The sequence below is a fragment of the Burkholderia sp. AU6039 genome, from assembly GCF_002223365.1.
In the GTDB taxonomy this organism is placed as follows: Bacteria; Pseudomonadota; Gammaproteobacteria; order Burkholderiales; family Burkholderiaceae; genus Burkholderia.
Genome location: NZ_NKFK01000004.1, coordinates 561644 through 617429, shown reverse-complemented (window position 1 = coordinate 617429; position 55786 = coordinate 561644). Strand labels below are relative to the sequence as shown.

At 68.3% G+C, this 55786-nt stretch carries 55 protein-coding genes and 1 pseudogene (2 of these 56 cut by a window edge); 33 read left to right on the top strand and 23 right to left on the bottom strand.

Annotation, left to right across the window (positions count from 1 at the left end; all coding sequences use genetic code 11):
- Together CFB39_RS15535 and kdsD are read right to left on the bottom strand one after the other, a co-directional pair.
- Positions 1 to 223, bottom strand: the start of a protein-coding gene (locus tag CFB39_RS15535; RefSeq protein WP_089473578.1) for an HAD family hydrolase. 314 nt of this gene lie to the left of the window's left edge; 223 of the gene's 537 nt are visible here — the first part of the coding sequence; its start codon is at positions 221 to 223; the stop codon falls past the left edge of the window.
- Positions 223 to 1206: an arabinose 5-phosphate isomerase KdsD gene (kdsD, locus tag CFB39_RS15530; RefSeq protein ID WP_039345999.1), complete on the bottom strand. Its 984-nt coding sequence runs from the start codon at positions 1204 to 1206 to the stop codon at positions 223 to 225. The genes CFB39_RS15535 and kdsD overlap by 1 nt, the downstream gene beginning before the upstream one ends.
- 125 nt (positions 1207 to 1331) lie before the next feature.
- Between kdsD and CFB39_RS15525 the strand changes: the two genes are divergently transcribed.
- From CFB39_RS15525 to purU, 5 genes are all read left to right on the top strand, one after another.
- On the top strand, positions 1332 to 3338 hold the full coding sequence (locus tag CFB39_RS15525; protein ID WP_089426656.1) for a monovalent cation:proton antiporter family protein: 2007 nt from the start codon (positions 1332 to 1334) through the stop codon (positions 3336 to 3338).
- A gap of 82 nt (positions 3339 to 3420) precedes the next feature.
- On the top strand, positions 3421 to 3987 hold the full coding sequence (locus CFB39_RS15520; RefSeq protein ID WP_011353218.1) for an adenine phosphoribosyltransferase: 567 nt from the start codon (positions 3421 to 3423) through the stop codon (positions 3985 to 3987).
- Positions 3988 to 4030: 43 nt separating this feature from the next.
- Positions 4031 to 4645, top strand: coding sequence for a LysE family translocator (locus CFB39_RS15515; protein WP_059233178.1), 615 nt, complete (start codon positions 4031 to 4033; stop codon positions 4643 to 4645).
- Between the two features lie 6 nt (positions 4646 to 4651).
- Positions 4652 to 5518: an NUDIX hydrolase family protein gene (locus CFB39_RS15510; protein ID WP_089473577.1), complete on the top strand. Its 867-nt coding sequence runs from the start codon at positions 4652 to 4654 to the stop codon at positions 5516 to 5518.
- Positions 5519 to 5591: 73 nt separating this feature from the next.
- Positions 5592 to 6476 (top strand): formyltetrahydrofolate deformylase, encoded by an 885-nt coding sequence (gene purU, locus CFB39_RS15505; RefSeq protein WP_089426344.1) that lies wholly within the window; start codon positions 5592 to 5594, stop codon positions 6474 to 6476.
- Positions 6477 to 6586: 110 nt separating this feature from the next.
- Here the strand turns inward: purU and CFB39_RS15500 are convergent, their stop codons facing one another.
- Positions 6587 to 7672, bottom strand: a complete 1086-nt coding sequence (locus tag CFB39_RS15500) for an AI-2E family transporter (RefSeq protein ID WP_174973068.1) — start codon at positions 7670 to 7672, stop codon at positions 6587 to 6589.
- 248 nt (positions 7673 to 7920) lie between these two features.
- On the bottom strand, positions 7921 to 10806 hold the full coding sequence (uvrA, locus tag CFB39_RS15495; RefSeq protein WP_089473576.1) for an excinuclease ABC subunit UvrA: 2886 nt from the start codon (positions 10804 to 10806) through the stop codon (positions 7921 to 7923).
- 274 nt (positions 10807 to 11080) lie between these two features.
- On the opposite strand from uvrA, the gene CFB39_RS15485 reads away from it, so the two are divergent.
- The 9 genes from CFB39_RS15485 to CFB39_RS15445 all read left to right on the top strand — a co-directional run bounded on the left by CFB39_RS15485 (position 11081) and on the right by CFB39_RS15445 (position 18935).
- Positions 11081 to 12268, top strand: a complete 1188-nt coding sequence (locus CFB39_RS15485) for an MFS transporter (RefSeq protein ID WP_089473575.1) — start codon at positions 11081 to 11083, stop codon at positions 12266 to 12268.
- A gap of 101 nt (positions 12269 to 12369) precedes the next feature.
- Positions 12370 to 12921 (top strand): single-stranded DNA-binding protein, encoded by a 552-nt coding sequence (locus CFB39_RS15480; RefSeq protein ID WP_089473574.1) that lies wholly within the window; start codon positions 12370 to 12372, stop codon positions 12919 to 12921.
- A gap of 119 nt (positions 12922 to 13040) precedes the next feature.
- Positions 13041 to 13589 (top strand): G/U mismatch-specific DNA glycosylase, encoded by a 549-nt coding sequence (gene mug / locus CFB39_RS15475; RefSeq protein WP_089473573.1) that lies wholly within the window; start codon positions 13041 to 13043, stop codon positions 13587 to 13589.
- A complete protein-coding gene (locus tag CFB39_RS15470; RefSeq protein ID WP_089473572.1) occupies positions 13576 to 14199 on the top strand; it encodes a DNA-3-methyladenine glycosylase in 624 nt (207 codons plus the stop codon). The genes mug and CFB39_RS15470 overlap by 14 nt, the downstream gene beginning before the upstream one ends.
- A 102-nt stretch (positions 14200 to 14301) precedes the next feature.
- Positions 14302 to 15066: a ParA family protein gene (locus CFB39_RS15465; protein ID WP_039345972.1), complete on the top strand. Its 765-nt coding sequence runs from the start codon at positions 14302 to 14304 to the stop codon at positions 15064 to 15066.
- A gap of 501 nt (positions 15067 to 15567) precedes the next feature.
- Complete coding sequence (gene phaP, locus CFB39_RS15460; protein ID WP_089473571.1) at positions 15568 to 16152, top strand: TIGR01841 family phasin; 585 nt, start codon at positions 15568 to 15570, stop codon at positions 16150 to 16152.
- Between the two features lie 325 nt (positions 16153 to 16477).
- Positions 16478 to 17659 carry an acetyl-CoA C-acetyltransferase gene (locus CFB39_RS15455; RefSeq protein ID WP_089473794.1) on the top strand — a complete coding sequence of 394 codons (1182 nt, stop codon included), beginning with the start codon at positions 16478 to 16480 and terminating at the stop codon, positions 17657 to 17659.
- Between the two features lie 217 nt (positions 17660 to 17876).
- Positions 17877 to 18620 (top strand): acetoacetyl-CoA reductase, encoded by a 744-nt coding sequence (gene phbB, locus CFB39_RS15450; protein WP_041492959.1) that lies wholly within the window; start codon positions 17877 to 17879, stop codon positions 18618 to 18620.
- Between the two features lie 108 nt (positions 18621 to 18728).
- Positions 18729 to 18935 (top strand): hypothetical protein, encoded by a 207-nt coding sequence (locus CFB39_RS15445; RefSeq protein WP_089473570.1) that lies wholly within the window; start codon positions 18729 to 18731, stop codon positions 18933 to 18935.
- 90 nt (positions 18936 to 19025) lie between these two features.
- Here CFB39_RS15445 and CFB39_RS15440 read toward each other — a convergent pair whose 3' ends face one another.
- The 10 genes from CFB39_RS15440 to CFB39_RS15395 form a co-directional block, all read right to left on the bottom strand.
- On the bottom strand, positions 19026 to 19373 hold the full coding sequence (locus CFB39_RS15440) for a hypothetical protein (RefSeq protein ID WP_089426337.1): 348 nt from the start codon (positions 19371 to 19373) through the stop codon (positions 19026 to 19028).
- Positions 19357 to 19836, bottom strand: coding sequence for a hotdog family protein (locus CFB39_RS15435; RefSeq protein WP_089473569.1), 480 nt, complete (start codon positions 19834 to 19836; stop codon positions 19357 to 19359). The genes CFB39_RS15440 and CFB39_RS15435 overlap by 17 nt, the downstream gene beginning before the upstream one ends.
- Entirely contained in the window at positions 19836 to 20651 is an 816-nt protein-coding gene (locus CFB39_RS15430; RefSeq protein WP_089473568.1) for a beta-ketoacyl synthase chain length factor, read from the bottom strand. The genes CFB39_RS15435 and CFB39_RS15430 overlap by 1 nt, the downstream gene beginning before the upstream one ends.
- A gap of 8 nt (positions 20652 to 20659) precedes the next feature.
- Positions 20660 to 21871 (bottom strand): beta-ketoacyl-[acyl-carrier-protein] synthase family protein, encoded by a 1212-nt coding sequence (locus CFB39_RS15425; protein WP_089473567.1) that lies wholly within the window; start codon positions 21869 to 21871, stop codon positions 20660 to 20662.
- Positions 21872 to 21934: 63 nt separating this feature from the next.
- Entirely contained in the window at positions 21935 to 22828 is an 894-nt protein-coding gene (locus CFB39_RS15420; protein WP_089473566.1) for a polysaccharide deacetylase family protein, read from the bottom strand.
- On the bottom strand, positions 22825 to 25302 hold the full coding sequence (locus tag CFB39_RS15415) for an MMPL family transporter (RefSeq protein WP_089473565.1): 2478 nt from the start codon (positions 25300 to 25302) through the stop codon (positions 22825 to 22827). Before CFB39_RS15415 ends, CFB39_RS15420 begins: the two co-directional genes overlap by 4 nt.
- A complete protein-coding gene (locus tag CFB39_RS15410; RefSeq protein ID WP_089473564.1) occupies positions 25302 to 25958 on the bottom strand; it encodes an outer membrane lipoprotein carrier protein LolA in 657 nt (218 codons plus the stop codon). The genes CFB39_RS15415 and CFB39_RS15410 overlap by 1 nt, the downstream gene beginning before the upstream one ends.
- Entirely contained in the window at positions 25955 to 26944 is a 990-nt protein-coding gene (locus CFB39_RS15405; protein WP_089473563.1) for an acyl-CoA synthetase, read from the bottom strand. The genes CFB39_RS15410 and CFB39_RS15405 overlap by 4 nt, the downstream gene beginning before the upstream one ends.
- Positions 26941 to 28695, bottom strand: coding sequence for an acyl-CoA synthetase family protein (locus tag CFB39_RS15400; RefSeq protein ID WP_089473562.1), 1755 nt, complete (start codon positions 28693 to 28695; stop codon positions 26941 to 26943). The genes CFB39_RS15405 and CFB39_RS15400 overlap by 4 nt, the downstream gene beginning before the upstream one ends.
- Before the next feature lie 50 nt (positions 28696 to 28745).
- Positions 28746 to 29408: a hypothetical protein gene (locus CFB39_RS15395; RefSeq protein WP_089473561.1), complete on the bottom strand. Its 663-nt coding sequence runs from the start codon at positions 29406 to 29408 to the stop codon at positions 28746 to 28748.
- Between the two features lie 571 nt (positions 29409 to 29979).
- Here CFB39_RS15395 and CFB39_RS15390 point away from each other — a divergent pair.
- The 5 genes from CFB39_RS15390 to CFB39_RS15370 all read left to right on the top strand — a co-directional run bounded on the left by CFB39_RS15390 (position 29980) and on the right by CFB39_RS15370 (position 34320).
- Positions 29980 to 30240 carry a phosphopantetheine-binding protein gene (locus CFB39_RS15390; protein WP_039360173.1) on the top strand — a complete coding sequence of 87 codons (261 nt, stop codon included), beginning with the start codon at positions 29980 to 29982 and terminating at the stop codon, positions 30238 to 30240.
- Between the two features lie 111 nt (positions 30241 to 30351).
- Positions 30352 to 31068: a 3-oxoacyl-ACP reductase FabG gene (gene fabG / locus CFB39_RS15385; protein WP_089473560.1), complete on the top strand. Its 717-nt coding sequence runs from the start codon at positions 30352 to 30354 to the stop codon at positions 31066 to 31068.
- Between the two features lie 87 nt (positions 31069 to 31155).
- A complete protein-coding gene (locus tag CFB39_RS15380; protein ID WP_089473559.1) occupies positions 31156 to 32454 on the top strand; it encodes an endoribonuclease L-PSP in 1299 nt (432 codons plus the stop codon).
- A 125-nt stretch (positions 32455 to 32579) separates the two neighbouring features.
- On the top strand, positions 32580 to 33362 hold the full coding sequence (locus CFB39_RS15375) for a glycosyltransferase family 2 protein (protein ID WP_069248854.1): 783 nt from the start codon (positions 32580 to 32582) through the stop codon (positions 33360 to 33362).
- A gap of 196 nt (positions 33363 to 33558) precedes the next feature.
- A complete protein-coding gene (locus CFB39_RS15370) occupies positions 33559 to 34320 on the top strand; it encodes a M48 family metallopeptidase (protein WP_089446404.1) in 762 nt (253 codons plus the stop codon).
- A gap of 100 nt (positions 34321 to 34420) precedes the next feature.
- Here the strand turns inward: CFB39_RS15370 and CFB39_RS15365 are convergent, their stop codons facing one another.
- From CFB39_RS15365 to CFB39_RS15350, 4 genes are read right to left on the bottom strand one after another with little or no spacing between them, the layout of a single operon-like run.
- Positions 34421 to 36133: a lactate permease LctP family transporter gene (locus CFB39_RS15365; RefSeq protein ID WP_089473558.1), complete on the bottom strand. Its 1713-nt coding sequence runs from the start codon at positions 36131 to 36133 to the stop codon at positions 34421 to 34423.
- A 50-nt stretch (positions 36134 to 36183) separates the two neighbouring features.
- Positions 36184 to 37629, bottom strand: coding sequence for a LutB/LldF family L-lactate oxidation iron-sulfur protein (locus tag CFB39_RS15360; RefSeq protein ID WP_089473557.1), 1446 nt, complete (start codon positions 37627 to 37629; stop codon positions 36184 to 36186).
- Entirely contained in the window at positions 37626 to 38360 is a 735-nt protein-coding gene (locus CFB39_RS15355) for a lactate utilization protein C (protein WP_089473556.1), read from the bottom strand. Before CFB39_RS15355 ends, CFB39_RS15360 begins: the two co-directional genes overlap by 4 nt.
- Positions 38357 to 39154: a (Fe-S)-binding protein gene (locus CFB39_RS15350; protein WP_089473555.1), complete on the bottom strand. Its 798-nt coding sequence runs from the start codon at positions 39152 to 39154 to the stop codon at positions 38357 to 38359. The genes CFB39_RS15355 and CFB39_RS15350 overlap by 4 nt, the downstream gene beginning before the upstream one ends.
- Positions 39155 to 39288: 134 nt before the next feature.
- On the opposite strand from CFB39_RS15350, the gene CFB39_RS15345 reads away from it, so the two are divergent.
- The 6 genes and pseudogenes from CFB39_RS15345 to CFB39_RS15320 all read left to right on the top strand — a co-directional run bounded on the left by CFB39_RS15345 (position 39289) and on the right by CFB39_RS15320 (position 44924).
- Positions 39289 to 40005: a FadR/GntR family transcriptional regulator gene (locus CFB39_RS15345; protein WP_089473554.1), complete on the top strand. Its 717-nt coding sequence runs from the start codon at positions 39289 to 39291 to the stop codon at positions 40003 to 40005.
- A 225-nt stretch (positions 40006 to 40230) separates the two neighbouring features.
- Positions 40231 to 41853, top strand: coding sequence for a phospholipase D family protein (locus CFB39_RS15340; protein ID WP_089473553.1), 1623 nt, complete (start codon positions 40231 to 40233; stop codon positions 41851 to 41853).
- 198 nt (positions 41854 to 42051) lie between these two features.
- Positions 42052 to 42825: a class II aldolase/adducin family protein gene (locus tag CFB39_RS15335; protein WP_089473552.1), complete on the top strand. Its 774-nt coding sequence runs from the start codon at positions 42052 to 42054 to the stop codon at positions 42823 to 42825.
- Between the two features lie 367 nt (positions 42826 to 43192).
- Positions 43193 to 43627, top strand: coding sequence for a CHRD domain-containing protein (locus tag CFB39_RS15330; protein ID WP_046544429.1), 435 nt, complete (start codon positions 43193 to 43195; stop codon positions 43625 to 43627).
- Between the two features lie 17 nt (positions 43628 to 43644).
- Positions 43645 to 43824, top strand: a pseudogene (locus CFB39_RS15325) (zinc ribbon domain-containing protein); the annotation flags it as partial.
- A 137-nt stretch (positions 43825 to 43961) separates the two neighbouring features.
- Positions 43962 to 44924 (top strand): alpha/beta hydrolase, encoded by a 963-nt coding sequence (locus tag CFB39_RS15320; RefSeq protein ID WP_089473551.1) that lies wholly within the window; start codon positions 43962 to 43964, stop codon positions 44922 to 44924.
- On the opposite strand, the gene CFB39_RS15315 is transcribed toward CFB39_RS15320, so the two are convergent.
- Entirely contained in the window at positions 44894 to 45736 is an 843-nt protein-coding gene (locus tag CFB39_RS15315) for an EcsC family protein (RefSeq protein WP_046544431.1), read from the bottom strand. The two genes, CFB39_RS15320 and CFB39_RS15315, sit on opposite strands and share 31 nt — an antisense overlap.
- A 107-nt stretch (positions 45737 to 45843) precedes the next feature.
- Between CFB39_RS15315 and CFB39_RS15310 the strand changes: the two genes are divergently transcribed.
- Positions 45844 to 47439 carry an MDR family MFS transporter gene (locus tag CFB39_RS15310; protein WP_089473550.1) on the top strand — a complete coding sequence of 532 codons (1596 nt, stop codon included), beginning with the start codon at positions 45844 to 45846 and terminating at the stop codon, positions 47437 to 47439.
- Positions 47440 to 47465: 26 nt separating this feature from the next.
- A complete protein-coding gene (locus tag CFB39_RS15305; RefSeq protein WP_089426316.1) occupies positions 47466 to 47912 on the top strand; it encodes a MarR family winged helix-turn-helix transcriptional regulator in 447 nt (148 codons plus the stop codon).
- Between the two features lie 80 nt (positions 47913 to 47992).
- On the opposite strand, the gene CFB39_RS15300 is transcribed toward CFB39_RS15305, so the two are convergent.
- Positions 47993 to 48574, bottom strand: coding sequence for a DJ-1/PfpI family protein (locus CFB39_RS15300; RefSeq protein WP_021161332.1), 582 nt, complete (start codon positions 48572 to 48574; stop codon positions 47993 to 47995).
- Positions 48575 to 48741: 167 nt separating this feature from the next.
- A complete protein-coding gene (locus CFB39_RS15295; RefSeq protein WP_039360131.1) occupies positions 48742 to 50022 on the bottom strand; it encodes an amino acid deaminase in 1281 nt (426 codons plus the stop codon).
- 132 nt (positions 50023 to 50154) lie between these two features.
- Between CFB39_RS15295 and CFB39_RS15290 the strand changes: the two genes are divergently transcribed.
- The 6 genes from CFB39_RS15290 to CFB39_RS39430 all read left to right on the top strand — a co-directional run bounded on the left by CFB39_RS15290 (position 50155) and on the right by CFB39_RS39430 (position 54865).
- On the top strand, positions 50155 to 51093 hold the full coding sequence (locus CFB39_RS15290; protein WP_089473549.1) for a MurR/RpiR family transcriptional regulator: 939 nt from the start codon (positions 50155 to 50157) through the stop codon (positions 51091 to 51093).
- A gap of 2 nt (positions 51094 to 51095) precedes the next feature.
- Complete coding sequence (locus CFB39_RS15285) at positions 51096 to 52577, top strand: amidohydrolase family protein (RefSeq protein WP_089473548.1); 1482 nt, start codon at positions 51096 to 51098, stop codon at positions 52575 to 52577.
- Between the two features lie 125 nt (positions 52578 to 52702).
- Positions 52703 to 53089, top strand: coding sequence for a RidA family protein (locus CFB39_RS15280; protein ID WP_069248838.1), 387 nt, complete (start codon positions 52703 to 52705; stop codon positions 53087 to 53089).
- 287 nt (positions 53090 to 53376) lie between these two features.
- Positions 53377 to 53811, top strand: coding sequence for a DUF1493 family protein (locus tag CFB39_RS15275; RefSeq protein ID WP_256991405.1), 435 nt, complete (start codon positions 53377 to 53379; stop codon positions 53809 to 53811).
- 119 nt (positions 53812 to 53930) lie between these two features.
- Positions 53931 to 54434, top strand: coding sequence for a peptidoglycan recognition family protein (locus tag CFB39_RS15270; protein WP_306426924.1), 504 nt, complete (start codon positions 53931 to 53933; stop codon positions 54432 to 54434).
- Entirely contained in the window at positions 54428 to 54865 is a 438-nt protein-coding gene (locus tag CFB39_RS39430; RefSeq protein WP_144030262.1) for a hypothetical protein, read from the top strand. Before CFB39_RS15270 ends, CFB39_RS39430 begins: the two co-directional genes overlap by 7 nt.
- A gap of 63 nt (positions 54866 to 54928) precedes the next feature.
- Here the strand turns inward: CFB39_RS39430 and queF are convergent, their stop codons facing one another.
- Together queF and ilvA are read right to left on the bottom strand one after the other, a co-directional pair.
- Complete coding sequence (gene queF, locus CFB39_RS15265) at positions 54929 to 55753, bottom strand: NADPH-dependent 7-cyano-7-deazaguanine reductase QueF (protein ID WP_089473547.1); 825 nt, start codon at positions 55751 to 55753, stop codon at positions 54929 to 54931.
- A gap of 12 nt (positions 55754 to 55765) precedes the next feature.
- A protein-coding gene (gene ilvA / locus CFB39_RS15260) for a threonine ammonia-lyase, biosynthetic (protein ID WP_089426311.1) crosses the window boundary here: on the bottom strand, positions 55766 to 55786 show its final stretch. The gene runs 1503 nt beyond the window's last position; 21 of the gene's 1524 nt are visible here — the last part of the coding sequence; its start codon lies off the right edge, out of view; it ends in the stop codon at positions 55766 to 55768.

Here is a 55786-nt window from a genome sequence, read left to right as displayed (position 1 = left end):
CGCGCGCCGCGACGATCTCCGAGCGGCGGCCCGTGATGATCGCGGTCGCGATGCCGGCTTCGCCGAGCAGCTTCACGCCGTGGCCGTCGAGCGAATTGAACGACTTCATCGCGTCGCCGGCCGCGGTAAACAGCAGGCCGCCGTCGGTCAGCACACCGTCGACGTCGAAAATCATCAGCTTCACGCGGCTCGCGCGTTCGGCCGCAGTCAGCGCTGCGCTCATCAGATCACCTTCTTCGAAAACAGGTCGTGCATGTTCAGCGCGCCGATCAGCACGCCGTCGGCATCGACCACCAGCATCTGGTTGATCCGGTGGCGCTCCATCAGTTCCACGGCCTCGACCGCCAGGTGATCCGGTGCAACCGTGCGCGGGTCGCGCGTCATCACGTCGGTGATCGGCAGCGTGCGGAAGTCGCCGTCACGCGCGAGCACGCGGCGCAGGTCGCCATCGGTGAAGATGCCCGCGACCTTGCCGCCGGCGTCGACCACGGCGGTCATGCCGAGGCGCTTCGCGGTGATCTGGAACAGGGCGTCCGACAGCGTCGCGTCGAGCCCGACGGACGGGACGTCGTCGCCCGAGCGCATCACGTCGCGCACGTAGGTGAGCAGGCGCCGGCCGAGCGCGCCGCCCGGGTGCGAGCGCGCGAAATCCTCGGAGCCGAAGCCGCGCGCGTCGAGCACCGCCACGGCGAGCGCGTCGCCGAGCGCGAGCGCGGCGGTCGTGCTCGCGGTGGGCGCGAGGTTCATCGGGCAGGCCTCTTTCGAGACCGCGGCGTTCAGGTTCACGTCGGCGAGCGTGCCGAGGCTCGATTCCGCGCGGCCCGTGATCGCGATCAGCTTCGCGCCGATCCGCTTCACGAGCGGCAGGATCGCCACGAGTTCTTCGGATTCGCCGGAATAGGAGATGCCGATGAAGACGTCGTCGGAGGTGACCATCCCGAGGTCGCCGTGGCTGGCCTCGGCCGGGTGGACGAAGAAGGCCGGCGTACCGGTGCTGGCCAGCGTGGCCGCGATCTTGCGGGCAATATGCCCCGATTTGCCGATACCGGACACCACCACGCGGCCGCGGCAGCCGAGCAGCAGCGCGACGGCCTGGACGAAGCCGCCGTCGAGCTGGTCGCGCAGCGCGCGCACGGCGTCCGCCTCGATGTCGAGCACGTCGCGGGCGAGCGCGAGCGCCCGGTCATCATTGATTTTCGCTATCATGCGCGGAGTATAGCAAAGGCGTTTGTTCGCCGCGCCGGGCCTTCGGACTCGTCCGAGGTCGCCTGACCACCGCCACCACCCGCGCCCGCATTGCCGTGGCCCCGACGAACGAGGACGCTTCGCCCGTGATTTCCCCGCTCGAAATGACCCTGCTGCTGCTGCTGGCCTCAGTGGTGGGCGTCGTCGTATTCCGCTCGTTGAACCTGCCGCCGATGCTCGGCTACCTGACCGTCGGCATCCTGGTCGGCCCGCATGCGTTCGGCATCGCCGCGGATCTGGAGCGGGCCGAGCATCTCGCGGAATTCGGCGTGGTGTTCCTGATGTTTTCGATCGGCCTCGAGTTCTCGCTGGCGAAGCTGAGGGCGATGCAGCGGCTCGTGTTCGGGCTCGGGCTGCTGCAGGTCGTCGCGACGCTCGTGCTCGCGCTCGTGCTCGGCATGCTGTTCGAGCACTGGGTGCACATCACGTGGCAGGGCAGCATCGCGCTCGGCGGTGCGCTCGCGATGTCGTCGACGGCGATCGTGTCGAAGATGCTCGCCGAGCGGCTCGAGATCGAGACCGAGCACGGCCGCAACATCTTCGGCGTGCTGCTGTTCCAGGATCTCGCGGTGGTGCCGCTGCTGATCGTGATCGCCGCGTTCGGCGCCGAATCGTCGAAGGACCTCGCGATCACGCTCGGCTTCGCGGCCGTCAAGATCGTGATCGCGCTCACGCTGCTGCTGGTCATCGGCCAGCGCTTCATGACGCGCTGGCTCAACGTCGTCGCACGGCGCCGCTCGCAGGAACTGTTCGTGCTGAACCTGCTGCTCGTCACGCTCGGCGCCGCATTCATCACCGACCGCTTCGGCCTGTCGCTCGCGCTCGGCGCGTTCATCGCGGGGATGCTGATCTCCGAGACACCGTTCCGCCATCAGGTGGAGGAGGACATCAAGCCGTTCCGCGACGTGCTGCTCGGCCTGTTCTTCGTGACGACCGGGATGCTGCTCGACCCGCGCGTGATCTGGGAGCACCCGTTCCTCGTGCTCGGTTTCTTCGTCGGGCAGATCCTGTTCAAGGGGACGATGATCGCCGGGCTCGCGCGGCTGTTCGGCGCGACACCGGGTGTGGCGATGCGCACCGGCATCGGGCTCGCGCAGGCCGGCGAATTCGGCTTCGTGCTGCTGAACCTGATCCTCGACCGGCATCTCGTCGATTCGACGCTGCTGCAGGCGATCCTCGCGTCGATGCTGCTGTCGATGCTCGCGGCGCCGTTCCTGATCCAGAACGCCGACCGGATCGTGATGCGGCTGTCGTCGACCGAATGGATGCAGCAGTCGCTGCAGATGACGCGGATCGCGACGCAAAGCCTCAAGCAGCGCGGCCACGTGATCATCTGCGGCTACGGCCGTGCAGGGCAGAACCTGGCGCGGATGCTCGAACAGGAAGGCATTTCGTACGTCGCGCTCGACCTCGACCCCGATCGCGTGAGCGCGGCCGCGGCGGCCGGCGAATCGGTCGTGTTCGGCGACGCGGCGCGCCGCGAGTCGCTGCTCGCGGCCGGTATCCACCGCGCGGCAGCGGTGGCGATCACCTATGCGAACACGCCTTCCGCGCTGCGCGTGCTGCATCACGTGCACGAACTCGAGCCGACGCTGCCGGCAATCGTGCGCACCGTCGACGATGCCGATCTCGAGAAGCTGCTGGCGGCCGGTGCGACCGAGGTGATTCCGGAGATCGTCGAGGGCAGCCTGATGCTGGCGTCGCACACGCTGGTGCTGGTCGGTGTGCCGATGCGCAAGGTCGTGCGGCGCGTCGAGGAGATGCGCGACGAACGCTACAGCCTGCTGCGCGGCTATTTCCGCGGCGCGGACGACGCGGACGACGACGACCACGAGCAGGTGCGGCTACAATCGGTGCCGGTCGATGCGCGCGCGGACGCGGTCGGGCGTTCGCTGGAAGAACTGGGGCTGTATGCACTCGGGCTCGAAGTCACGGCGATTCGCCGGCATGGTATCCGCGGCGTCGAACCCGATCCGCAAACCAAGCTGCGCGCGAGCGACATCGTCGTGCTGCGCGGGCTGCCCGAGGCGCTCGCGCTCGCGGAGGAGCGGCTGTCGCGCCATCGGCGCGAACCGCCAGCCGCGGCCGCCTGAGCCGCGCCTGGTTTGATAACCTGACCCGTATTTATTCGAAACGGTGCCCGATCTTCGCGCACCGTTTTTTTCGGAGAGTTTCATGCCGCATTCGTCGTCGGGCGCACCGCTCGATCCGGTCGCCTTCATCCACAGCCAGATCCGCACGGTGCCCGACTGGCCGCAGCCGGGCGTGATGTTCCGCGACATCACGACGCTGCTGCAGAGCCCGAAGGCGCTGCGCATCCTCGTCGACCTGTTCGTCGAGCGCTATGTCGATGCGAAGCTCGACTACGTCGCGGGCCTCGATGCACGCGGCTTCATCATCGCGCCGATCGTCGCGTACGAGCTGAGCGTCGGCTTCGTGCCGATCCGCAAGGTCGGCAAGCTGCCGTACAAGACGCGCTCGGAATCGTACGACCTCGAATACGGCAGCGCGACGGTCGAGATCCATGAAGATGCGTGCCGCCCCGGCGACCGCGTGATCATCATGGACGACCTGATCGCGACCGGCGGCACGATGATGGCGGGGCGCAACCTGCTGCAGCGGCTCGGCGCGGAAGTCGTCGAAGGCGCGGCGATCATCGACCTGCCCGATCTCGGCGGCTCGGCGCTGCTGCGCAATGCGGGACTGCCGGTTTATACCGTCACCGAATTCGCCGGCCACTGAACGCCGGCCAGCCTGAGCTTCCACGTTACGCAGCGAGGTCACGATGCCCAACTTCATGCTGTTTCTCGCCACGTCCATCGCGATCACGTTCGCGCCGGGGCCCGACAACCTGCAGGTGCTCGCACGCGGCATCTCGCAAGGCCGCGCGGCCGGCTTCGTCGCCGCGCTCGGCTTCACGGCCGGGATCCTGTTCCACACGACGCTCGCGGCGCTCGGCGTCGCGGCCGTGCTGCGTTCGTCGCCGGTCGCGTTCCAGATCCTGAAGCTCGCGGGCGCCGCTTACCTCGTGTGGATCGGCATCAAGGCGCTGCGCAGCCAGGGACTCTCGAATGCGCATGCGCGCCCGCCGCAGCCGCTCGGCACGATCTTCCGGCAGAGCGTGATCGGCAACCTGATGAACCCGAAGGTCACGCTGTTCTTCGTCGTGTTCCTGCCGCAGTTCGTCGATCCGCACGGCGCACAGAGCGTCACACTGCAGATGTTCGAACTCGGCGCGCTGTTCATGCTGCAGACGGCCGCGGTCTTCTCGCTGTTCGGCGTCGGCGCGGGCATGATCGGCGCATGGCTGAAGCGCCGCCCGAAGGCCGGCGTGTGGCTCGACCGGATCGCCGGCGCGACGTTCATCGCGATCGGCATCCGCGTGGCGCTGAAGGACTGACCGACGATGACGTTTCCGTGCATTGCGGCTGCGCGCCGCTTCGATCCCGCTGCGCACCTGCGTTTCGAGATTGCCGGCCAGGCGGTCGGCTGGGTGCGCCGCGAGGACGTCGCGATGCTGGCGCGCTGGCCCGACGTGTTCGAGCTGGCCGATGAGCGCGTCGTGCTGTCGGCGCGCTACGACTCGGTCGACGCACGCAGCATGGCGCTGGCGAGCGCGATCGGCGCGCTCGCGGCCGAAGGCGCGATTCCCGGCTGGCGCGACGAGATCTACGCGATCCGCAACCGCTTCGACGATCCGCCGCTCGCGTACATCGAGCGCGCCGCGTCGCGCTTCTTCGGCACGCAGACTTACGCGGTGCATCTGAACGGCATCGTAGAATATGCGGTTGCGCCGGGCGAGCCGTCCGCCGCGACCGTCCCGCAGATGTGGCTCGGCCGCCGCAGCGAGACCAAGGCAACCGACCCCGGCATGCTCGACAACGTCGTCGCCGGCGGAATCGGCTGGGGCCTGGGCGTTCACGAGACGCTCGCGAAGGAATGCTGGGAAGAGGCCGGCATTCCGGCCGAACTGGCCGCGCGCGCGATCGCGGGCCGCGCGGTGCAGGTGCTGTGCTCGCTGCCGGAAGGCACGCAGTCCGAACTGATCTTCGTGTACGACCTGCCGTTGCCGCGCGACTTCGCGCCGCGCAACCAGGACGGCGAAGTGGCCGAGCACCTGCTGGCCGGCGTGCCCGAGGTGATCGGCTGGCTGCGCGCCGGCCGCGCGACGATGGATGCGAGCCTCGCGACGCTCGACACGCTGCTGCGCCACCGCTGGATCCCGGCGGCCGACGCGGCGGGCATCGACGCCCTGTTCGCGCCGGCCGCGTGACGCGTGCCGCGCACGCAGCCTGGCGGCGCGAACGGGCAATTTGACGAATACGGAAACGAAGGGAGTAGCGGTCATGCCGACCGATCACAGCTTTATCTTGAAACTGTCGTGCCCCGACCGGCACGGCATCGTCCATGCGGTCTCGGGCTTCCTGTTCGAGCGCAGCAACAACATCCTCGATTCGGCGCAGTTCGGCGACAGCCGTACCAGCGAATTCTTCATGCGCGTGCACTTCGAGCAGGACGGCGGCGGCGCGGATGCCGCGACGGCGCTCGACACGCTTCGCAAGGAGTTCGCGCCGCTCGCCGAGCAGTTCTCGATGCGCTGGGAAATGCATGACGCGGCCGTGAAGCCGCGCGTCGTGATCATGGTGTCGAAGATCGGCCACTGCCTGAACGACCTGCTGTTCCGCTATCGCACCGGCCAGCTGCCGATCGAGATCCCGGCGATCGTGTCGAACCACAAGGAGTTCTACCAGCTCGCCGCGAGCTACAACATCCCGTTCCATCACTTTCCGCTGATCGGCGGCTCGTCCGATGCCGCGAAGGCCGCGCAGGAAGCGCGCGTGCTGGAAGTGATCGACGAGCACCAGGCCGATCTGGTCGTGCTCGCGCGCTACATGCAGATCCTGTCGCCGAACCTGTGCAAGCAGCTCGCCGGCCGCGCGATCAACATCCACCATTCGTTCCTGCCGAGCTTCAAGGGCGCGAAGCCGTACTACCAGGCGTTCGACCGCGGCGTGAAGCTGATCGGCGCGACCGCGCACTACGTGACGACCGATCTCGACGAAGGCCCGATCATCGAGCAGGAAGTCGAGCGCGTCGACCACAGCATGACGCCCGACCAGCTGACCGCGATCGGCCGCGACGTCGAATGCGTGACGCTCGCGCGCGCGGTGAAGTGGCACGTCGAGCACCGGATCGTGCTGAACGGGACGAAGACGGTCGTGTTCCGCTGATGTGTTGAGTGCCGATTGCCGGCCGTCGGCTGGCGGGCAATCACAGACAAAAACGCCGCGCCCTTCACGGGGCGCGGCGTTTTTTTATCGCTGTTGGTGGGCGGGCTGCTTCAGATCAGCCGCAGCAGGTACAACTCGCGTTTCAGGTACGCGTAGAAGATCGGCGCGGCGATCACGCCCGGCAGCCCGAACGCGGCCTCCATGATCAGCATCGCGAGCAGCAGCTCCCATGCGCGTGACTCGATCTGGCCGCCGATGATCTTCGCGTTCAGGAAGTATTCGAGCTTGTGGATGACCACGAGGAACGCCAGCGACGCGATCGCGGTGCCCATGCTGACCGACAGCGACACGGCGACGATCAGCGTGTTCGAGATCAGGTTGCCGATCACGGGCAGCAGGCCGACGATGAACGTGACGAGCACGAGCGTTTTCGACAGCGGCAGCCGCTGGTGGAAGATCGGCAGCGCGACGAGCAGGTAGATGCCCGTGAACACCGCGTTGATCGCCGAGATCTTGATCTGGGCGAACACGATCCGGCGGAATGCGTCGGCGAAGCGCGACACGCGCGTGACGAGCGCGGTGGACAGCGGCCGGCGTACCTTGCCGTGCTCGACGCCGATCGCGATCATCGCGCCGATGATCATCCCGAACAGCACGTGGCCGAAGCCGCGCGCGACGCTCTTGCCGCTTTGCTGGAGCTGGTCCATGTGCGAGTGCATCAGCACGGCGGCCTTCGTCTTCATCTGCTCGACGTCGACGGGCAGCAGGTTCGCGATCCAGGCCGGCGTGCGGGCGCGGGTCTGCTCGACGATCTGCATCAGCTGGTCGAGCAGGCTTTGCAGGTTCGGCACCGTGCGCTCGAAGTGTTCGATGATGCCGATCGTCAGGCCCGTCAACGCGCCGACGATCGCGATCGACAGCAGCACGACGGCGACCCAGCGCGCGCGCATGCTCGTGGTGTGGCGTTCGATCACGGGGGCGATCGTATGGATCAGCTGGTAGACCAGCAGGCCGGCCAGCAGCCCGCCGAGCAGCTTGAGTTCGATCACGAGCCACATCGCTAGGATCGCGAACGCATAGCTGCCGATCTCGAGCGCCGACAGCTTCGGCAGGCTGAAGTCGCTCGTCAGCCGCACGCTGCGCAGGTGCGGTTCGCGATTCTGCGCATCGCGCGACGAGTCTGGTTGCTTCTCCATCGTGGATTCCTGTCGTTCGTGTGTCATGCCGCGGAATGCGCGGCAGAGCCGTGTTCGCCCGGCGCCGCACCGGATTGGTGCGTACGGCGAACCTTACGACCGTAAAGTATAGCTGCCATTATGGTCCGCAACGGGGCCGTTTGGCGCATGGTGTAAACGCAGGAGGGAAAACGAGAAGGGGCCGGTTCGGCGGGGCGCAAGGGCGCGCGGCCGGGCGGCCGCGCGGGAGGGGAGGCAGGCGGGACGCGTCAGCCGGCCGCGACCTTGCGGGCCGTGCGCTTGAGCAGCGGCGCGAGGTATTTGCCGGTGAAGCTCGCCTTCGTCTTCGCGACCTGCTCGGGCGTGCCCTGCGCGATGATCTGGCCGCCGCCGGCACCGCCTTCGGGGCCGAGGTCGATCACCCAGTCGGCCGTCTTGATCACGTCGAGGTTGTGCTCGATGATCACGACCGTGTTGCCCTGGTCGCGCAGCCGGTGGATCACTTCCAGCAGCAGGGCGATGTCGTGGAAGTGCAGGCCGGTGGTCGGTTCATCGAGGATGTACAGCGTGCGGCCGGTGTCGCGCTTGGAGAGCTCGAGCGACAGCTTCACGCGCTGCGCCTCGCCGCCCGACAGCGTCGTGGCCGACTGGCCGAGGCGGATGTAGCCGAGGCCGACGTCGAGCAGCGTCTTCAGCTTGCGCGCGATGACCGGCACCGCGCTGAAGAATTCGTACGCGTGCTCGACCGTCATGTCGAGCACTTCGCTGATGTTCTTGCCCTTGTACTGCACTTCGAGCGTTTCGCGGTTGTAGCGCTTGCCGTGGCACACGTCGCACGGCACGTAGACGTCCGGCAGGAAGTGCATTTCCACTTTCAGCACGCCGTCGCCCTGGCACGATTCGCAGCGGCCGCCCTTCACGTTGAACGAGAAACGGCCCGGATCGTAGCCGCGCTCCTTCGAGGTCGGCACGCCCGAGAACAGCTCGCGGATCGGCGTGAACAGGCCCGTATACGTGGCCGGGTTCGAGCGCGGCGTGCGACCGATCGGCGACTGGTCGACGTTGATCACCTTGTCGAAGTGCTCGAGGCCCTCGATCGCCTCGTGCGGCGCCGGCTCGGCCGACGAGCCGTACAGGTGGCGCGCGACCGCGTGATACAGCGTGTCGTTGATCAGCGTCGACTTGCCGGAGCCCGACACGCCGGTGATGCAGGTCAGCAGGCCGACCGGCAGCTCCAGATCGACGTGCTTCAGGTTGTTGCCGTGCGCGTCGACGATGCGCAGCATCCGCTCGGGATCGGGGGCCAGCCGCTCGTCCGGGTACTCGATCGTGCGCTTGCCGACCAGGTACTGGCCGGTGAGCGACTGCGGGTTCGACTGCACCTGCTTCGGCGTGCCCTCGGCCACGATCACGCCGCCGTGCTCGCCGGCGCCCGGACCCATGTCGACGACGTAGTCGGCCGTGCGGATCATGTCCTCGTCGTGCTCGACGACGATCACCGAGTTGCCGAGGTCGCGCAGGTGCTTGAGGGTCGCGATCAGGCGGTCGTTGTCGCGCTGGTGCAGGCCGATCGACGGCTCGTCGAGCACGTACATCACGCCCGTGAGGCCCGAGCCGATCTGCGACGCGAGCCGGATGCGCTGCGCCTCGCCGCCCGACAGGGTTTCCGCGCTGCGCTCGAGCGACAGGTAGTCGAGGCCGACGTTGTTCAGGAAGGTGAGGCGCGCGACGATTTCCTTGATGACCTTGTCGGCGATCTCGCGCTTCGCGCCGTCGAGCGACAGGCCGTCGAAATAGCCGAGCGCGTCGCGCAGCGGCCAGCCGCTGATTTCGAAGATGCCGCGCGCGTAGTCACCCGTGCCGATTCGCACGTGGCGCGCTTCGCGGCGCAGGCGCGTGCCGTCGCATGACGGGCACGGCTGGTTGTTCTGGTACTTCGACAGCTCTTCGCGCACCGCGACCGAATCGGTCTCGCGGTAGCGGCGCTCGAGGTTCGGGATGATCCCTTCGAACACGTGCTCGCGGATCGTCGTGCGGCCGCGCTCGTTGATGTACGAGAACGGGATCGTCTGCTTGCCCGAGCCGAACAGCAGCACCTTCCGGATCTTTTCCGGCAGATCCTCGAACGCGGCGTCGATGTCGAATTCGTAGAACGCCGCGAGACTCTGCAGCATCTGGAAGTAGAACTGGTTGCGGCGGTCCCAGCCTTTCACGGCGCCGGCGGCGAGCGACAGCGACGGGTGCGCGACGACCCGCTTCGGGTCGAAGAACGTGATCTGGCCGAGGCCGTCGCATTCCGGGCACGCGCCCATCGGGTTGTTGAACGAGAACAGGCGCGGCTCGAGCTCCTGCAGCGAGTACGAGCAGATCGGGCACGCGAACTTCGAGCTGAACAGGTACTCGCGGTCGGTGTCCATCTCGAGCGCGATCGCGCGGCCGTCGGCGAGGCGCAGCGCCGTCTCGAACGATTCGGCGAGCCGCTGCTTCATGTCCGGGCGCACCTTGAGACGATCGACGACGACGTCGATCGTGTGCTTGTCGTTCTTCTTCAGCTTCGGCAGCGACTCGACCTCGTAGATCTTCGCGACGCCTTCGTTCGCGGCGCCGCCGCCCGAGCGCACGCGAAAGCGCACGAAACCCTGCGCCTGCATGTCCTCGAACAGCTCGGCATGCTCGCCCTTGCGGTCCGCGACGACGGGCGCGAGGATCATCAGCTTGGTTTCCTCGGGCAGCGCGAGCGCCGCGTCGACCATCTGCGACACGCTTTGCGCTTCCAGCGGGATGTCGTGGTCGGGGCAGTACGGCGTGCCGACACGTGCGAACAAAAGTCGCAGGTAGTCGTGGATTTCCGTGACCGTGCCGACGGTCGAACGCGGGTTGTGGGACGTCGCCTTCTGCTCGATCGAGATCGCCGGCGACAGGCCTTCGATCAGGTCGACGTCGGGTTTCTCCATCAGCTGCAGGAACTGGCGGGCATACGCGGACAGGCTTTCGACGTAGCGGCGCTGGCCTTCGGCATAAAGGGTATCGAACGCGAGCGACGACTTGCCCGATCCGGACAACCCGGTAATCACGACCAGCTTGTGGCGCGGCAGGTCGAGATTGACGTTTTTCAGGTTGTGGGTACGCGCCCCACGGATGCGGATCTGTTCCATGAACCTGGCGAAAATGGAGGGAACCAAACCTGCTACTATAACGGCTTTTCGAGGCCGTCGTTTGGGGTCCCCAGCCTTAGCAGCAGGTGGCAGCAAGATGGCGCCTGCGCCGGGAAAAGTGGCCGCAGCGGCCGCGCCGCGCGGTTCCGGGCGGCCTGCGGGCTGCCTGAATCCTGCCCCGACGTGTTGCCGGCCAAGCCTCCCGGCCCGCTGGTCCTGATCTTCCGCCGCCCGGTGTCGGGCGGACATTCCGATCATTCGAAATTCATTCCCGATGTCCAATCCGTCTGCCACGTCTTCCCGCATGACCGCGCCCGAATTGCGCGCGACCACGTCGCTCGCGGCGATCTTCGCGCTGCGCATGCTCGGCCTGTTCATGATCATGCCGGTGTTCTCGGTCTACGCGAAAACCATCCCGGGCGGCGACAACGTGCTGCTCGTCGGCATCGCGCTCGGGGCTTACGGCGTCACGCAGTCGCTGTTCTATATCTTCTATGGCTGGGCGTCCGACAAGTTCGGCCGCAAGCCGGTGATCGCGACCGGCCTCGTGATCTTCGCGATCGGCAGCTTCGTCGCCGCGTCCGCGCACGACATCACGTGGATCATCGTCGGCCGCGTGATCCAGGGGATGGGCGCGGTGTCGTCCGCGGTGCTCGCGTTCATCGCCGACCTGACCTCCGAGCAGAACCGCACGAAGGCGATGGCGATGGTCGGCGGCTCGATCGGCGTGTCGTTCGCGGTCGCGATCGTCGGTGCGCCGATCGTGTTCCACTGGGTGGGGATGAGCGGGCTGTTCGCGATCGTCGGCGTGCTGTCGATCCTCGCGATCGGCGTCGTGCTGTGGATCGTGCCCGATGCGGCCAAGCCCGTGCACGTGCCCGCGCCGTTCGCCGAGGTGCTGCACAACGTCGAGCTGCTGCGCCTGAACTTCGGCGTGCTGGTGCTGCACGCGACGCAGACGGCGCTGTTCCTCGTCGTGCCGCGCCTGCTCGTCGACGGCGGCCTGCCGGTCGCCTCGCACTGGAAGGTCTACCTGCCGGTGATGGGGCTCGCGTTCGTGATGATGGTCCCGGCGATCATCGTCGCGGAAAAACGGGGCAAGATGAAGCCGGTGCTGCTCGGCGGCATCCTGGCTATCCTGATCGGCCAATTGCTGCTGGGCAGCGCGCCGCATACCATCCTGATTGTGGCGGCGGTTCTTTTCGTCTACTTCCTCGGCTTCAACATCCTGGAAGCGTCGCAGCCGTCGCTCGTGTCGAAGCTCGCGCCCGGTTCGCGCAAGGGCGCGGCCACGGGTGTTTACAACACCACGCAGTCGATCGGGCTCGCGCTCGGCGGCATCGTGGGCGGCTGGCTGCTGAAGCACGGTGGGGCCAATATGGTCTTCTACACGTGCTCGGGGCTCGTTGCCGCGTGGCTTATAATCGCGGCCAGCATGAAAGCGCCGCCGCGCAAGGCCTGAACTTACTTCGGGCAGGCCCCGGCGACTTTCGCCGGCTTGCCCGGCGGGCCGCACCGACAGCATGAGCGGGCGGCCCGGCATCGAATTTACTGGAGAAACACATGGCATCCGTCAACAAGGTCATCCTCGTCGGCAATCTCGGCGCCGATCCTGAAGTCCGTTACCTGCCGAGCGGCGACGCGGTTGCGAACATCCGTCTCGCGACGACCGACCGCTACAAGGACAAGGCTAGCGGCGATTTCAAGGAAATGACCGAGTGGCATCGCGTCGCGTTCTTCGGTCGCCTGGCGGAAATCGTCAGCGAGTACCTGAAGAAGGGTTCGTCGGTCTATATCGAAGGCCGCATCCGCACGCGCAAGTGGCAGGGTCAGGACGGCCAGGACCGTTACTCGACCGAAATCGTCGCTGACCAGATGCAGATGCTCGGCGGCCGCGGTGCGGGCGGCGGCGGCGGTGGTGGCGGTGACGAAGGCGGTTACGGCGGCGGCTACGGTGGCGGCGGTGGCCGTGGCGAGCAGATGGAGCGTGGCGGTGGCGGCGGCGGTCGTGCCGGCGGCGCAGCGCGTGGCGGTGCAGGCGGCGGCGCGCAAAGCCGTCCGAGCGCACCGGCAGGCGGCGGCTTCGACGAGATGGACGACGATATTCCGTTCTGATCGGCAAGTCGGCATCCCGCACACGATGGGCCCGAACGTCCGAGTCAAGCCAGCTGCTTGGCCCGGGCCTTCGGGCCTTGTTTCGTTTACGTCGATGTTCCTTGCTCGCCAGGCAAACCGTGGCTGACGAACTTCCCGACCTCATCGCTCCGCATCTCGACGTGCTGTTTTGCGGGATCAACCCGGGCCTGACCGCGGCCGCCACCGGGCACCACTTCGCGGGGAGAAGCAACCGCTTCTGGCGCGTGATCCATCTCGCGGGCTTCATGCCGGCGGAAATCTCGCCGCAGGACGATCGCGCGATTCTTCGATATGGCTGCGGCCTGACCGCGGTGGTGAAGCGGCCGACCGCGAGCGCCGATCAGCTTTCGCGCGCGGAATTCATCGCCGCGGCTGCGGAGTTCGACCAGAAGCTGGCGCGCTACGCGCCGCGCTTCGTCGCCTTTCTCGGCAAGGCGGCGTACTCCGCGCTTTCCGGGCAGCGAGAAATCGAGTGGGGGCTGCAACCGGCCCGGATGCAGGGGGCGAGCGTCTGGGTGCTGCCCAATCCGAGCGGGCGAAACCTCGCGTTCGGCCTCGACGATCTGGTCGACGCATACCGTCAGCTTCGTCTGCAGGCGAAGGCCGTTTCCGGTCTCCAACTGGAGGGGCAGGATGCGGCGCGGTGAACCCTCGCCCCGGTGGCCGGGCACCGTGCTGCCGCGCGCATTCTTCGACCGAGTCGCCACCGACGTTGCGCCGCAACTGCTGAACAAGATCCTCGCGGCCGCGGACGGCCGTGCCGGGCGGATCGTCGAAGTGGAAGCCTATGCCGGTGCGATCGACCCGGCTGCGCATACCTACCGCGGCAAGACGCTGCGCAATGCGACGATGTTCGGGCCGCCGGGGCACCTGTACGTCTATTTCACCTATGGCATGCACTGGTGCTGCAACTGCGTGTGCGGCCCGGATGGCGCGGGAACGGGCGTGCTGATTCGCGCGCTCGAGCCGCTGCAAGGGCTCGAACAGATGCGTGCGGCACGGCCACCGCGGACGCGCGATCGCGACCTGTGCCGGGGGCCGGCACGGCTGACCCAGGCGATGGGGATCACCGGCGCGCACGACGGTGTCGACCTGATCGGTGCGCACGAAGGGTTCGCGATCGTCGAGGATGGCATCGCGCCGCCCGCCGATCTGGCGGGCGGGCCGCGCATCGGCATTCGTGTCGGCACGGATCTGCCGTGGCGCTGGAGCGTGGCGGGCAACGAGTACGTATCGGGGCCGGTGACGCGCCGCTGATACACCCCGTGCCAGAATGCGCACAATTCGACCTGCGTCACGCGACCGCCATTATTGACCGGCTAAGCTTGTCTTTTCGACGTATTCGATCGAGGAGACACAATGCGGCGGGTGGTATTCAACCAGAAGGGCGGCGTGGGCAAATCGACGATCGTCTGCAACCTGGCGGCGATCAGCGCGAGCGAAGGGCTGCGCACGCTCGTCATCGACCTCGATGCGCAGGCGAACTCCACGCGCTACCTGCTCGGCGACGCCGCAGCCGACGCGCAGCCGGGTGTCGCCGATTTCTTCGAAACCGCGCTGACCTTCAACTTCCGCCCGGTCGACGTCGCGTCGTTCATTCATCCGACCCCGTTCGAAGGGCTCGACGTGATGCCCGCGCATCCGGAGCTCGACACGCTGCACGGCAAGCTCGAGTCGCGCTACAAGATCTACAAGCTGCGCGACGCGCTGAACGAGCTCGACACCTACGACGCCGTGTATATCGACACGCCGCCCGCGCTGAATTTCTATACGCGCTCGGCGCTGATCGCGGTCGAGCGCTGCCTGATCCCGTTCGACTGCGACGATTTCTCGCGCCGAGCGTTGTACACGCTGCTCGAGAACGTGAAGGAAATCCAGCAGGACCACAACGCGGCGCTCGAGGTGGAAGGGATCGTGATCAACCAGTTCCAGCCGCGGGCGAGCCTGCCGCAGCGGCTGGTCGACGAACTCGTCGAGGAAGGGCTGCCGGTGCTCGCGTCGAGGTTGTCGGCGTCGGTGAAGATTCGCGAGTCGCATCAGCAGTCCAAGCCAGTGATCCATCTGGAACCCGGGCACAAGCTCGCGCAGGAGTTCCTCGCGCTGCATCGCGAACTGGCCGGCTGATTCCGCACCTGCCTGACGAATCCGCGGCCGCATCATGCGGCCGTTTTTTTATTGCGACCGTAATTCATCCGATCATTGATTTCGTCATTAATAATCCCGAAAACGATTTCATAATAAATCCAGAAAAACGATTACATAAGTGATCGCTACATTTTCAATGCGCCCCGGTTTTCTAATAAACGGAATAATGAATTGGTAAATGTTGCGCAACGTCATGATCCGTTATCCTGTAAAAAGGTAAAAATGCATTGCGGGACGGAGTGCATGCGCCGCCTCGTCTGCGATGTCGGCGCATCCCGGGTTCCAGCGATCGTCTGGATGGGAATAAGGGTTTACACCTAGCATTAATGCCATTTAATTGACAATTAATCGATCTAGAATGGGTTCCTTCAACTTCCCGCACTCAAATAAGTGCCGGGTTGTCAATAAGGAAGCCTGCTGTCGATCCGGCTTCCAATTTTCTTTACGTCGTCTCTCGCATTGCTAACAGGAGCGTGCCCGATGTCCGTATTTGCCCCCGAAAAAATCAACGCCGAATATCAATCCGGTATTGCAGCGTGGTTCGCGATTGCCCGTCCGGCGATCCAAGGTTTCGAGGCTGTCGTCGAACTCAACCTGCAAGCGGCCCGGACGGCGCTCGAGGAATACGAGGACAAGCTGAAGAACGCATTCAACAGCAGCAACCCGGCCGTGGGCTTCGCGCAGCAAGTCGCTGCACCGCAGGAAGCGGCCGGCAAGGCCGTGTCGTACGGTCGCCATCTGTTCGACATCGCGGTGTCGACGCAGTCCGAATGGGCGAAGGTCGCGCAAGCGCAATACGAACAGAACGACAAGCGCCTGAAGGACGTGCTCGGCGAACTGTCGAAGCATGCGCCGGCCGGCTCGGCACCGGTGGTGGCCGCGCTGAACTCGGCGCTGTCGGCGGCGACCGCCGCAGCCGATTCGGTTCGCGCCGCGACCGGCCAGGCAATCGAAGCCGCGCAGAGCGGCTTCGATGCGGTCAGCGAAACGGCCACGCGTGGCGCGAAGCAAACGGCTGCCGCCGCACGCAAGGACGCCGCGGCCGCACGCGAATCGGCTGCGTAATCGCGTAGCCACGCAAGCACGTGTCGCGCACGGGCGCGACACGCGCAAGCACGTGTCGCGCACGGGCGCGACACGAATTGATCGGCGCCGGATGGCGCCGGACGCCGCGTGTGCCGCGTGGCGTCCGGCGAACGTCCGGTATGCCGCAAGGCGCCGGTGAACCGGCGAGCCGTACCGGTGTGCCGCCCGTTCGAACGGGTGCCGCGCGCTCTACGGCGGCGTGCGATCGCTATCGCGCCGAATGGCCCGGGATGCGCGATCGCCAGCCGAGGCCGGCACGCGCCGGCGTCAAAACGACGAACTGATTTCGATGCAGGAACTGGACATGACGGATGTAGTGATCGTATCGGCCGCGCGGACCGCGGTCGGCAAATTCGGCGGCTCGCTTGCGAAGATTGCGGCGCCCGAGCTGGGCGCGACGGTGATCCGCGCGGTGCTGGAGCGTGCGGGCGTGAAGCCCGAGCAGGTCAGCGAAGTGATCATGGGCCAGGTGCTGACGGCCGGTTCCGGGCAGAACCCGGCGCGGCAGTCGCTGATCAAGGCCGGGCTGCCGACGGCAGTGCCGGGGATGACGATCAACAAGGTGTGCGGCTCGGGCCTGAAGGCCGTGATGCTGGCGGCGAACGCGATCGTCGCGGGCGACGCGGACATCGTGATCGCGGGCGGCCAGGAGAACATGAGTGCGTCGCCGCACGTGCTGCCGGGCTCGCGCGACGGGTTCCGGATGGGCGATGCGAAGCTGGTCGACACGATGATCGTCGACGGCCTGTGGGACGTGTACAACCAGTATCACATGGGCATCACGGCGGAGAACGTCGCGAAGGAATATGGGATCACGCGCGAGGAGCAGGACGCGTTCGCGGCGCTGTCGCAGAACAAGGCGGAAGCCGCGCAGAAGGCCGGCCGCTTCGACGATGAAATCGTGCCGGTGGCGATTCCGCAACGCAAGGGCGAGCCGCTGCAGTTCGCCACCGACGAATTCGTGCGTCACGGCGTGACGGCGGAATCGCTGGCCGGGCTGAAGCCGGCGTTCTCGAAGGACGGCTCGGTGACGGCGGCGAACGCGTCGGGGCTGAACGACGGCGCGGCGGCGGTGCTGGTGATGTCGGCGCAGAAGGCGGCGGCACTGGGCCTGACGCCGCTGGCGCGAATCAAGGCGTATGCGAACGCGGGCGTGGATCCGAGCGTGATGGGGATGGGCCCGGTGCCGGCATCGCGCCGGTGCCTGGAGCGCGCGGGCTGGACGCCGGGCGACCTGGACCTGATGGAGATCAACGAGGCATTCGCGGCGCAGGCGCTGGCGGTGCACAAGCAGATGGGTTGGGACACGTCGAAGGTGAACGTGAACGGCGGGGCGATCGCGATCGGGCATCCGATCGGCGCGTCGGGTTGCCGGATCCTGGTGACGCTGCTGCACGAGATGGCCAAGCGCGATGCGAAGCGCGGGCTGGCGTCGCTGTGCATCGGCGGCGGGATGGGTGTCGCGCTCGCGGTCGAGCGCGCCTGAGCAGGGTCTGACGACTCGTCCCGCGTGCGGCAGCGGCCAGCACCGCACGCGGGCGCAGCGGTTTTCGCGCACGACAAGCAGTCAACAACAAGCGCGAGGTGCCGGTGCGTGCCGCACCCGCGACGCGGGCGGCTGCGCATCGAAGCGGTGGGGCGGCAGCGTGAGCGACGCCGCCGCTCCGCCTTGATCGATTACTTTTTTGTCGGTAATTAATAGGATGACTAAGCGAATTGCAGTAGTGACTGGTGGAATGGGCGGCCTCGGCGAAGCGGTCAGCATCAGGTTGAACGACGCGGGCCACCGGGTAGTCGTCACGTATTCGCCGAACAACACCGGCGCGGACCGCTGGCTGACCGAGATGCACGCGGCCGGCCGCGAGTTCCACGCGTATCCGGTGGACGTGGCCGATCACGATTCGTGCCAGCAATGCATCGAGAAGATCGCGCGGGACGTCGGCCCGGTCGACATTCTCGTGAACAACGCGGGCATCACACGCGACATGACGCTGCGCAAGCTCGACAAGGTCAACTGGGATGCGGTGATCCGCACCAACCTCGATTCCGTGTTCAACATGACGAAGCCGGTCTGCGAAAGCATGGTCGAGCGCGGCTGGGGCCGCATCGTCAACATCTCGTCGGTGAACGGCTCGAAGGGGTCGGTCGGCCAGACCAACTATGCGGCCGCGAAGGCCGGCATGCACGGCTTCACGAAATCGCTCGCGCTCGAGATCGCGCGCAAGGGCGTGACGGTGAACACGGTGTCGCCGGGCTACCTCGCGACGAAGATGGTCACGGCGATCCCGCAGGACATCCTCGACTCGAAGATCCTCCCGCAGATTCCGGCGGGCCGGCTCGGCAAGCCCGAGGAAGTCGCGGCGCTGGTGGCTTACCTGTGCTCGGAGGAGGCCGGCTTCGTGACGGGCTCCAACATCGCGATCAACGGCGGCCAGCACATGCATTGACGCGGGGCGGCCCGGCGGCGTGCGCGCACCTGCCGGGCCGCGTTCCGCACTATCCAGTGCCGAGGCGGCGGCAGGCGCGCCGCTTCGGCTTCGCATTCCGGAGAAGGCATGGGCGATACCTGCATGGGACTCGCGATCGGCGGCACGGCACTGGCCGTCGCGCTGACGATGGCAATCTCGCTCTACTGGCTCGAGCGGCGCCGTGCGCGGCTGCTGCGCAACTTCGATCATCGCGATTGCTCGCTCGTCGCGTACGGCAGGTGCTTCGCACGCGGGCGGGCCCGGCCGGCACGCCGCCTGCGCGGCGCGCGTTGACGGCGGCGGCATTGCGGCAGTGACGCGTCAGGATTGACGAGCGGTCACGCATCGCGCGCCTGCCTGCGGCGATGCGCGCGATGCCCTTGATCAATCGTTCTTTTCGCTCTTTCCACCCGACTCGCCCGAGTCGTTCTTGTGGAAGATCCGCTTCGTCGTGCGCTTGGTGGCATCCCAGCCTTCGCGCGACGCGTGTGCGACCCCGTGCCCGACGGCCTTCGCGGCGCTCGCGGTCGCGTGGCCGAAGCTGCGGGCCGCCTCGCCGGTCTTGTGCGCGGCTTCCTTCGAATCGCGCTTGATGTCCTGCTTCACTTCCGACATGTCCGCGTGCGCGATCGGGCTGATCAGCGCCAGAACGAGCGCGGTGCCAATGAACTGACGAACTTTCACGACCTGGTTTCCTTCTCTTGAGTAAGCGGCTTCATCGAGGATTCGCATCGCCGGCTGCCAACGCGTCGAGCATCACCGCGGCGCGGCCGGACAGCAGTACGCGATCGCCGCAGCGCAGTGCGAAGCCGTACAGCACCGAGCGGGCGTCGCCGCTCACGCGTTCCGCCTCGACGACGAGCAGCTGCGCGAACGTGTCGAGCCGGTCGACGAATGCGTCGACGTTGCGCACGCTCGCCAGATAGCCGACGCGCGGGCGCGCTTCGTGCGCACCGAGCAGCGCGCCGTGCACGGCCATCGCCTGCGCCGCGTATTCGATCCCGCAGACGGAGGCAAGCCGTCCGTGCGAGCGCAGCGGGTTGTGCGGATCACGGTGGCTCGTCGCGGTGCAGCGGATGCGGGCGGCATCCCAAGCATCGACCGTATCGAGCACGCACATCGCGCCGCCGTGCGGAATGTGCGCGGCGATCCATGCATGGTCGAGCGGCGGCGCGAGCGGGCTCGTCGCGGTCATCACGCGCGCTCCGCGAACGTGTCCGGCATCGCGACGTCGACCTGCATGCGCGTATCGGCCAGGTAGTCGAGCACGACGCGCGTCGAACGCTGCGCGGCGATGGCGTCGAGCAGCGGCAGCACGCGCGCGGCTGGATTGCCGGCGCGCAGTGCGTCGAGTTCGGCACGCGCGAGCGGCGTGGCGGGCGCGTCGGCGAGCTGCACGTCGATGCGGGCGAGCGCTCGCTCGCTTGCTTCGGGCGCGAGCACGAGTGCCACGCCGAACGCGTCGCCGATCGGGCGCACTGCGTGCAGCGGTTCCGGATAGTCGGTGTCGTACGCGATCAGCAGGGTCGGCACGCGATCGACCACGACCTGGCACAGGCTTTCCAGCAGGCCCGCGGCAAAGCTGCCGTCGTGCGCGCACAGCACGTTCGACGTCGCCATCGCGCGGGTCGCGATGCTCCAGTAGCCGGCCGGTGCGTTGTGCACGGAGTTGTGGAAGCGCGTCGGCGACAGCTGGCGATCGTCGCCCGCCAGCGTCTCGCAGATCGCGTGGCAATTCTGGCCGTCGCCGCCCGACGCGCTGAACACGGTCGCGAGCGTCGCGGCGTCGCGTCCGCTCGCGGCCGCCGCTTCGTGGCCGACCGCGAGCGCCACGCGCACGACGGGGCCGGTGCGGCGGCGCTCGGCCGACGGCAGGCCGGCCGGCGGCGGCAGCTCGGTGCGGGCGGGCGCATACGGCACGCGGCCGGCGAGCACGTCGGCCGCGTGCGGCCAGTCGTTCAGTCCGGGCCCGATGAGGCCGATGCTTTCGATGAAGGCGGTGAGTGTCATGGCGGGCCTCAACGGCGGGCGTGGTCGGCGCGGCCGAGGATCAGGCTGCAATTCGTGCCGCCGAAGCCGAACGAATTGGACAGGACGGCGCGCACGCGGGTATCGCGGCTCGCGAGCACGTAATCGGCGGCGAGTGCCGGGTCGGGCTGTGTCGTGTTGACGCCGGCCGGCACGAACTGCTCGCGCAACGCGAGCGCGGCGACGACGGCCTCGAGCGCACCCGCCGCGCCGAGCGTATGGCCGGTCGCTCCCTTCGTCGAGCTGCACGGCGTGCTGGCGAACAGCGCGCCGATCGCTCGGCTTTCGGCCGCGTCGTTGCTCGGCGTCGCGGTGCCGTGCAGGTTCACGTAGTCGATGTCGGTTGCACCCAGGCCGGCGGATGCTAGCGCCTGCTCGATCGCGACGCGCGCGCCGAGCCCGTCCGGATGCGGCGACGACATGTGATGCGCGTCGCTCGATTCGCCGATGCCGAGCAGCAGGATCGCATCGGCGTCGCGTGCGGCGGGCGGCTCCGGCACGCGTTCGACGAGTGCGAACGCGGCGGCTTCGCCAATCGAGATGCCGTCGCGCGCGACGTCGAACGGCCGGCACGGCTGGCGGGACAGCAGCTCGAGCGAATTGAAGCCGTACAGCGTCGTCAGGCACAGCGAATCGACGCCGCCGACGACGGCCGCGTCGATCAAGCCCGCCTCGATCATGCGGCGCGCGGAGCCGAACACTTTCGCGCCGGACGAGCACGCGGACGAGATCGCCATCGCCGGCCCGCGCAGCGCGAAAAACGCGCGCACGAACGCGGCCGGCGAATACGGGTTGTGCGTGTGCGCGTAGCGGAAGTCGGCGGGCAGCGCGCCGCTCGCGGGATCGCGGCGTTGGTACGCGTGCTCGGTTTCGAGGATGCCGGCCGTGCTCGTGCCAATGAATACGCCGACGCGCGCCGCGCCGTAGCGCGTGACGGCTGCCGCGACGCGTGCGTCGAAGCCGTCCTGCGTGAGGCCGAGTTGCGCGAGGCGGTTGTTGCGGCACGCGAAGTCGGCGAGATCGGCCCGCACGGGCTGCGCATCGACGCCGTCCACCGCGCCGATCCACGTGTCGAGATCCGCACCTTCGAAGTCGCAGGGTGTGAGCCCGCCGCGCGCGTCGCGCAGCGCATCGAGGGTCGCATCGAGGCCGCGGCCGAGGCAGCTGGTGGCGGTGAAGTGCGAGAGCAGGAGAGGTTTCACGAGGGTCGCATCCGGTGGCCGGAACGGGCGCCGCAGCAGGGCTGGCACGCGCGCCGTTCGAGGTCAGATTTTATCAAACGGGGGTGCCGAATTGGCCGGGTCGCCCGGCCCGCCGGGCGGCTGCGGCGCGAGCGCCGCGCGCAGCGTGGTCCAGTGCAATTGCGCATCGGCAGCCGCGCGCAGCACCGCTTGCAGCACGTCGAGCACGACCGGTTCGCCGCGCGCATCGCGCGCCGCGTGGCCGTCGTGCACGAGCAGGATGTCGCGCGCGGCGAGGCCGTGCAGCAGGCGGCGCGTGACGGTCGCCGCATCGCGTGCGCGTGTGTCGAAGCCGCGCCGCGTCCAGCTCGCCAGCTGCAGGCCGAGCTCGCACAGCACCGGCTCGAGAAACGGGTTGCGCAGGCCGGCCGGCGCACGGAAGAACAGCGGGCGTGTGCCGGCGAGCTCGGTCAGCGTCTGCTGCGCGGCCGCGATCTCGCGCCGCAGCGCGGCGGGCCCCGACAGCGAGAACGTGTGGCGGTGCCGCTGGCTGTGGTTCTCGATCGCGTGACCGCGTGCGACGATCGCCTCGATCCAGCGCGGATGACGGCGCGCGAGATCGCCGATGCAGAAGAACGTCGCGCGCGCGTCGTAACGGTCGAGCAGGTCGAGCACGCGCGGCGTGACGTTCGGGTCCGGGCCGTCGTCGATCGTCAGCGCGATGCGGCGGCCGGCGTTGGCCGGCAGGCGCGTCCAGTTCGGGCCGAGCAGCGTGCTGCGCGGCCACAGGCCGGCGGCGGTCAGCGCGAGATGCGACGCGACCACGCCGCCGACCGCCCACGGCCACGCGGCTGGCTGCGCGACGACGGCCGCCGCCGCGCCCGCATGCAGCGCGGCCGTGCCCGCGATCAGCGGCGTCGGCTTCCAGCGGCGCGTATCGCCGGGCTGTCGCGACGGAGCGGACGACGGCGCGTTCATGCGCGGCCTCCTCGATGACGGTTGATGGCCATACCGTCAGCCGCGCGCGGCGCGAGAATCGCCGCGAACGCGAGCGCGAGCATCGCGCCCGGGCCGACGGTCAGCCCGAAGGTTTCGAGCAGCGGCACGCGCGACAGCGCCAGCAGCCCGAAGCCGGCGACCGTCGCGAGGTTCGCGATCAGCAGCGACACGAGCGTGTACGGCGTGACGGGCTGCGCGTCGTCGCGCTTGCAGAAGAACAGCGCGTAGTTGGAGCCGACCGCGACGATCAGCAGCATCCCGACGAGATGCAGGATCGTCAGCTGCACGCCGGCGAGCGCGAAGCCGGCCGTCACGACCAGCACGGCCGCGACGAGCGGCGCGAGCGCGCGCACGGCGCGGCGCGGCGAGCGCAGCGCGATCAGCAGCAGCACGGCGATCGCGGCAAAACCCGCGAGCGACAGCCGGAGGTCCTCGTGCACGTAGCTCACGTACAGGCGATCGGCTTCGGCCTTCATGTCGACGAACAGCGCATCGGGAACGCCCGCGCGCGCGACGGCTTCGCGAATCGGCGTGGCATCGAGACTCGATGCCGGTTGCGCGGCGCGGGAGGCATCCGGCGCGCGCAGCGGCAGCATCGCGCTCCAGCGGCCGTCGCGTTCGGTCAGCAGCGCATCGACGGCGAGCGCCATCGACGTGGCGCGCAAGTCCGCGCGCGTCAGCAGCGGTGCGTGGCGCGCGGCCCCGACGTCGGTGATGAACGGTGCGAACAGGTCGGGCTTGACCGCGATCGGCTGGTTCGCGACGGCGTCGCGCATCCGCGCGGCGAGCACGTCGGTATCCGGCAGGCTCGCCTGGCGTGCGCGCTGCGTGGCGTCGCTCGGCAGGTAGCGCGCGGGGTTTTCGAAGCCGGCGAGCGCGCCCCGGTCGACGAGCGGCTGCAATTGCGCGGCTACCTTTTCGGCGCCTTCGAGCGCGGCCTGTTCGGTCGATGCGGAAATCACGACGAGATAGCGCACATCGGGCGCGCCGACATCGGCGCGCAGCCGCGCGTCGAGCGCCTGCGCTTGCGCCGGCACGGGGCTGAGCGCGGCGAGCTCGCGGCTCCACAAACCGTCGCGATGCAGCACGAGCGTCGCGGCCGCGGCGATCACCAGTGCAGCGAGCGGCCAGCGCAACCGCGGCGCGGCGTCGGCCGCACGCGCGAGCACGGCGCCGACGCGCGACACGTCGCGGATCGCGACCTGCTCGCCGCGCAGGTGCGGCAGCACGAAGCGCGTGACGAGCGCGGCGGCCGTCAGCCCGACGATCGAATACAGCCCGAGTTGCACGAGGCCCGGGAATCCGGAGAACAGCATCGACGCGAACCCGCACACGGACGTCAGCACGCCGAGCCGGATCGTCGGCCAGTACGCGGCGACCCATGCGCGCGTCGCGTCGGCCGGGCGCGCCGTGCCGCGCGTGCCGGCCTGCGCCGATTGCACGAACAGGTAGATCGAATAGTCGACGGCTTCGCCGATCAGCGTCGTGCCGAAGCCGAGCGTCAGCCCGTGGACCGTGCCGAACGCGAGGCTGACCGCCGCGATGCCAGCCGCGACACCCGTCAGCACCGGCAGCAAGCCGAGCGCGAGCGTGCGCGGCGAACGGTACAGCGTCAGCAGCAGCGCGACGATCAGCACGACGCTCGCCGTCGACAGCCGCTCGACGTCGTGCCGGATCGTGTCACGCGTGTCGACCGAGAACACGCCGGGGCCCGTCATCGCGAGCGTGGTCGCGGCGGCGTTCGGCACGGCCTGCCTGGCGGCAGCGAATGCATCGCGCACGGTGTGGATCGCGCGGGCCTGCGCGTCGGTGTCGGACCCGGCGGCGGCCGTCTGCACGACGAGCACCGCGCGCGTGCCGTCGCGCGATGCCCACACGCCGTCGCGGCTCGCCGGTTCCGCCGCGCTGTCGAACTGGTCGACGAGCGTGGCGACTTCGCCGGTCGGGTCGCGCGGCAGCATCGCCTTGGCCACGAGGCCGGCCGACGAACTCAGCAGGTCGAGGCTGTCGCCGAGCGCCTGATGCAGGCCGGCGGCGCTGAAGCGCTGCGGCGTGACGGCGGGGCTCAGCAGGTAGCGGTGATCGAAGATGAACTGGCGATCGCGCGCGTCGTTCGCGGCTTCGCCGTTGTGAACGGCCGCGAATTGCGGATCGGTGCGTAGCGCGCCGGCGACGCGTCGCGACAGCGCGGCGCGCGTCGTGGCATCGCCGCCGTCGATCGCGACCAGGATCAGCCGCGACACGACGCCGTCGCGCAACTGGTCGACGAGCACGCGCTGCCCGGCGCTCGGCGCGCTCGGCAGGAACGCGGACAGGTCGGCCGTGAAGTGCGCGCGCCCGATCGCGACGCCGCATGCGATGAGCGCGAGCAGCCACACGAGCACGGCACGCTGCCGCAGCGCGTGCCGGCGGCGCGCGACCGGTGACGCGGGGGGCCGGGTGCGTTCGTCCATCAGTTCGGGTTCGCCGGAACGGGTTGCAGCCGCATCACCGAGCGGTCGCCATCCGCCTGCCGGATCGCGACGCTGCGCAACACGTCGCGCGTGCCGTCGAGCGTGATCGTGCTGACGACCTTCAGCATCCGCGAGTCGAGCGGCGTGAGCGTCAGCGTCCAGTCGTCGCCGCGCCCGGCGAGCGCGACCTTATACACCTGTTCGAGCGCGAAGCGGTTGCCGGCGAGCGTCGCGCGGATGCTGTCGATGAACGCGCCGAGTTCCGGATAGCGTGCGAGCGCGAGCGTGAACTTGCGGTTGTTGCGCTCGACGGTGAGCATGTCGCCGTCGACGACGAGGTGTTCGGGCTTCGGGCTCAGCGTGTGCTTCTCGAGATGGTCGGGCGCGACGAACACGAGTTCGCCCGACGACTCGACCGGCTGCGTCGCGATCGACAGGGTCTTCGTCTCGGTGAATGTCGCGCGCCCCGACTTGTGTTGCGCAAGCGTCGACATCAACCGGTCGAGATTCCACGCCGGCGCCGTGTCGGCCGGTTGCGCGGGCGTTGCAGCCAGCGCGGCCATGGCGGCGGTTGCCGCGACGGCGACGGCCAGCGTGCGGACGGCGCGACGCAGCGTGGACGGGAGCGTGGGCAGGCAGCGGCGAACGGCGGTCATGCGTCGGAATCCCTCGTGGCGGCCAGGCCGGCACCGGCGCATGCAGCGTCGCTGCGAGCGGTCACGGTTGCGGTCGCGGCATCGCCGCCTTGCCAGAAGTCGAAATAGTTGAACCAGTTGTACGGCGCCGCGCGGCAGTACTGGTCGAGCAGCGCGACGTAGCGCGCGAGTGCCGCGTCGACGGCCGCCGCGCGTGCGTCGCGCCGCACGTCGGAGAAATCGGCGAGCGTCTCGAAGTGCACATCGTAGCGGTTGCCGTCGCGATAGAGGCCCGTCATGAAGATCACCGGACGCTTCAACATCGCGGCCATGTAGAGCGGCCCGAGCGGGAACGCGGCCGGCGTGCCGAGCAGCGGCAGCCGCCGCAGCGACGCGGCCGCGTCGTCGAGCAGCGTGCGGTCGGCGAGCATGCCGACCATGCAGTTCGCGTCGAGGCGCTCGCGCACCTTCAGCATCGAGTCGACCTGCCCGAGCGGAATCACTTCCGGCTGCGCGGCGGGATTCACCGCGGCGAGCGTCGCGTTGATCTTGCGCGCGTTCTTCTCGTACATCGTCACGACCACGCGCAGGTCCGGGTGCGTGCGGCCGATCGCGCGCACGACCTCGAAGCTGCCGAGATGCGCGCCCATCAGGAACGCGCCGCGTCCGCCCGCGAGCGCGTCGTCGACGAGCGTTTCACCGTGCAGCCGGATGTCGAACAGGTCGAAGCGTCCGTTCATCAGGTAGATGCGGTCGTGGATCGTTGCCGCGAACGTGAACACGTGCCGGTACACGTCGCGCCAGCGCGCGGGGCGGCCGAGCACGCGGCGCAGGTAGTCGCGCGACGCCGCGCACGCGACCGGCGAGAACAGCACGAAATACGTCGCGATCAGATGCAGCACGACGCGCGCGCGCTGCCGGCCGAAGCGCAGCGAGATCCACGTCATCGCGCGCAGCAAGCCTGCGTTGCTGCGCTCCTGGCGTTCGGCCCACGCGGTGCGCTTCATGGCTGCGCGCCATCCTGCGCGGCCGGCGGCGCGGACAGCACGCCGCTCGCGACCTCGCGCGCCCCGGCGCGCAGCGTGAAGCGGATCGCACCGCTCGCCGCGGCGTCGTACGCGAGATCGAGCGGTTCGCCGGGCGCGACCGGGCTCAGGAATTTCGCGGACCCGAGCCGCCACGTGTGCAGCGGACGGTCGAGCGCCGCACCGATCGCATGGATCGCGTGATCGAGCAGCACGACGCCCGGCACGACCGGATGGCCGGGGAAGTGGCCGGGCAGTGCCGGGTGATCGGCGGGGATCGTGAACCCGAGCGCCGGCGCGGGCGTGCCGGCCGGGTCGCGGATGGGCGTCGGCGCGGCTGCGGTGCGCGCATGTTGCGCAACGAGCGCGGCGAGCACGTCGCGCGGCAGCTTGCCGGTTTCGTTGCGCGGCAGCGCGTCGACGAACACGAGCGGGCGCGGCATGAACGCGGGATCGATCCGCTCGCGCAGCGCGCGCTGCAGATCGGCGGCCGCGAGCGTCGGCGCGACGACCAGCGCGACGAGGCGCGTGACCGGTTCGAGGCCCGCGCCGGCGTGGGCGGGTGCGGGTGCGGCTTCGTCGGGCATGAAGAATACGCCGTCGATCACCTGCGCAATCGCATTGAGCTGATGGTTCAGGTACGCGAGCGACGTGCGCTTGCCGGCGATGTTGACGAGGTCGGCCTTGCGGCCGTGCAGCAGGAACCGGCCGTCGCCGAGCAGTTCGAGCGCATCGCCCATCGGCACGGGCGCCTCGACGTGCCCGCCCGACACCCAGATCGTCGGCTCGCCGTCGTCGCTCGCCGGTTCGTCGCGCGCGTCGAGCCGGATGCCCGGGAACAACGCCCAGGTCGCGCCTCGCGACGTGCGGCGGGTCGCGATCTGGCCGGTTTCGGTGCTGCCGTAGATCTCGACGAGCGGCGCGTCGAGCGCGGCCTCGGCTTCACACGCGAGCTTTTCCGACAACGGCGCGGTGGCCGACAGCACGAGCGCGGCAGGCGGCAGCGCTTGGCCGGCCGCCAGCAGCGCACGCAGATGGATCGGCGACGTGACGAGCACGCGCGGCTGCGGGATCGCAGCGAGTTCGTCGCGAATGTCGACCGGGTAGAACGGCTGGCGATTGCTGAACGCGAGGCCGCCGATCAGCGCGAGCAGCACCGTCGACTCGAAGCCGTACATGTGCTGCGCGGGCACCGTGCCGATCAGCGTGGCCGCGCGGCCGTCGAGCAGCCCGAGGCGGTCGGCCGCCGCGCGCACGCAGCCGACCAGGAAGCCCCAGGTCTTGCGGTGCGGCACCGGCGCGCCGGTCGAGCCGGACGTGAACACGTAGGCCATGATCCGCGCCGCATCGATCTGCGGCACGACGAACGGCGCATCGCTCGCGCGCTCGCCGGGGGCGGCATCGGGGTACGCGAAGCGCGGCAGGTCGATCGCGCAGTCGGGTGCGTCGTGCAGGCAGAACGCGTCGGGCGCGAACGATGCGAGCTGGCGCACCATTTCCGGCGTGTGCGTCGACGGCAGCAGGCTGATCTTGCCGGCAACGAGTGCCGCGCACAGGCTGACCGCGAAGCGGTAACGGTCGCGGCACACGTTGAACACGTGGCCGCCGGCGGGCAGCGCGGCGGCCACGCGGGCGACGTCGGCGACGAATGCGCGCACGGTGACGGGCGCGCCGTCGCGCCAGGCGATCGTCTGGTCCGGCGACGAATGGAAAACCAGCGGGTGAGTCGGCATAAATCGGTCGAAACGGGAGCGAAGGCTGGCGCGGCGCGCCGGCCGTGAATTCATCGTGACGGCTGCGATGCGTGCGTCGTCGCGCGATACGCGCGCACCGCATCGACCATGCGCGGCCGCGGTTCGTGCGGCAGTGCGAAGCGCCGGCACGCATGCTCGGCGGCGAACATCACGGCGACGAGCGGCAGCGACAGGTAGTTCGCGAACGTCGACCACGTGACGATCGGCGCGGTCGCGAACAGCAGCGTCGACACGGCGGCGATCGCGACGAAGAACAGCGTCCACGCGAGCGTGATCTGCCGGGTGTAGCGCGCGACGGCCGGCGTGATCGCGCCGTGGATCATCGTCGCAAAGCGCGTGCAAAGCGGCACCTGGCCGGCGGCGAGCGTGCGGCCGAACAGCAGCGCCATCGCGAGGTTGAAACTCGCGTGTTCCAGATACAGGCCCCATTCGAAATGCCGGGCGAGCGGCACGCGCGCGGCCCACAGCACGGTGGCGGCAAGCAGCCACGCCGGCACGAGCCATGCGCGATGCGGCGAGCGCAGCGCCGCGCCGAGCGCGAGCAGCAGCGGCGGCACCAGCGCCATCGCGAGGCCGAAGCCGTGCGCGCCGGGTGTCGCGGCCGCGTAGTGCGCGCCGGCCTGGTACGCCGCGACGGCGCCGACCGCGGCGATGCCGCGAGCGACAGGCGCGACGGGCAGCAGCCGGCTCATCGGCGGCCTCCGCGCACACGGCGCGCGAACGCATGCCCGGCGGCCGGGCGGCAGCGGGCGGACGGGCGAACCGGAACGGAGCGGAAGGACGGGCGCGGCATGACTGGCGACATCGGGCGGATCGTGGCCGGACGCGGTGGTCGGGCCGTCAAACATCATATGAATGGCGGCCGGGACGCGGGTCCGGGCCGGTGGTCGGGCACGCTCATTTTAGGGCCGCGGCACCGCGTGTTCGGGGCGGGCGCGAACGGGTTTTGTAACCGATTGTATGGCGCGGGACGAACGGTTTCGCGGGGTCGGTCCATTTCCATCCAAAGCGGCTCAAGCGTCTCATGCATTCGGGTCCCGAAACGGGCCGCGGAGCCGGCTCGCCAGTCTGTAACCATTGGCGGTATACGGCCCGATACCCGTTCGTCTAGAATCCGCGTAACTTTTACAAACAATCCCCAATAAAGCAGGCGGGGAAGCCGGCAGACGCCGGAGGGACGGAGATTCGCACGCGCCGGGCGTGCATGGCGACAGCCGTTTCCGGGCACCTTCCGCTGCCACGGGCCGCCTGCCCGCACGCATGATGAACGCACTGGAACAAGAGCTCGCCACGCTGATCATCGGCGAACTGAATCTCGAAGACGTCACGCTCGAAACCGTGACGGCCGAGACCCCGCTGTATGGCGAGGGTTTCGGGCTCGACTCCATCGACATCCTGGAAATCGCGCTGCTGATCTCGAAGAAATACGGCTTCGAGCTGCGTTCGGACAATCCGGACAATCAAAAGATCTTTGCGACGCTCGGTGCACTGGCGGCGTACGTCGCCGCGCACCGCACGAAGTGACGGTGTCGCGCCACGGGCGCGACGTGCAGGTGATGACGGCAGGCGGCCGCGATCGGCAGACGATACGCGGCCGCGTCGATCGAGGGGGAACGCGATGAACGGAGCAATTCGATGCGGGCTCTCGTGACGGGCGGCAGCGGCGCACTCGGGCAGGCGATCTGCACGGCGCTCGCGCAGGCTGGCCACGAAGTGTGGGTGCATGCGAACCGCCATCTCGCGCAGGCGGAGGCGGTCGCGCAGCAGATCGTCGCGGCCGGCGGCACCGCGCACGCGATCGCGTTCGACGTGACCGACGCCGATGCGACGCTCGCCGCGCTGCAGCCGTTCATCGACGATGCGCCGGTGCAGATCCTCGTCAACAACGCGGGCATTCACGACGATGCGCCAATGGCCGGCATGTCGCGCCGGCAATGGCACAGCGTGCTCGACGTGACGCTCAACGGCTTCTTCAACGTCACGCAGCCGCTGCTGTTGCCGATGATCCGCACGCGGCGCGGCCGGATCGTCAACCTCGCGTCGGTGGCCGGCGTGACCGGCAATCGCGGCCAGGTCAACTACGCGGCCGCGAAGGCGGGGCTGATCGGCGCGACGAAGTCGCTGTCGCTGGAGCTCGCGTCGCGCGGCATCACCGTGAACGCGGTCGCGCCCGGCATCATCGAATCGCCGATGGCCGAGCAGGCGTTTCCCGCGGAACGCATCAAGCAGCTCGTGCCCGCGCAGCGTGCGGGCCGGCCCGACGAAGTCGCGGCGATGGTCGCGTACCTGGTGTCCGACGCCGCGGCCTATGTGACGGGGCAGGTGCTGTCCGTCAACGGCGGGCTCGCCTGACGAAGCGCGCAGCGTCGGCGTGACGTAACGCAACGCGGCGCAGGCCGCGAGGTTGCGCGGCCTGCGCCGCATAGTGAGGAAATCGAAGTGTCCGTGCATCCAGTCGACGCCGAATGGCGCCCGTGTTCCCTGTCGTCCTCCACCGCGCCCGCCGTGCGCGGGCAGACGGCGGCCGGGCCGGTCGCATCGCGATCAGGCGAAGCGCTCGCGCATGGCGGCGGCCGCGCATTGCGGCTCGTCCGGATGAGCCATGCGCGGCTCGCCGCGTTGCTGCACGATGCGCGTGGTCGTGGCGATGGATTCGAGCGCGCGCTTCCCGGCGCGTTGGGTGCGGTGTGCATTGGCGCGGACACGGCATCGCACGCCGAATCACGAGCGGACGCGGCGGCACGGATGCTGGCCGATGTCGTGCCCGACCTGCCGGTCGCCCCGGTGCCGATGACGCTGCTCGGCGCCGGCATCGCGCCGGACGACGCCGTCTGCGAAATCTGGCAATGCCATGCGCGCGACCTGTGCAGCGAACGTCGCGGCGCGCTGCACTATCGGTACAGCGAAACGGCGGGCCTCGTGTTCGGCAGCATCGTCGTGCACGAAGCAGCACGTGAGGCGAACGAATCGCACGACGGCGGCACCCCGCTCGAACGCGCGACCCACGACGCATACCGCGCACTGTTCGACGTGCTCGATTCGCTCGGCATGCCGCATCCGCTGCGCATCTGGAATACCGTGCCGGCGATCAACGCGGTGCAGTTCGGGATCGAGCGCTATCGTCAGTTCAATATCGGCCGCCAGCACGCGTTCGATGCGTGCCGCCGCGCGCTGACGGGCGGCGTGCCGGCCGCATGCGCGCTCGGCTCGGTCGTGCCGGTCGCGGGCGATGCATCGCCGGCCGCGCCGCTCGCGATCCATTTCCTCGCGAGCCGCACGCCGGCCGATCCGGTCGAGAACCCGCGCCAGGTCAGCGCGTATCACTATCCGGCGCAGTACGGCCCGCGTGCGCCGACGTTCGCGCGCGCCGCCGCATGGCCGCAACGCGATGCCGCGCCGGTGCTGTTCGTGTCGGGCACCGCGAGCATCGTCGGGCACCGCACCGTGCATCACGGCGACGTCGTCGCGCAAACGCGCGAGACGGTCGCGAACCTTGCGGCCGTGCTCGAGCAGGCCGCGCGCCAGGGGCACGGCCCGTTCTCGCTCGCCGACCTGAGCTATCGCGTCTACGTGCGCGACGCCGGCGATGCGGCGGCGCTGGCCGCGATCGAGCGCGTGCTGCGCGAGGCGGCCGGCCCCGGCGTGCGGCCGCTCGTCGTCCATGCGGACGTGTGCCGCGACGACCTGCTGGTCGAGATCGAGGCCAGCGCGGGTCATCAGGAGGCATGGTTGTCATGAAGCGGGAAAACCTCACGATCGAGCAACCGGCCCGGCACGCGGGTGACGTCGACGAAGCCTGCCGACGGTCGCCGGCAAGTCATAAACTTTTGTCAGGATCCCCGTCTTCGCAATCGGCCGTTTCCATGTCCAAGCTGCACGCCTCGTCCACCCATCTCGTCCTGATTCCGAGCTACAACCCGGGTGCCAAGGTCGACACGACCGTGCGCAATGCCCGCGCGCAGTGGAATCCGGTGTGGGTCGTCGTCGACGGCAGCACCGACGGCAGCGCCGAACGGCTGCAGGCGATGGCCGAGCGCGACCCGGGGCTGCGCGTGATCGTGCTGCCGGAGAACCGCGGCAAGGGCGCCGCGGTGCTCGCCGGGCTCGACGCGGCGGCCGCGAGCGGCTTCACGCATGTGTTGACGATGGATTCCGACGGCCAGCATCCGGCCGACCTGATTCCCGCGTTCATGGCCGCGTCGCAGGCCGCGCCCGACGCGATGGTGCTGGGCGTGCCGAAGTTCGACGCGAGCGCGCCGCAGTTGCGCGTGCAGGGGCGCCGCCTGTCGAACGCGTGGGCCGACCTCGAGACGCTGTGGGCCGGGATCGGCGATTCGCTGTACGGGTTTCGCGTGTATCCGGTCGCGCCGCTGGCCGCGATCATGCGCCGCCAGCCGTGGATGCGCGGCTTCGACTTCGATCCCGAGGCGGCCGTACGGCTGTGCTGGGCCGGCGTGCGGCCGATCCGCATCGACGCGCCGGTGCGCTATTTCGGCCGCCACGAGGGCGGCGTCTCGCACTTCCATTACGGCCGCGACAACGCGCTGCTCGCGTGGATGCACCTGCGCCTGTTCACCGGCTTCGCGGTGCGGCTGCCGATGCTGGTCGCGCGGCGGCTGACGCGACGCCACGACCAGACGGCCTGAGCCTGCCCGTTTCCCGTTCCGGTCGTCGCCCGGTTGCGGCGATTGCTCCGTTTTCCGTCGTCAATCCCGTGCCGACGCGCCGCTTCGTTCCTGTTCGTTGAGTAATCAACGTGTCATCTGATGTAAACATCTGGTAATTTTCTGCCGGATTATGCAAAATCGCCGCTCCCAAATACAACTATCGAGGGATTCCGGGATGCAACTCAAGAAAGCGGTGGCAGCGTGTGGCGTGGCGTTTCTGTTGAGCGCGTGCGGCGGGGTACAGAGCCTTGACGCGAACAGCCTGACGTCGGCGGGGACCAGCCTGTACAAGGCAGCGACGCTGTCGGACAGCGACATCGCCGCACTGTCGAACGACTCGTGCAAGGCGAGCGATGCCGAATCGAAGATCGCGCCGGCGAACAGCGCATACGCGAAGCGCCTGACGAAGGTGATGAAGGGCTTCGGCGACATGACGCTGAACGGCCAGAAGATCAACTACAAGGTCTACATGACCAAGGACGTCAACGCGTGGGCGATGGGCAACGGCTGCGTGCGCGTGTACAGCGGCCTGATGGACCAGATGAACGACGACGAGCTGCGCGGCGTGATCGGCCATGAAATGGGCCACGTCGCCCTCGGCCACTCGAAGAAGGCGATGCAGACGGCCTACGCGGTCAGCGCGGCGCGCACCGCGGCCGGCGCGGCATCGCCGGGCGTGGCGGCGCTGACGAGCTCGCAGCTCGGCGACATCACCGAGAAGTTCATCAATGCGCAGTTCTCGCAGACGCAGGAAAGCGCGGCCGACGACTACTCGTTCGACCTGATGAAGCAGAAGGGCATGAACCAGAAGGGCCTCGTCACCGCATTCCAGAAGCTGGCGAAGCTCGACGGCGGCAAGAGCTCGATGATGGATTCGCACCCGTCGTCGGCGAGCCGCGCGCAGCACATCGAGGATCGCATCGCGAAGGGCAGCTGATCGCGCAACCGGTCGCCTGCCGCGGCGGGCGATCAACCGGCGACATGAAAAACCCCACGCTCTTTCGGGCGTGGGGTTTTGTTTTTGGGGCGGGCGCCGCTTACGGCACCATCCCCGGCAGCACGTACGCCTGCGCGAGCGTGATCAACCCGACGATCACCGCGAACAGCAGGCTGTGCCGCACCGTGAAGCGGAACAGCTCCGACTCCTTGCCGACGAGGCCCGTCGCCGCGCAGGCGACCGCGATCGACTGCGGCGAGATCATCTTCGCGGTCACGCCGCCCGTCGTGTTCGCGGCCACTGCGAGCGTCTCGGGCACGCCGAGCTGATGGGCCGTGGCCTGCTGCAGCGAACAGAACAGCGCGTTCGACGACGTGTCCGAACCCGTCAGGAACACGCCGAGCCAGCCGAGGAACGGCGAGAAGAACGGGAACGCGGCGCCGGTCGCGGCCAGCATCAGCGCGAGCGTCGACGACATCCCCGAATAGTTCGCGACGAACGCAAACGCCAGCACGAGGCCGATCGACAGGATCGGGCGCGTCAGTTCCTTCAGCGTCTCGCCGAACGTGACGAGCGCGTCGCGCGGCTTCATCCGCAGCAGCGCCATCGAGATCAGCGCGGTCACGAAGATCGCGCTGCCCACCGCCGACACGAGATCGATCTTCAGCACCGCGTCGAGCGCCTTCGGCGTCACGGCGATCGGCGCGGTTTTCACGACGAGCTGGTCGAGCCCCGCCACATGGAACTTCAGCACGGTCGACGCGAGCGCGCCGTGCGCGGCGAACAGCGCCTTGAACGGCGCGATGCTCCATACCGTGACGACGGCCGTCAGGATCAGGAACGGCGACCACGCGCGCACGGTCTGCGCGAGCGTGTACGGCGACGCCTGCCGGCTCGTGCCGGTGCCGAAGCCGTTGCGCGAGCCCGCGCCGCCGAAGCCCGCGAGCGCGGCGCCGCCGCCCGACGCGACGAGGCCGCCGGCCGTCTGCTTCGCGGTGCGCGGCTGCCAGACCTTCAGGAACGCGGCGAGTGCGACGAGGCTGACGAGCGATGACGTGATGTCCGGCAGCTCGGGCCCGATGTGGTTCGACGTGAAGTACTGCGTCACCGCGAAGCTGCCGCCCGCGACGAGCGCGGCCGGCCAGGTCTGCCGCACGCCGCGCAGCCCGTCCATCATGAACACGAGCCAGAACGGCACCGCGAGCGACAGCAGCGGCAACTGGCGGCCGGCCATCGCGCCGATATGGAACGGGTCGATGCCCGTCACCTGCCCGGCGACGATGATCGGAATGCCCATCGCGCCGAACGCGACCGGTGCCGTGTTTGCAATCAGGCACAGTCCTGCCGCGTGCAGCGGCTTGAAGCCGAGGCCGACGAGCAGCGCCGCCGTGATCGCGACGGGCGCGCCGAAGCCGGCCGCGCCTTCGAGGAACGCGCCGAACGAGAAGCCGATCAGCAGCATCTGCAGGCGCTGGTCGTCGGTGATCGACAGCACGGACGCGCGAATGATGTCGAACTGGCCGGTCTTCACGACGATCTTGTACAGGAACACGGCCGCGACGATGATCCACGCGATCGGCCAGATGCCGTACGCGAAGCCGAAGCCGGCCGCCGCGAGCGCCTGCGGTACGGGCATCCCGTACGCGAGGATCGCGACGCCGAGCGAGAGCAGCAGCGTGATCGCCGCGGCGACGTGGCCCTTGAGCCGCAGCGCGGCCAGCGCGACGAAAAAGAAGATGATCGGGATTGCGGCGACGAACGCCGACAGCCCGAGGCTGCCGAGCGGCGTGTAGATCTGATGCCAGGCTTGCATGGATGTCTCCTCCATAGGTTTTTGTCGATACGGCTTGAGAAACGAAACGGCTATTCGGGCTGGCCGCGTGCGCGCAGCAGGTCGGACAGGCTGCGCGGTGCCGGTTCGAGCGGCGTGCGGTGCTGCGTCCAGCCCATCTGTTTTGCCGGTGTCAGCGCACGCAGCCGCGTCGCGGTCCAGCGGAACGCGCGGTACGCGCGCGGGTGCGCGAACGCCCCCGACCAGAAGCGCCACACGAGGTCTTCCGCGCGGTTGTAGTTCGCGCCCTGGCCGCGCAGCGGATGCGCGACGGGCTCGTCAGGCTTGCGGTTCGCTTCGGTGCGCAGCCGCACGAGCAGCTGCGGGATCGGAATCCGCACCGGGCATACCTCGCCGCAGGCGCCGCACAGCGTCGATGCGGTCGGCAGGTCGGCCGTCGCGTCGAGGCCGAGCAGGTGCGGCGAGATGATCTTGCCGATCGGGCCCGGGTAGGTCGTGCCGTAGGCGTGGCCGCCGATGCGCGTATAGACGGGGCAGTGGTTCATGCACGCGCCGCAGCGGATGCACTGCAGCGTCGCGCGCAACTGCTCGTCCGCGTAAGCCTGCGTGCGGCCGTTGTCGAGCAGCACGAGATGCACCTCGCGCGGGCCGTCGCGTTCGCCGTCGCGGCGCGGGCCCGAGATCAGGTTGAAGTAGGTCGTGATCGCCTGGCCGGTGGCCGAGCGCGTGAGCAGGCTCGACAGCGGCACGATGTGCTCGAGCTTCTCGACGACCTTCTCGATCCCCATGATCGCGACGTGCGTGTCGGGCACCGTCGTCGACAGGCGGCCGTTGCCTTCGTTCTCGACGAGCCACAGCGTGCCCGTGTCGGCCGCCGCGAAGTTCACGCCGGACAGGCCGATGTCCGCCTCGGCGAACGCGCGGCGCAGCGCGCGCCGGCCGGTCTGGATCAGCTCGTCGACGTCCTCGGTGTAGCGTGTGCCGGGGATGTGCTCTTGGAACAGCTCGGCGATGTCGCCGCGCGTCTTGTGGATCGCCGGCATCACGATATGCGACGGCTTCTCGCCCGCAAGCTGAACGATGAATTCGCCCATGTCGGATTCGATGCAGTCGACGCCGTGCTCCGCGAGGGCGTGGTTCAGGTCGATTTCCTCGCTCGCCATCGACTTGCCCTTGATCACGCGGCGGGCCTTCTTCGCTTGCGCGATGCCGAGCACGATTGCGTTCGCGTCGGCGGCCGTTTCGGCCCAGTGCACGTGCACGCCGGCTTCGGTGAGCTTCGTTTCCAGCCGTTCGAGCAGTGCGGGCAATTGCGCGAGCGCGTGCTGCCGCACGGCTTCGCCGAGGTCGCGCAGCTGTTGCAGCTCGGTGTCGTCGGGGAACTGCGTCGCGCGCTTGCCTTGCAGGAAGTCCATCGCGCCGCGAAAGCTCGTGCGCAGCGCGGGATCGCCGAGCGCGGCGCGCGCGCGGGCCTTGAAGTCGCCGGGGGCGACGAATTGCACGGTGTGGTCGCTCATTGGGGGCGGTCCTCGCTGGCGGTGGCGGCCGGGCCGGCGGCGGCCGTCTCGGTGACGATCACGACCCACAGGCGGCGCGGGCCGTGCGCGCCATAGGCGAGCGTCTGCTGGATGTCGGACGTCTTCGACGGGCCCGATACCAGCACGAGGTTGGTCGGCATGCCGGCGTGCCAGCGCTCCGCGTGCACGGCCGCGTGCAGGTCGGGGTGCAGCGTGTTCGCATGGACGAGCGCGACATGCAGCGGCGGCACCAGCGACACCGTGCGCGGCGTGCCGGCATCGGGTGCGAGCACGACGGTGCCGGTGGCCGCGATGCCCGAGCGCGCAACGGTGAAGCCCGCGTCGATCGTGTCGAACAGTTCGGTCTTCCATGCGTCGATCGGCCGGTCGAACGGCACCGGCACGACCGTGTCGGGCAGCGCGCGGGCGAGCGCCGCGGATTCGGCGCGGGCCGGGTCGAGCAGCAGCCGGCGCACGCCGGCCTCGGCGAGCCGCGCGGCGAGCTGCGCGGGCCATGCGTCGCCGGTCGCGCACCAGACGTCCGCGTGCGACGCGGCGAGCGCGGCCTGCATCGTGAGGGCAAGTGTGTACGGATCGTGTGCCGCTTCGGTTTGCATGCGGCGCATGTCGTAATGCGTGTCGATGCGAGCGTCGAGCGCGGGGGCGGCCCCCGCGGCGACACCCGGGGCGGAGGCGCGCAGCCGCTGGAGGATGGCGTCGCGCGCGCTCATGACTTGTCTCCGCGCAGCGATGCGGCGCCGGCGGTGCGCCGCCACAGGAAGCTGGCGAGATGCTCGACGGGCAGCGGCGCGCCGGATTGGTCGGCCGCGTGGCCGATGTTCAGCAGGCAGCCGCAGTCGGCGGACACGAGCCGGTCGCAGCCCGTCGCGCAGGCCGACGCGACCTTGTCGCGCACCATCGCGCCGGAGATGTCGGGATGCTTCAGCGAGAACGTGCCGCCGAAGCCGCAGCATTCGGATTCCCGTTCGTGATCGATGCGCGTCACGCCCGGCAGCGCGTCGACGAGCGCGCCGCCGTGCACGCGCGTGCCCATCTCGCGGCGGGCCGCGCACGACGTGTGCAGCACCACGCGCTCGTCGGCGCCGGCCGGCGCGGCGAGTGCATCGAGCCGCACGTCGAGCACGTGTACGAGGAATTCGGTGAGTTCGTAGGTGCGTTCCGCGATCGCACGCGCCTTGGCGCCGTGGACGGGATCGTCGGCGAACAGCGCCGGCCAATGGTGCCGGATCATGCCGCCGCACGAGCCGGACGGCACGATCACGGGCCACGGTTCGGCGAACAGGTCGAGCTGCGCGGCCGCGACGCGGCGCGCCTCGTCGGGATTGCCGCTGCTGTAGGCCGGCTGCCCGCAGCAGCTCTGGCCGCGCGGATAGTGGACGGTCAGGCCTTCGCGTTCCAGCAGGCGGACCGCGTCGAGCCCGGCTTCGGGGACGAACAGGTCGACCAGGCAGGTCGCGAACAGGTAGACGTGCGCGGCGGCGGCGGGGTACTGCCTTTCGTTCATGTCTCGCTCCAGAGGCGACGGCCCGGCATGCGGATGCGGGACGACGATTTCGCTGCATAATTCCCGCGACGGCGCCGCAGCTCAAATTGGTTGGGCCAATCGGCGCGGAAGGCATTCCGCGGGGAGACGCGACGATGGCAGCGATGACGGCACGGGGCCGGACCGAAGTGGTGATGCGCAAGATCGAGACGGCGCTGCTCGACGGCACCTGGCCGGCCGGCGCGCGCCTGCCGGCCGAGCGCGTGCTTGCGCAGGAATACGGCGTGGCGCGCAATACGGTGCGCGAGGCGACCCAGCGGCTCGTCGCGCGCGGGCTGCTGCAGAGCCGGCGCGGCGCGGGCGTCTACGTGACGGACCAGTTGCGTGCCGGGATCGCGTCGCCGTGGGGTCAGCTGGTCGCCGATCATCCGGCGCTGCGCGACGACATCCTCGAGTTCCGCCGCGTGCTCGAAGGCGCGACCGCCTATTTCGCCGCGCTGCGCGCCGATGCGAACGACCGGCGCCGGATCCGGGCGCTGCTGCGCGAGCTCGAAACCGCGCACGCGAACGGCGCCGCGGCCGTCGAAGCCGCGACCGACGCGAAGCTGCACGAGGCGATTGCGCTCGCGTCGCACAACACGATGTTCCTGCACCTGCATACCAGCGTGATCGGGATGCTGCGCGAGCACATCTCGATCAACGTGGCGGGCATGACGACGCACGACGAGCAGGCGTCCGAGCTGCTGTTGCTGCAGCACCACGTCGTGTGCGACGCGATCTGCGCGCAACGGCCCGAGGAGGCGCGCACCGCGATGCAGACGCATATCGACTATGTGCGCAGCCATTTCGAGCGCAGCGGCGATGGAGCATGAAATTGGTTGGGCCGCTTTGGCGCGTGACCCGTCCGGCGGGCGACTCCGGAGCGGCGGGGCATCGGTGCCCGGCAGGCGGGCGGCCATCCGTGGGCTGAAGCTGCCGGCGGCGGCCTGCGCGATTGACCGGTTCATCGGGCGCCCACTAGAATCGGCCGGAACCGCGCGCCAGCCGCGCGCCGCGGCGCATGCGGGACTTTTGTTCCGCCAGTCGAGGAAGTTTCCGTGTTCACCTCTTTGATCCGGCGCGCACCGGCCGCGCTGTCGTGGCGCGCCGCCTGCCGCCAGGCCCGCGCGCTGGTCGTCTGCGCGCTGCTGCCGCTCGCCGCGTGCGCGACGCATCCGCCCGCCACCTCGCTCGATCGCCCCGTCTCCCACGCGTTGTCGGCCGATATCGCGACACCGTTGCGCGATGCGCTAGCCGCGCCGGAAGCCGCGCATCCGGGGCAGTCGGGCTTCCGGCTGCTGGCCGATGGCGCCACCGCGCTGCAGATGCGCATCGCGCTCGCGCGGGCGGCGACGAAGACGCTCGACATGCAGTACTACATCGCGACCGAGGACACGACCGGCAAGCTGCTGCTCGCCGCGGCGCTGTACGCGGCCGATCGCGGCGTGCGCGTGCGGATGCTGGTCGACGACCTGAACTTCCACGATATCGATCGCGTGATGGCCGCGCTCAACACGCACCAGAACATCGAGATCCGCGTGTTCAACCCGTTCGGCGCATCGCAGCGCGGCATGGTCGAGCGCACGGCCAACTTCTTCACGCGGATCGACAGCTTCACGCGCCGGATGCACAACAAGGCGATGATCGCGGACAACCAGCTCGCGATCGTCGGCGGCCGCAATCTCGGCGACGAATACTTCAGTGCGAGCCCGACACTGCAGTTCCGCGATCTCGACGTGCTGGCCGCCGGCCCCGTGACGAGCGACATCTCGAAGAGCTTCGACGACTACTGGGCGAGCGCGAGCAGCTATCCGTTGCGCGTGCTGAATCAGCAGACATTCGATCCGAAGGATCTCGACGCGATGCGCGACGAGTTGCGCGACCACTGGCGAAAGAATGCCGATCCGTACAACGCGAAGCCGCTGAACGCGACGCCGCTCGCACGGCAGATCGCGCGCGACGAACTCGAACTCGTGTGGGCGCCTGCCGAATTCAAGGTCGATGCGCCGGACAAGGTCGCGCGGCCGACCGGCACGTACGTGAGCCCGCCGATGCAACGCCTGGCTGAGCTGACGCGCGGCGCGCAGAAGGAATTCCTCGCGTTTTCGCCGTACTTCGTGCCGCACGACGCCGGCGTGAAGATCCTCGGCGACACGGTCGCGCGCGGCGTGCGCGTCGCGATCGTCACGAATTCGCTCGCGGCGACCGACGCGGTCGCGGTGCAGGCCGGCTATGCGCCGTACCGCGTGCCGTTGCTGCAGCGCGGCGTCGAGCTGTACGAATTCAAGTCGCAGCCGGACCAGCAGCCCGCGCGGCTGTTCGGTTCGCGCTCGCGCGCGAGCCTGCATGCGAAGGCGTACGTGATCGACCGGCAAATCGTCGTGATCGGTTCGCTGAATCTCGACCCGCGTTCCGCGTACTTGAACACCGAGCTCGCGCTCGTGGTCCATAGCCCGGTGCTCGCGCAGCAGGCCGCGGCGATCTTCGCGCGCGTGACGCAGCCGGACGAAAGCTACCGCGTCATGCTCGCGAAGCGGACCGACGGCAGCCCGCCCGCGCTCGAATGGACGGGCACCGAAGGCGGTCAGGCCGCCACCTATCACGTCGACCCGCATGCGGGGCTGCTGCGCAACGTGATGACGGGCATCTTCACGCTGCTGCCGGTCGACGACCAGTTGTAAGGGCGGCAACGGCTCCGGCAAAACCCGCGATACCGGTGCGCGGGGAAAGGTGATAAGGTTGTGCGCGCAACGATATATGAATCGTGAAGGGCGCCGCCGGGCCGTTCGCACAATGCGGGTCGGAACGGCGCCGGCAGACGATGGACGATGCGCGCCGCCGCTCGCCGTGGCCGCGCGCCGTCGCAACCGGAGTTCCCCATGCAACGTGTACCGAACCAGCCGTTCATGCGCCCCGCGCGCTTCTCCGAAGCCGAATGGCAGGCGCGGGTGCAGCTCGCGGCCGCCTACCGCATCTTCGATCACCTCGGCTGGACCGAGCTGATCTACAACCATATCTCGCTGCGCGTGCCGGGCGAGGACGGGCATTTCCTGATCAACCCGTTCGGGCTCCATTACCGCGAGGTGTGCGCGTCGAACCTCGTGAAGATCGACATCGACGGCAACGTGATCGGTCATTCCGACTGGCCGATCAACCCGGCCGGCTTCACGTTCCACAGCGCGATCCATGCGGCGCTGCCCGATGCGCACTGCGTGATGCACGTGCATACGACGCCGACGATGGCCGTGTGCTGTTCGCGCGACGGGCTGTCGTTCTCCAATTTCTATTCGGCGCAGCTGTACGGGAAGATCGCGTATCACGACTTTGAGGGCATCACCGTGCATCTCGAAGAGGGGCGGCGCATCGTCGAAAGTGCAGGCGGGCGGCCCGTGCTGCTGCTGCGCAACCATGGGCCCGTGACGATCGGCGCGACGCTCGCGCAGACGTTCTCGCTGATGTGGCTGCTCAATCGTGCATGCGAGGTGCAGGTCGCCACGCATGCGATCGGCGACGCGTTGCCGATCGCGCCGCCGGTGCTCGAAGGGTGCGTGCGCGATTCGCTGAATTTCGATCCGAAGCATGGCGCGGGGCAGGACGCGTTCGACGCGCTGCAGCGGATCGTCGATCGCATCGATCCGGGCTATCGCGCGTGACGTGAAGCGGTGCGCTCGCATCGTCATGCCTGATACGGGGTGAACCGGATCCGACGGCGGCGTGCGCAAAAAAAACGCGGCCGGGCGGCCGCGTGAATACTCGCAGACTCCTTCGGACGAAGGAAACAAGCAACTGTGAGACGAAGTGTAGCGAAAGGCTGCGCGCCGATTCAGTCATCCGGCTGCAAAGGTCCATTCCAGCTTGATGCAGACTGACGCGCCGTGGGCCGCGCGAGCGGGCCGGCCGGGCGCGGTGCGGCGATTCGCTGCATGGCCGTTCGGTCGACTCCCGGACCGGCGGCGATCGACTACCATCCTATCTGGCGCCCCCGCTCGGGCGGCGTACAACGTCGTACAAGGAGAGTCCATGCTCAAGCTGCGTTTGCTCCAGGTCGCGTTACTCGCGGGCGTGCTGGCTGCCGGCAGCGCCGCCGCCGAAACGGTGCGCCTGTCCGCCAATCTCCAGCCGTCGAGTGAAGTGCCGCCCACGGCGACCAAGGGCTCGGGCGACGTCGAGGCCACCTACGACACGGCCACGCACATGCTGCAGTGGAAGGTCACTTACGAACACCTCACGGGGCCGGCCACCGCCGCGCACTTCCACGGGCCGGCGCCGGTCGGCCAGAACGCGGGCGTGCAGGTGCCGATCCCGAAGGAGGAGCTGGCGAGCCCGATCAAGGGCTCGAAGGAACTCACCGACGCGCAGGTCACCGACCTGATGGGCGGCAAGTGGTATTTCAACGTCCATACGAAGGAGCACCCGGCCGGCGAGATCCGCGGCCAGGTGATGCCGGCGAACTGAGTGCCGGCGTTTGATCCGTGAGCGCCGGAAACCGGCAGACGCAGGCGGCATTCCGCTGCGTCGGGTGCGGGCATGAGGGCCATGCCGATGTGGTTGGTGCGATCAACATACTGGCGCGGGGGCACCGCGTTGCAGCCTGTGGAGAGCCGGTGCAGTCGGGCAGCTCCGTGAAGCAGGAACCCGCCGAGGCGATCTGAGACAAGCATCATCGTTTCAAACGCGGTAGGAATCCCGAGCCTTCAGGCGCGGGAGGATGTCAAGTAGAGGCACCTGTCGAGTGGTGCGGGAACGATCGCACGTACCATCGTCACACTGCGATTACGGAGTGCGTCCGATGAGTTGGCAAAGCAAGTTCGCCTGCTGGCTGCTGCGCTGGCAGTTCCGTCCCGAGACCACGCGCGAGGTGCTCGATCCTGCCCGTGCACGGCGCTTTACCGACCTGCGGATGGTCGTGCCGCGCCGTGCGCCGTCGGGCTACCGGCTGCGCCAGTGCCATGGCCCGGGCGACGCGCCGCTGCGCGGCGAATGGCTCGAACGCACCGACTCGGTGGCGGGCCGAGGCCCTGGCCGCACGCTGCTGTACTTCCATGGCGGCGGCTATTACTTCTGTTCGACGAAGACCCACCGTCCGCTCGTGTTCGGCCTGACGAAGCGCGCGGGCGTGCGCTCGTTCTCGCTCGACTACCGGCTGGCGCCCGAGCACCGCTTCCCGGCCGCACTCGACGATGCGCTGGCCGCGTACCGGCAACTGCTGGCACTCGGCACGCCGCCCGAGTCGATCGTGCTCGGCGGCGATTCGGCGGGCGGTGGCCTCGCGCTCGCGACGCTCGTCGCGCTGCGCGACCGCGGCGAGCCGCTGCCGGCTGGCGCGATCCTGTTCTCGCCGTGGACCGACCTGGCCGCCACCGGCGCGACGCTGCGCACGAACGACGGCGCCGATCCGATGTTCGCCGGCGCGGCGCTGCCGAAGGCCGCGAAGCTGTACCTGGGCGACGAGCCGGGCACGAATCCGTACGCATCGCCGCTCTATGCGGATTTCGCGGGGCTGCCGCCGCTGTATATCCAGGTCGGCAGCACCGAGGTGCTGCTCGACGATTCGCGCCGCGTCGCCGAGAAGGCGAAGGCTGCCGGGGTCGCGGTGGAGATCGAAGTGTGGCCCGACATGCCGCACGTGTGGCAGCTGTACGCGCCGATGGTGCCGGAAGCGCGTGACGCGCTCGACCGCGCGGCCGCGTTCCTGCGCCGCGTCGCGGTCGAGCGTGCGGTTCAGCGTGCCGGCGAGGCGTCGATTGCCTGATAGGCGGCCTTGACGGCCACCGAGCCGTACTTGCGCTCGAGCCGGCGCACGGTGAAGTGGCCGTGCGCCATCTGCTGGAAGTGGTCGATGAACAGCGTATTGACGGTCGCGCCGAGCACGGCGCCGATCGCCGGAATCGACTTCGCGGCCATCTGCTCGGTCACCTGTACCGAAAAGCGCGACGCCACCGTCTGCACGAGCTTGAACACGGCCGCCGAGCTATGCGCGGCGATACCCTTCGTCGTGATGTCCGACGACGCCTTCGAAATCGCCTGCGCGAGCGCGCCGCGCAGCACGAAATAGCCGAGATCGGCGTCCTCTTCCTGCTTGTCCGGGTTGCCGCCCATGCCGAGCACGGCCAGGCATTGCAACTGCGTATCGACCGAGCCCAGGTCTTCGCCCTCGCTGCGCGCGATGTCGCACACCGAGCGGAAGATCAGCGTCGTCGTCACCGGCAGCTCGACCGGCAGCGCGAGAAAGCCGAATGCGCCGCCCGCCGCGCCGGTCGTTGCCACCGCGAGCTTGTGCAGCAGGTTGCTCGGCTTGTCGGGTTCGGCGTCCGGCCCGGGCGGCTTGCCGAGCGTGCGCAGCGCGATGTTCAGGCACTTGCGCAGCGCGAGCTGCGTCGCGTCGTTGATCTTGCCGGTCGCGAAATCCGGCAGCCGGGCGATCATTTTCTCGACCGGCGCGCCGAGCATGCCCGTCAGCTTCATCGTCAGCGACGGGCTTTCCAGCACCTGCTTCGCGCGCCACAGCGCGTCCCGATCCTCCTGGGACAGCGTGGTCGCGGGGGTGATTGAAATCGGTTCCATCTTTCTCCTTGGCGGTCTGAGCGAGTTTGACCGTCGCCAGCCTAGATTACTCCGGCGTGCTAGAATTTTGAGATTGTTTGACTCGTCAAAAGTTGCGCCAACAAAAAATGGCCGTCCATACTGCCGCCCACCATTCGAGCGGGCAAGTCCTGCCGTTCCGCGAATCGCTGCTGGCGATGATCGGGATCTCATTTGTCACCATGCTGGTCGCGCTCGACCAGACCGTCGTCGGCACCGCGTTGCCGACCATCGTCGCCGAGCTTCGCGGTTTCGACCTGTACGCGTGGGTCGCGACCTCGTACCTGCTCAGTTCCGTGATCACGGTGCCGATCTTCGGCCGGCTCGGCGACTATTACGGCCGCAAGCCATTCGTCATCGCGTCGATCGTCGTGTTCACCGGCGCGTCCGTGCTGTGCGGGATGGCGAACGACATGCTGATGCTCGTGCTCGCGCGCGGGCTGCAGGGGATCGGCGGCGGGATGCTGGTCGGCACCGCGTTCGCGTGCATTCCCGACCTGTTCCCCGATTCCGTCGTGCGGCTGCGCTGGCAGGTGCTGATGAGCTCCGCGTTCGGCATCGCGAACGCGGTCGGGCCGTCGCTCGGCGGTGTGCTGACCCAGTCGTTCGGCTGGCGTTCGGTGTTCTACGTGAACCTGCCGGTCGGCCTGCTGTCGCTGCTGTTCGTGTGGCGCTACCTGCCGCACCTGCGCCACGTCGAGCACGATCGCAAGATGCGGCTCGACTGGCCGGGCGCGCTGCTGATCGCGCTGTCGCTCGGCGCGCTGCAGCTGTTCGTCGAATGGCTGCCGAAGTACGGCGTCGCGAGCTGGGCGTCGCTGCTGCTCGTCGTCGCGGTCGCGGCCGGTTTCGGCCTGTGGCACTGGGAGAAGCGTTGCGCGCAGCCGATCTTGCCGTTCGACATGTTCGGCAACCGCGCGCTGTCGGCACTCTTCGTGCTGGCGATCCTCGCCGGCTTCTCGATGTTCTCGTTGCTGTTCTACGCGCCGCTGCTGTTCCAGGGCGGGTTCGGGATGTCGCCGAAGGAGGCGGGGCTCGTGATCACGCCGCTCGTCGTGTTCATCACGATCGGCAGCATCATGAACGGCCGGGTCGTCACGCGCATCCGCAATCCGAACGCGATGCTGCACGTCGGCTTCGTGCTGTTCGCGATCACCTGCGCGGGCATCGTCGTGTCGACCCACACGACGCCGAAGTGGCTGCTGATGGCGCTGATGGTCGCGGGCGGCATCGGGCTCGGCTTCGTGCTGCCGAACCTCACCGTCTTCGCGCAGCAGACGGCCGGCCGCGAGCATCTCGGCATCGCGACGGCGTTGCTGCAGTCGCTGCGGATGGTTGGCGGGATGGTCGGCACCGCGCTCACCGGCACGCTCGTCAACCAGATGTATTCGAGCGGCGTGCGCAATGCGCTGTCGGCCGACCATGCGATGCAATGGCATGCGCAGCTCGCCGATCCGCAGATCCTGATCGATCGCACCGCGCAGGGTGGTCTCGTCGCGGAGCTGACGCGCGCCGGGCATAATGGCGCGCTGCTGCTGGAAGCGGCCCGCGAATCGCTCGTCGGCGCGATTCACCTGGGCGTCGCGATGGCGGCGGTCGTCGCCGTGGTGTCGGTGTGGCAGTGCCGCCGGGTGCCGCCGATCGCGCTGCGGCACAAGATCGAACCGCATGTCGCGGCCGACTGAACGATTGAACGAGTAGAACTGAGCGCATGGAAGAACAGGACCGCGTCGCGATCTTGCAGCAATTCGGACGCACGTATCGCGCATTCATGACCGCGTTCGAGGCGCACGTCGGGCAACCGATGCCGCGCTGGCGCATCATGGTCGCGTTGCACACGATGGGCGGCCATTCGTCGCAGAAGAAGCTCGTCGAAGTGCTGCGCGTCGATCCGGGCGCGCTCACGCGCCAGTTGAAGTCGCTCGACGCGCTCGGCTGGATCCAGCGCGAATCCGACGCACGCGACAATCGCGTGACCAACGTGACGCTGACGGACGACGGCCGCGCCGCGTTCGACGCGTGCCTGCCGCGCCGCAAGGCATTTCTCGAACAGACGATGGCGCAATTGCCGGACGACGTGCTGACTGCGCTGTCGGGCGCGCTGGCGATGCTGGAGTCGCGGATCGCGGACGTCGGCTCGACGCCGGCCGCGCGCTGAAGCGCGGGGCAGGGCGGCGCGCATCCGCCGCCGGCCCGGCCCTTCATCTCATCTCAATTCACTGTCGGTCAGAAGCGGGTTCAAAGCTCGATGCGCGTGCCCAGCAGCGCGAGGAACTGCGCGAGCCAGGCCGGATGCGCGGGCCACGCGGGCGCGGTGACGAACGGCGCGTCGGTCACGGCCGCATCGACCGGGATGTCCGCGTATTCGCCGCCGGCGAGCTTCACCTCGGGTGCGCAGGCCGGGTAGGCCGAGATGCGCTTGCCGCGGATCACGTCGGCGGCCGCGAGCAGTTGCGCCGCGTGGCAGATCGCCGCGATCGGCTTGCCGGCTTCGGCGAACTCGCGCACGAGCGAGATCACCTTCGGATCGAGTCGCAGGTATTCGGGCGCGCGGCCGCCCGCGATCGCGAGCGCGTCGTAGCGCGATGCGTCGACGTCGTCGAACGCCGCGTTCAGCGTGAACTGGTGGCCGGGCTTCTCGGTGTAGGTCTGGTCGCCCTCGAAATCGTGGATCGCGGTCTTGATCTTGTCGCCCGCGCGCTTGCCCGGGCAGACTGCATCGACGTGGTGGCCGACGGCCTGCAGCGCCTGGAACGGCACCATCGTTTCGTAGTCTTCGGCGAAATCGCCGGTCAGGAACAGGATCTTCTTCGCGGCCATGGCTTTCTCCAGTGGAGCTGCGTTGAGGGCCCGCGCGACAGGCAAGTGCCACGCCCGCCTGAGGGCCCCGAGGACGAAAGCGCAGTGTACTCCGGCCGCTTGAAGCGCGCGTGACGGCCGCCCCGCGCGAGCGGCGGGGCGGTGGTGCACGTTGTGCGCGACGGGCGTCAGAAGAAGGTTTCGACGACTTCCGTCACGCTGAACTGCGGATCGAGCACGAGCACCTGGCGCCACTTGTCGAACGTCAGGCACGGGTGCGAGATGTCGAACGCGACCATGTCGCCCACTTTTACGTCCGCGCCCGGCGGGATCTGCAGGTATGCGTGCTGGTCCATCATTCCGGTGACGGCCCAGCCTTCGGTGGCGGCGACGTCGCGCGGCGCGGTGTCGCGGCCCGGGCGGAAGTGGCGCGCCGGCTCCGGCAGCCCCGCGTCGAACGCCGCGTCGCGCTTGCCGAGCGCGACGATCGCGCGATCCGCCTCCGGCACCGACTGCACATACGCCCACAGCTGCAGCGCGGGCAGCAGCCCTTCGCCCATCGTGCGTGCGATCGGGTTGCGCGCGAACACGTCGGTCTGCGCCTTCTTGTAGATGCCGACGTCGTGCGTCAGGTAGCAGCCCGGACGCAGCACGACTTCCGCGAAGCCGGCGTTCGACGCCTTCGCGAATTCCTCCGCGACCACGTCGTACCACGCAGAACCCGCGCCGGACAGGATCGCCGGCGTACGCGCGAAGCGGCCTGCTTCGGCGAGCTCACGCGTGAGCGCGACCGCTTCCTGCAGGAACGTGCGGATCTCGCCTTCTTCCTTCAGCACGCCTTCGTAGAGTTCGATGCCGGCCAGCTTCAGCGTGTCCGGATAGCGCGCGATCGCGGCGAGCACGGCCTCGCGTTGCGCGGCATCGCGCACGCCCGCGCGGCCGCCCGGCACGCCGAGCTCGAGCAGCACGTTCAGCGGCTTCTTCAGCGCACCGAAGAAGCGGCCGAGCTGGTCGACGCTCTCCGCCGAATCGACGAGGCAGAAGAATTCGAAGTCGGGGTCGGACAGCAGCCCGGCGATGATCGTCATGTTCTGGCGGCCGACCAGCTGGTTCGCGAGCAGCACGCGCCGCACGCCGCCGTGGTACGCGGCCTGCGTCTGGTGCGCGGTCGCGAGCGTGATGCCCCACGCGCCGGCGTCGAGCTGGCGGCGGAACAGTTGCGGCGCCATCGTCGTCTTGCCGTGCGGCGCGAACTTGACGCCGTACTTCTGCACGAAGGCCTGCATCCAGTTCAGGTTGTGTTCGATGCGGTCCTCGTAAAGCACGGCGGCCGGCAGGCTGACGTCTTCCGCAAGCAGGTTCCACTCGAGACGGCCTGCTTCGCCGAGCGGCACGCTCGCGCTGGGCAGATTGCCGAGGCCCTTGCCGAACGGATCGATCGTCGCTTCCTGATAGTTTGTAACTTTCATGTCATCCCGCTCCATCATCACTATGCATTGCACTGAAGTTGACACGCCGATGGTACAGAAAGTAGCATCGGCGCGGTGATGTTATTTAGTAACATCGAGCTTCGCGCCCTCGAGCTTCGCCCCTTTTTGCAGATGAATACGCCCGCCACCCCGTCCGCCCCGCTCGCAGCCGAGCTTCATCCGGCGCCGGCCGCTCCGCCGGTGCTCGACATCGTCGCGCGGATCGCCGAATGTGCGCCCGAGCTGCGCGAAGCCGAGCGCAAGGTCGCCGCGTTCATCCTCGCCGACCTGGCGCGCGCCGCGCATGCGAGCATCGGCGCGCTGGCACGCGACGCGGAGGTCAGCGTCGCGACGGTCACGCGTTTCGCGAAGGCGGTCGGCTGCCGCGACGTGCGCGAACTGAAGGTGCTCGTCGCGCAGGCGGCGGCCGTCGGCCAGCGCTTCCTGGTGCCGTCCGACGACGCGCCGGCCGACGACACGAGCCCCGCGTCGATGGTCTACGACGAGATCCGCGTCGCGCTCGCGCACAACCATCAGTTGCTGCGCAATACGTCGTTCGAGGCAGCGGCCGACCTGCTCGCCGCCGCAAAGATGACCTACGTGTACGGGCAGGGCGGCGGCTCGACCGCGCTCGCCGACGAGTTGCGCTTCCGGCTCGTGCGCTTCGGCCGGCCGGTCGCGAGCTACCAGGACAGCGTGCTGCAGCGGATGGTGGCCGCGACGCTGTCGCGCGACACCGTCGTCGTCGCGCTGTCGGTGAGCGGGCGCGTGCCCGAGCTGCTCGAGAGCTGCCGGCTCGCGAAGCGCTACGGCGCGAAGCTGATCGCGATCACCGCGCCGGCATCGCCGCTCGCGAAGCTGGCCGACCACTTGATCCCGGTCGTCGCGTTCGAAACCGATTTCATTTACAAGCCGTCGACATCGCGCTACGCGATGATGATGGCGATCGACGTGCTCGTCACCGGAGTCGCATTGCGGCTCGGCGATGCGGGCCGAGAATCGCTGCGTCGCATCAAGCACGCGCTCGATGCGCATCGCGGCGGCGGAGACCGTCAACCGGTAGGAGACTGACCATGCATTCGCATCCCGAAGCCGCCGATACGCTGATCGTCGGCGCGCAGCTTTACGACGGTACCGGCGCGCCGCCCGTCACGCGCGACGTCGCGATCCGCAACGGCCTGATCGCGGCGATCGGCAACCTGTCGAACTGGCTGGCCGAGAACGTCGTCGATGCGAACGGCCGCGCGCTCGCGCCGGGCTTCGTCGACGTGCACACGCACGACGACACGCACGTGATCCGCGCACCGGAGATGATCCCGAAGATCTCGCAGGGCGTGACGACCGTGATCGTCGGCAACTGCGGGATCAGCGCATCGCCGGTGACGCTCGCGGGCGATCCGCCCGATCCGATGAACCTGCTCGGCGAGCGCGGTGCGTTCCAGTACCCGACCTTCGCCGACTACGTCGCGGCCGTGAACGGCGCGCGTCCGGCCGTAAACGTCGCGGCGCTCGTCGGCCACACGGCGCTGCGCAACAACCAGATGGACCGCCTCGACCGCGCGGCGACCGACGGCGAGATCGCCGGCATGCGCGCGCAGCTCGAGGAGGCGCTCGCGAACGGCGCGCTCGGCCTGTCGTCGGGTCTCGCGTACGGCTCCGCGTTCGCGGCGCCGGCCGAAGAGGTGATGGCGCTCGCCGAGCCGCTCGCGAATGCGGGCGCGCTGTACACCACGCACATGCGCACCGAGTTCGACGCGATCCTCGATGCGATGGAAGAGGCGTACCAGGTCGGCCGCCATGCGCGCGTGCCGGTCGTGATCTCGCACCTGAAGTGCGCGGGCCCGTCGAACTGGGGGCGCAGCACCGAGGTGCTCGCGTCGCTCGAAGGCGCGCGCCGCTACCAGCCGGTCGGCTGCGACTGCTATCCGTACAGCCGCAGCTCGTCGACGCTCGACCTGAAGCAGGTGACGGGCGACATCGACATCACGATCACGTGGTCCGAGCCGCACCCGGAAGTGGCGGGCAAGCTGCTGAAGGCGATCGCGGCCGAGTGGGGCGTGACCGAGCAGGAAGCCGCGCAGCGCATCCGCCCGGCGGGCGCGGTGTACCACAACATGTCCGAGGACGACGTGCGCCGGATCCTGTCGCATCCCGCGACGATGGTCGGCTCCGACGGCCTGCCGAACGATCCGCTGCCGCACCCGCGGCTGTGGGGCGCGTTCCCGCGCGTGCTCGGCCATTACGTGCGCGACACGAACCTGCTGCCGCTCGAGGAAGCGATCCGCAAGATGACATCGCTGTCCGCGCGCCGCTACGGGATCGCGCGGCGCGGCGAGGTGCACGTGGGCTACCACGCGGATCTCGTGCTGTTCGACCCGGCGAGCGTGATCGACGCCGCGACGTTCGAGAAGCCGCAGCAGCCCGCGCACGGGATCGACGCCGTGTGGGTGAACGGCGTGCTCACTTATGAAAACGGTCAGCCGACCGGCGAGCGCGCCGGCGGCTTCGTCGCCCGCGGCGAGCGCGTGCCGGCGAGTGCCGACGCCGCGTTCTGAACGCGGTGGTTGTTCCGATCTGCCGCGCGCGCCGTCGTCGGTGCGCGCATCCGTAACCGTGCGTTGCATGGGGCCGGAGCAGGCGCTGAAGCGCCGGCTCCGGCCGACAAACAAGGAGAGAAACGATGAAGCGATATGGCGTAGGCGAAGCGAAGGGCACGGGCGGCCAGGTGATGCCGTTCGCACGCGCGGTCGAGGCCGACGGCTGGCTGTACGTGTCGGGCCAGACGCCGATGGTGAACGGCGAGGTCGTCGAAGGCGGCATCGTCACGCAGTCGAAGCAGACGATCGAGAACGTGATCGCGATCCTGAAGGAAGCCGGCTACGGCCTCGAGCACGTCGTGCGCTGCGGCGTGTGGCTCGACGACGCGCGCGATTTCGCGTCGTTCAACAAGGTGTTCATTTCGTACTTCGGCGAGCATCCGCCGGCACGCGCGTGCGTGCAGTCGAGCATGGTCATCGACTGCAAGGTCGAGGTCGACTGCATCGCGTACAAGCCGCCGGTGAAGTAACGCGGCGAGGGCGGAAGCTGTACAACAAGGCCGGTGCATTGACGTGCACCGGCCTTGTTGCATTTGAGGCAGTCGATGCGAGGGCGAGCGGGCGGGCGAGGGCGTTCAAATACAACTCGGTTGAAGTAGGTATGGGCGGCACCGAAACTTTGCATTGTGTGACGAAGCTTTTCCGACGGGCCTCAACGTGACACGCCTGTCTGAGCCGGCGGCGACAGCAAGCCGCGGATGCATGGCGCGATTCGCCGGCTACAACCGCCTTTCAATCCAGAGGGCAAGGTGTTTTGATGGAAAACGTGCGTTGGGATGAGATCGAGGTCTTCGTCAGAGCAGAGGTAGGGCTTGGCAAATCGACGCCATTGTTCGTCGCCACGAGGCTTTGGGAGGATCTTGGCCGGACCGGCGACGAAGCAGACGATTTCATGGGTCGCTTTTTCGAGCGTTTTTCCGTCGATGCCGGCGACTTCGATTTTCACCGGTATTTCCTGATGGAGGGCGAAGAGGCCTCTATTCATTGTTCCGCCGATGGGTGCTCCGAAAACCGCACGCTCTCGAACGGGAATCGATCACGCTGGCGATGCTGTACCGCGCAGCGGTTGAACGGAAATGGGGTGCGCGGCAATTCACCGAGCTATCGTGAAGAGTCGAGTGAGCAGGTGCGCATGACTTCCGGAGAACTGAACGTAAGCGATAGGCGGAAAGCTCAAGGCGATATACCGTAATCAAACCGGAGGGTATTGGATGTTGTCGATTGATTCCAGCGGGATGGTTGTGACTCCGCGCGTAGTACGGGCCAGAAAAATCCAAATTGAGCGCGGTGCGATGCAGAGGATTAGTGGGATTGTCGTTCATCAAACAGGTGGTTCAACTGCGACTTCTGCGCTCAGCAGCTATCAGAATGCGTCGGCGCACTGGCGCGCATTTTCTGATTGAAAAAGATGGAACGATTTATCAGACGGCATCTTTGAAGAAGATGACTTGGCATGTCGGTCGGATCAAGGCACGCTGTGTTGCCGAAATGCGTTGCACGCCCGTCGAACTGGAGCAACTTCGCCGTTTTGACCCGCGTGGAGAAGACCGGCGGGAGATGCGCAAGGCGGTCCCGGACCGTTACCCTTCCAATACGGACAGCATTGGCGTGGAATTGGTCGGTGAAGCTCTGCCACTCAATGAGCCCAACCCTGATCGACGAACCTACGTCGCGGCGCCGGAAGCTCAGAACGATTCGTTGCGATGGCTCGTCCACGCCCTTTCGGTAACGCTGCGTGTGCCGGTGACAGAGGTTTTTCGTCACCCGGTAGTATCGCGGAAGAACCGGACGGAGGCGGCGAGAGTGCAATGGTGATTCGGATCGCAGTTTTGATGTTGGCGCTCGCACTCAGCCACAGTGTGGCTGCGGGCACGCTGTCCAATAGGGCATCGCCTGGCGGCGCGGCACCCGTTGTTGTGCCGGAGTCAGTCGAAATCGTCAGGAACGGTGCGTGGTCGGCTGACATCAGCGGGGACGAAACGGCGGATATGTGTCGTGCGTTCGTTCTTCGGCGTGCGGATGTCAGCGCATTTTTCAAGCGTGCGGGCCGCGTAACAGAGCGGGCGTACAGCCATGACCTGGACGCCGCGCGTTGCTATGCCGAAGGGGAAGCGCGTCTGGCGGGCGGTGGCGCGGCGAAATGGAGGATAGACCAGGCAAGGCGAGGCTTCATTTCCATGCACGATGGTCGAACAATCTACCTGTATTGTCCGAAGTGCCGGGCCGACGTATTCGCACCGAATTAGGGAAGCACGCCTTCCGCAAGCGGGCAGTGTTGGCGGACCGAAAACGTCCGCCAACCCACTCATTTACTGTCGCGCGTTGCGCGCGTTATCCGGCATCGGCTGGTTGTAGTTGGTGCGGAACGGATTGATGTCGAGCCCGCCGCGGCGCGTATAGCGCGCATACACCGCGAGCTTCACCGGTTTGCATGCGTGCAGGATGTCGAGGAAGATCCGCTCGACGCACTGCTCGTGAAAGCCCGTGTGGTTGCGGAACGAGATGATGTAGCGCAGCAGGCCCGCGTGGTCGATCTGCGGCCCGACATAGTGGATCTGCACGCTGCCCCAGTCGGGCTGGCCGGTGACCGGGCAGTTCGAGCGCAGCAGGTCGGACACGAGCGTTTCCTCGACCGGCGCTTCGTCTTCAGCGGCCGACAGCAGCGACGGATCGGGTTCGTACGCGTCGGTGTCGAGGTCGAGCCGGTCGAGCGACAGCCCGTCGAGCTCGTCCATCTCGAGCTTGCCGAAATCGTGCGGCGACACGAGCTGCACGGACACGGTCGCGCCGCACGCGGCCGACACGTCGCGCTTCAGCACGTCGCGCACTGCGTCGATCGAATCGAACTTCGTCTGCGCGAACGAGCCGAGATACAGCTTGAACGACTTCGATTCGACGATGTTCGGCGATTCGGCCGGCACGTAGAACGTCGCGACCGCGATCTGCGGCTTGCCGCGCGCGTTGAGCCACGACAGCTCGTAGGCGTTCCAGATGTCGGTGCCGAAGAACGGCAGCGCCGACGTGATGCCGAGCTGCTCACGTGCGCCGGCGCGCGGGATCGGGAACAGCAGCGACGCGTCGTACTGGGCGGCGTAGACGGTGGCCTTGCCGAGCGGGGAATGTTCGGGATTCATGCGTGACGCCTTTTACGACAGGAAGAGGCGGTA

Excerpts from the sequence above, each read along its gene's own strand:
- phbB (WP_041492959.1), top strand. The coding sequence starts at position 17,877 with ATGACTAAGCGAATTGCAGTAGTGACTGGTGGAATGGGCGGCCTCGGC.
- CFB39_RS15345 (WP_089473554.1), top strand. The coding sequence starts at position 39,289 with ATGGCAGCGATGACGGCACGGGGCCGGACCGAAGTGGTGATGCGCAAG.
- CFB39_RS15370 (WP_089446404.1), top strand. The coding sequence starts at position 33,559 with ATGCAACTCAAGAAAGCGGTGGCAGCGTGTGGCGTGGCGTTTCTGTTG.
- fabG (WP_089473560.1), top strand. The coding sequence starts at position 30,352 with ATGCGGGCTCTCGTGACGGGCGGCAGCGGCGCACTCGGGCAGGCGATC.
- CFB39_RS15500 (WP_174973068.1), bottom strand. The coding sequence starts at position 7,672 with ATGGAGAAGCAACCAGACTCGTCGCGCGATGCGCAGAATCGCGAACCG.
- CFB39_RS15445 (WP_089473570.1), top strand. The coding sequence starts at position 18,729 with ATGGGCGATACCTGCATGGGACTCGCGATCGGCGGCACGGCACTGGCC.
- CFB39_RS15315 (WP_046544431.1), bottom strand. The coding sequence starts at position 45,736 with ATGGAACCGATTTCAATCACCCCCGCGACCACGCTGTCCCAGGAGGAT.
- CFB39_RS15360 (WP_089473557.1), bottom strand. The coding sequence starts at position 37,629 with ATGAGCGACCACACCGTGCAATTCGTCGCCCCCGGCGACTTCAAGGCC.
- purU (WP_089426344.1), top strand. The coding sequence starts at position 5,592 with ATGCCGACCGATCACAGCTTTATCTTGAAACTGTCGTGCCCCGACCGG.
- CFB39_RS15335 (WP_089473552.1), top strand. The coding sequence starts at position 42,052 with ATGCAACGTGTACCGAACCAGCCGTTCATGCGCCCCGCGCGCTTCTCC.
- queF (WP_089473547.1), bottom strand. The coding sequence starts at position 55,753 with ATGAATCCCGAACATTCCCCGCTCGGCAAGGCCACCGTCTACGCCGCC.
- CFB39_RS15420 (WP_089473566.1), bottom strand. The coding sequence starts at position 22,828 with ATGAACGCGCCGTCGTCCGCTCCGTCGCGACAGCCCGGCGATACGCGC.
- CFB39_RS15515 (WP_059233178.1), top strand. The coding sequence starts at position 4,031 with ATGCCCAACTTCATGCTGTTTCTCGCCACGTCCATCGCGATCACGTTC.
- CFB39_RS15485 (WP_089473575.1), top strand. The coding sequence starts at position 11,081 with ATGTCCAATCCGTCTGCCACGTCTTCCCGCATGACCGCGCCCGAATTG.
- CFB39_RS15280 (WP_069248838.1), top strand. The coding sequence starts at position 52,703 with ATGAAGCGATATGGCGTAGGCGAAGCGAAGGGCACGGGCGGCCAGGTG.
- CFB39_RS15455 (WP_089473794.1), top strand. The coding sequence starts at position 16,478 with ATGACGGATGTAGTGATCGTATCGGCCGCGCGGACCGCGGTCGGCAAA.
- CFB39_RS39430 (WP_144030262.1), top strand. The coding sequence starts at position 54,428 with ATGGTGATTCGGATCGCAGTTTTGATGTTGGCGCTCGCACTCAGCCAC.
- uvrA (WP_089473576.1), bottom strand. The coding sequence starts at position 10,806 with ATGGAACAGATCCGCATCCGTGGGGCGCGTACCCACAACCTGAAAAAC.
- CFB39_RS15290 (WP_089473549.1), top strand. The coding sequence starts at position 50,155 with ATGAATACGCCCGCCACCCCGTCCGCCCCGCTCGCAGCCGAGCTTCAT.
- CFB39_RS15520 (WP_011353218.1), top strand. The coding sequence starts at position 3,421 with ATGCCGCATTCGTCGTCGGGCGCACCGCTCGATCCGGTCGCCTTCATC.
- CFB39_RS15415 (WP_089473565.1), bottom strand. The coding sequence starts at position 25,302 with ATGGACGAACGCACCCGGCCCCCCGCGTCACCGGTCGCGCGCCGCCGG.
- CFB39_RS15285 (WP_089473548.1), top strand. The coding sequence starts at position 51,096 with ATGCATTCGCATCCCGAAGCCGCCGATACGCTGATCGTCGGCGCGCAG.
- CFB39_RS15330 (WP_046544429.1), top strand. The coding sequence starts at position 43,193 with ATGCTCAAGCTGCGTTTGCTCCAGGTCGCGTTACTCGCGGGCGTGCTG.
- CFB39_RS15510 (WP_089473577.1), top strand. The coding sequence starts at position 4,652 with ATGACGTTTCCGTGCATTGCGGCTGCGCGCCGCTTCGATCCCGCTGCG.
- CFB39_RS15410 (WP_089473564.1), bottom strand. The coding sequence starts at position 25,958 with ATGACCGCCGTTCGCCGCTGCCTGCCCACGCTCCCGTCCACGCTGCGT.
- CFB39_RS15300 (WP_021161332.1), bottom strand. The coding sequence starts at position 48,574 with ATGGCCGCGAAGAAGATCCTGTTCCTGACCGGCGATTTCGCCGAAGAC.
- CFB39_RS15310 (WP_089473550.1), top strand. The coding sequence starts at position 45,844 with ATGGCCGTCCATACTGCCGCCCACCATTCGAGCGGGCAAGTCCTGCCG.
- CFB39_RS15295 (WP_039360131.1), bottom strand. The coding sequence starts at position 50,022 with ATGAAAGTTACAAACTATCAGGAAGCGACGATCGATCCGTTCGGCAAG.
- CFB39_RS15395 (WP_089473561.1), bottom strand. The coding sequence starts at position 29,408 with ATGAGCCGGCTGCTGCCCGTCGCGCCTGTCGCTCGCGGCATCGCCGCG.
- CFB39_RS15400 (WP_089473562.1), bottom strand. The coding sequence starts at position 28,695 with ATGCCGACTCACCCGCTGGTTTTCCATTCGTCGCCGGACCAGACGATC.
- CFB39_RS15320 (WP_089473551.1), top strand. The coding sequence starts at position 43,962 with ATGAGTTGGCAAAGCAAGTTCGCCTGCTGGCTGCTGCGCTGGCAGTTC.
- CFB39_RS15465 (WP_039345972.1), top strand. The coding sequence starts at position 14,302 with ATGCGGCGGGTGGTATTCAACCAGAAGGGCGGCGTGGGCAAATCGACG.
- CFB39_RS15430 (WP_089473568.1), bottom strand. The coding sequence starts at position 20,651 with ATGACACTCACCGCCTTCATCGAAAGCATCGGCCTCATCGGGCCCGGA.
- CFB39_RS15440 (WP_089426337.1), bottom strand. The coding sequence starts at position 19,373 with ATGCGAATCCTCGATGAAGCCGCTTACTCAAGAGAAGGAAACCAGGTC.
- CFB39_RS15350 (WP_089473555.1), bottom strand. The coding sequence starts at position 39,154 with ATGAACGAAAGGCAGTACCCCGCCGCCGCCGCGCACGTCTACCTGTTC.
- CFB39_RS15275 (WP_256991405.1), top strand. The coding sequence starts at position 53,377 with ATGGAAAACGTGCGTTGGGATGAGATCGAGGTCTTCGTCAGAGCAGAG.
- CFB39_RS15365 (WP_089473558.1), bottom strand. The coding sequence starts at position 36,133 with ATGCAAGCCTGGCATCAGATCTACACGCCGCTCGGCAGCCTCGGGCTG.
- kdsD (WP_039345999.1), bottom strand. The coding sequence starts at position 1,206 with ATGATAGCGAAAATCAATGATGACCGGGCGCTCGCGCTCGCCCGCGAC.
- CFB39_RS15470 (WP_089473572.1), top strand. The coding sequence starts at position 13,576 with ATGCGGCGCGGTGAACCCTCGCCCCGGTGGCCGGGCACCGTGCTGCCG.
- CFB39_RS15390 (WP_039360173.1), top strand. The coding sequence starts at position 29,980 with ATGAACGCACTGGAACAAGAGCTCGCCACGCTGATCATCGGCGAACTG.
- phaP (WP_089473571.1), top strand. The coding sequence starts at position 15,568 with ATGTCCGTATTTGCCCCCGAAAAAATCAACGCCGAATATCAATCCGGT.
- CFB39_RS15305 (WP_089426316.1), top strand. The coding sequence starts at position 47,466 with ATGGAAGAACAGGACCGCGTCGCGATCTTGCAGCAATTCGGACGCACG.
- CFB39_RS15405 (WP_089473563.1), bottom strand. The coding sequence starts at position 26,944 with ATGAAGCGCACCGCGTGGGCCGAACGCCAGGAGCGCAGCAACGCAGGC.
- CFB39_RS15480 (WP_089473574.1), top strand. The coding sequence starts at position 12,370 with ATGGCATCCGTCAACAAGGTCATCCTCGTCGGCAATCTCGGCGCCGAT.
- CFB39_RS15355 (WP_089473556.1), bottom strand. The coding sequence starts at position 38,360 with ATGAGCGCGCGCGACGCCATCCTCCAGCGGCTGCGCGCCTCCGCCCCG.
- CFB39_RS15435 (WP_089473569.1), bottom strand. The coding sequence starts at position 19,836 with ATGACCGCGACGAGCCCGCTCGCGCCGCCGCTCGACCATGCATGGATC.
- CFB39_RS15375 (WP_069248854.1), top strand. The coding sequence starts at position 32,580 with ATGTCCAAGCTGCACGCCTCGTCCACCCATCTCGTCCTGATTCCGAGC.